Source organism: Devosia sp. FKR38 (genome assembly GCF_005222805.1).
GTDB lineage: Bacteria > Pseudomonadota > Alphaproteobacteria > Rhizobiales > Devosiaceae > Devosia.
This window is the reverse complement of sequence record NZ_STGC01000005.1, coordinates 1,889,681-1,946,032: the sequence shown is the minus strand read 5'-3', so window position 1 is coordinate 1,946,032 and position 56,352 is coordinate 1,889,681. Positions and strand designations below refer to the sequence as shown.

The 56,352-nt window shown below is 64.9% G+C and carries 52 protein-coding genes, 1 other RNA gene and 1 riboswitch (2 of these 54 only partly in view); of the genes, 32 read left to right on the top strand and 21 right to left on the bottom strand.

The genetic code is table 11. The features are described 5' to 3' along the window. The 4 genes from E8M79_RS14380 to E8M79_RS14365 all read right to left on the bottom strand — a co-directional run. A protein-coding gene (locus E8M79_RS14380; protein WP_137152554.1) for a sugar ABC transporter ATP-binding protein crosses the window boundary here: on the bottom strand, window positions 1-1,302 show its 5' portion. 216 nt of this gene lie to the left of the window's left edge; 1,302 of the gene's 1,518 nt are visible here — the first part of the coding sequence; it begins with the start codon at window positions 1,300-1,302; its stop codon lies off the left edge, out of view. Between the two features lie 170 nt (window positions 1,303-1,472). Continuing rightward, entirely contained in the window at window positions 1,473-2,447 is a 975-nt protein-coding gene (gene ytfQ, locus E8M79_RS14375; RefSeq protein ID WP_282568110.1) for a galactofuranose ABC transporter, galactofuranose-binding protein YtfQ, read from the bottom strand. A 210-nt stretch (window positions 2,448-2,657) separates the two neighbouring features. Beyond that, window positions 2,658-3,086 carry a CBS domain-containing protein gene (locus E8M79_RS14370; protein ID WP_137152553.1) on the bottom strand — a complete coding sequence of 143 codons (429 nt, stop codon included), beginning with the start codon at window positions 3,084-3,086 and terminating at the stop codon, window positions 2,658-2,660. A 138-nt stretch (window positions 3,087-3,224) separates the two neighbouring features. Continuing rightward, complete coding sequence (locus E8M79_RS14365) at window positions 3,225-3,524, bottom strand: hypothetical protein (RefSeq protein WP_137152552.1); 300 nt, start codon at window positions 3,522-3,524, stop codon at window positions 3,225-3,227. Between the two features lie 148 nt (window positions 3,525-3,672). Between E8M79_RS14365 and E8M79_RS14360 the strand changes: the two genes are divergently transcribed. Next, window positions 3,673-4,098: a DUF4864 domain-containing protein gene (locus E8M79_RS14360; RefSeq protein WP_171015867.1), complete on the top strand. Its 426-nt coding sequence runs from the start codon at window positions 3,673-3,675 to the stop codon at window positions 4,096-4,098. Window positions 4,099-4,187: 89 nt separating this feature from the next. Next, window positions 4,188-5,390: a pyridoxal phosphate-dependent aminotransferase gene (locus E8M79_RS14355; RefSeq protein WP_137152550.1), complete on the top strand. Its 1,203-nt coding sequence runs from the start codon at window positions 4,188-4,190 to the stop codon at window positions 5,388-5,390. Between the two features lie 189 nt (window positions 5,391-5,579). On the opposite strand, the gene E8M79_RS14350 is transcribed toward E8M79_RS14355, so the two are convergent. From E8M79_RS14350 to greA, 6 genes are all read right to left on the bottom strand, one after another. Next, a complete protein-coding gene (locus E8M79_RS14350) occupies window positions 5,580-6,692 on the bottom strand; it encodes a hypothetical protein (protein WP_137152549.1) in 1,113 nt (370 codons plus the stop codon). A gap of 1,174 nt (window positions 6,693-7,866) precedes the next feature. Next, window positions 7,867-8,859: a magnesium transporter CorA family protein gene (locus E8M79_RS14345; protein ID WP_137152548.1), complete on the bottom strand. Its 993-nt coding sequence runs from the start codon at window positions 8,857-8,859 to the stop codon at window positions 7,867-7,869. Between the two features lie 210 nt (window positions 8,860-9,069). Then, window positions 9,070-9,777: an HAD family hydrolase gene (locus E8M79_RS14340; RefSeq protein WP_137152547.1), complete on the bottom strand. Its 708-nt coding sequence runs from the start codon at window positions 9,775-9,777 to the stop codon at window positions 9,070-9,072. Between the two features lie 10 nt (window positions 9,778-9,787). Then, the gene (locus E8M79_RS14335) at window positions 9,788-10,681 is read right to left on the bottom strand and encodes a LysR family transcriptional regulator (protein ID WP_137152546.1); all 894 of its coding nucleotides are present in this window, start codon (window positions 10,679-10,681) and stop codon (window positions 9,788-9,790) included. Between the two features lie 32 nt (window positions 10,682-10,713). Next, complete coding sequence (gene trxB / locus E8M79_RS14330) at window positions 10,714-11,664, bottom strand: thioredoxin-disulfide reductase (RefSeq protein WP_137152545.1); 951 nt, start codon at window positions 11,662-11,664, stop codon at window positions 10,714-10,716. A gap of 155 nt (window positions 11,665-11,819) precedes the next feature. Then, window positions 11,820-12,293 carry a transcription elongation factor GreA gene (greA, locus tag E8M79_RS14325; RefSeq protein WP_137152544.1) on the bottom strand — a complete coding sequence of 158 codons (474 nt, stop codon included), beginning with the start codon at window positions 12,291-12,293 and terminating at the stop codon, window positions 11,820-11,822. 203 nt (window positions 12,294-12,496) lie between these two features. Here greA and E8M79_RS14320 point away from each other — a divergent pair, with 203 nt between their 5' ends. After that, complete coding sequence (locus tag E8M79_RS14320) at window positions 12,497-13,624, top strand: PQQ-dependent sugar dehydrogenase (protein WP_137152543.1); 1,128 nt, start codon at window positions 12,497-12,499, stop codon at window positions 13,622-13,624. A 242-nt stretch (window positions 13,625-13,866) separates the two neighbouring features. Beyond that, entirely contained in the window at window positions 13,867-14,784 is a 918-nt protein-coding gene (gene ppk2, locus E8M79_RS14315) for a polyphosphate kinase 2 (protein WP_137152542.1), read from the top strand. A 166-nt stretch (window positions 14,785-14,950) separates the two neighbouring features. Here the strand turns inward: ppk2 and E8M79_RS14310 are convergent, their stop codons facing one another. Continuing rightward, the gene (locus tag E8M79_RS14310; protein ID WP_137152541.1) at window positions 14,951-15,946 is read right to left on the bottom strand and encodes a helix-turn-helix domain-containing protein; all 996 of its coding nucleotides are present in this window, start codon (window positions 15,944-15,946) and stop codon (window positions 14,951-14,953) included. Next, window positions 15,943-16,500: an isochorismatase family protein gene (locus tag E8M79_RS14305; protein ID WP_137152540.1), complete on the bottom strand. Its 558-nt coding sequence runs from the start codon at window positions 16,498-16,500 to the stop codon at window positions 15,943-15,945. Before E8M79_RS14305 ends, E8M79_RS14310 begins: the two co-directional genes overlap by 4 nt. A 176-nt stretch (window positions 16,501-16,676) precedes the next feature. Between E8M79_RS14305 and E8M79_RS14300 the strand changes: the two genes are divergently transcribed. After that, window positions 16,677-18,848 carry an FdhF/YdeP family oxidoreductase gene (locus E8M79_RS14300; RefSeq protein WP_248305004.1) on the top strand — a complete coding sequence of 724 codons (2,172 nt, stop codon included), beginning with the start codon at window positions 16,677-16,679 and terminating at the stop codon, window positions 18,846-18,848. Continuing rightward, window positions 18,845-19,534, top strand: a complete 690-nt coding sequence (locus E8M79_RS14295) for a DUF2461 domain-containing protein (protein WP_137152538.1) — start codon at window positions 18,845-18,847, stop codon at window positions 19,532-19,534. Before E8M79_RS14300 ends, E8M79_RS14295 begins: the two co-directional genes overlap by 4 nt. A gap of 12 nt (window positions 19,535-19,546) precedes the next feature. On the opposite strand, the gene E8M79_RS14290 is transcribed toward E8M79_RS14295, so the two are convergent. The 3 genes from E8M79_RS14290 to E8M79_RS14280 form a co-directional block, all read right to left on the bottom strand. Further along, window positions 19,547-20,479, bottom strand: a complete 933-nt coding sequence (locus tag E8M79_RS14290) for a catalase (protein ID WP_137152537.1) — start codon at window positions 20,477-20,479, stop codon at window positions 19,547-19,549. Between the two features lie 185 nt (window positions 20,480-20,664). Then, entirely contained in the window at window positions 20,665-21,984 is a 1,320-nt protein-coding gene (locus E8M79_RS14285) for a pitrilysin family protein (protein ID WP_137152536.1), read from the bottom strand. Window positions 21,985-21,987: 3 nt separating this feature from the next. Then, on the bottom strand, window positions 21,988-23,373 hold the full coding sequence (locus tag E8M79_RS14280) for a pitrilysin family protein (protein WP_248305003.1): 1,386 nt from the start codon (window positions 23,371-23,373) through the stop codon (window positions 21,988-21,990). A 184-nt stretch (window positions 23,374-23,557) separates the two neighbouring features. Here E8M79_RS14280 and ettA point away from each other — a divergent pair, with 184 nt between their 5' ends. From ettA to E8M79_RS14260, 4 genes are all read left to right on the top strand, one after another. After that, on the top strand, window positions 23,558-25,213 hold the full coding sequence (gene ettA, locus E8M79_RS14275; RefSeq protein WP_137152535.1) for an energy-dependent translational throttle protein EttA: 1,656 nt from the start codon (window positions 23,558-23,560) through the stop codon (window positions 25,211-25,213). A gap of 53 nt (window positions 25,214-25,266) precedes the next feature. Then, window positions 25,267-25,596, top strand: coding sequence for a hypothetical protein (locus E8M79_RS14270; protein ID WP_137152534.1), 330 nt, complete (start codon window positions 25,267-25,269; stop codon window positions 25,594-25,596). Window positions 25,597-25,757: 161 nt separating this feature from the next. Beyond that, window positions 25,758-26,078, top strand: a complete 321-nt coding sequence (locus tag E8M79_RS14265) for a hypothetical protein (protein ID WP_137152533.1) — start codon at window positions 25,758-25,760, stop codon at window positions 26,076-26,078. Beyond that, window positions 26,072-26,923, top strand: a complete 852-nt coding sequence (locus E8M79_RS14260; protein WP_137152532.1) for an alpha/beta hydrolase — start codon at window positions 26,072-26,074, stop codon at window positions 26,921-26,923. The genes E8M79_RS14265 and E8M79_RS14260 overlap by 7 nt, the downstream gene beginning before the upstream one ends. 144 nt (window positions 26,924-27,067) lie before the next feature. Here the strand turns inward: E8M79_RS14260 and E8M79_RS14255 are convergent, their stop codons facing one another. Continuing rightward, window positions 27,068-27,517 (bottom strand): host attachment protein, encoded by a 450-nt coding sequence (locus E8M79_RS14255; protein WP_137152531.1) that lies wholly within the window; start codon window positions 27,515-27,517, stop codon window positions 27,068-27,070. A 194-nt stretch (window positions 27,518-27,711) separates the two neighbouring features. Between E8M79_RS14255 and rarD the strand changes: the two genes are divergently transcribed. Next, window positions 27,712-28,668 (top strand): EamA family transporter RarD, encoded by a 957-nt coding sequence (gene rarD / locus E8M79_RS14250; protein WP_205747913.1) that lies wholly within the window; start codon window positions 27,712-27,714, stop codon window positions 28,666-28,668. Window positions 28,669-28,710: 42 nt separating this feature from the next. Here the strand turns inward: rarD and E8M79_RS14245 are convergent, their stop codons facing one another. Together E8M79_RS14245 and E8M79_RS14240 are read right to left on the bottom strand one after the other, a co-directional pair. Beyond that, the gene (locus E8M79_RS14245; protein WP_171015866.1) at window positions 28,711-29,217 is read right to left on the bottom strand and encodes a nuclear transport factor 2 family protein; all 507 of its coding nucleotides are present in this window, start codon (window positions 29,215-29,217) and stop codon (window positions 28,711-28,713) included. Between the two features lie 131 nt (window positions 29,218-29,348). Next, window positions 29,349-30,248, bottom strand: a complete 900-nt coding sequence (locus tag E8M79_RS14240) for a hydrogen peroxide-inducible genes activator (protein WP_137152530.1) — start codon at window positions 30,246-30,248, stop codon at window positions 29,349-29,351. 107 nt (window positions 30,249-30,355) lie between these two features. On the opposite strand from E8M79_RS14240, the gene katG reads away from it, so the two are divergent. From katG to ftsA, 20 genes are all read left to right on the top strand, one after another. Then, complete coding sequence (gene katG, locus E8M79_RS14235) at window positions 30,356-32,554, top strand: catalase/peroxidase HPI (RefSeq protein WP_137152529.1); 2,199 nt, start codon at window positions 30,356-30,358, stop codon at window positions 32,552-32,554. 184 nt (window positions 32,555-32,738) lie between these two features. Then, window positions 32,739-33,869, top strand: a complete 1,131-nt coding sequence (locus E8M79_RS14230; RefSeq protein WP_171015865.1) for a DUF2336 domain-containing protein — start codon at window positions 32,739-32,741, stop codon at window positions 33,867-33,869. A gap of 141 nt (window positions 33,870-34,010) precedes the next feature. Continuing rightward, the gene (locus E8M79_RS14225; protein WP_137152527.1) at window positions 34,011-34,961 is read left to right on the top strand and encodes a metalloregulator ArsR/SmtB family transcription factor; all 951 of its coding nucleotides are present in this window, start codon (window positions 34,011-34,013) and stop codon (window positions 34,959-34,961) included. Window positions 34,962-34,973: 12 nt separating this feature from the next. Further along, window positions 34,974-35,873 carry a methylenetetrahydrofolate reductase [NAD(P)H] gene (metF, locus tag E8M79_RS14220; RefSeq protein WP_137152526.1) on the top strand — a complete coding sequence of 300 codons (900 nt, stop codon included), beginning with the start codon at window positions 34,974-34,976 and terminating at the stop codon, window positions 35,871-35,873. A gap of 275 nt (window positions 35,874-36,148) precedes the next feature. Further along, window positions 36,149-36,991: a hypothetical protein gene (locus E8M79_RS18420; protein WP_171015864.1), complete on the top strand. Its 843-nt coding sequence runs from the start codon at window positions 36,149-36,151 to the stop codon at window positions 36,989-36,991. Between the two features lie 124 nt (window positions 36,992-37,115). Beyond that, a complete protein-coding gene (locus tag E8M79_RS14205) occupies window positions 37,116-37,856 on the top strand; it encodes a molecular chaperone DjiA (RefSeq protein ID WP_248305002.1) in 741 nt (246 codons plus the stop codon). A 33-nt stretch (window positions 37,857-37,889) separates the two neighbouring features. Then, an RNA gene (gene rnpB, locus E8M79_RS14200) (RNase P RNA component class A) lies at window positions 37,890-38,281 on the top strand. A gap of 181 nt (window positions 38,282-38,462) precedes the next feature. Beyond that, complete coding sequence (gene rsmH / locus E8M79_RS14195) at window positions 38,463-39,464, top strand: 16S rRNA (cytosine(1402)-N(4))-methyltransferase RsmH (protein WP_171015863.1); 1,002 nt, start codon at window positions 38,463-38,465, stop codon at window positions 39,462-39,464. Beyond that, window positions 39,461-39,844 carry a hypothetical protein gene (locus tag E8M79_RS14190; protein WP_137152523.1) on the top strand — a complete coding sequence of 128 codons (384 nt, stop codon included), beginning with the start codon at window positions 39,461-39,463 and terminating at the stop codon, window positions 39,842-39,844. Before rsmH ends, E8M79_RS14190 begins: the two co-directional genes overlap by 4 nt. Continuing rightward, window positions 39,844-41,586 (top strand): penicillin-binding protein 2, encoded by a 1,743-nt coding sequence (locus tag E8M79_RS14185; protein ID WP_137152522.1) that lies wholly within the window; start codon window positions 39,844-39,846, stop codon window positions 41,584-41,586. Before E8M79_RS14190 ends, E8M79_RS14185 begins: the two co-directional genes overlap by 1 nt. A gap of 19 nt (window positions 41,587-41,605) precedes the next feature. Then, window positions 41,606-43,048 (top strand): UDP-N-acetylmuramoyl-L-alanyl-D-glutamate--2,6-diaminopimelate ligase, encoded by a 1,443-nt coding sequence (locus tag E8M79_RS14180; protein ID WP_248305001.1) that lies wholly within the window; start codon window positions 41,606-41,608, stop codon window positions 43,046-43,048. 159 nt (window positions 43,049-43,207) lie between these two features. Next, window positions 43,208-44,599 carry a UDP-N-acetylmuramoyl-tripeptide--D-alanyl-D-alanine ligase gene (gene murF / locus E8M79_RS14175; RefSeq protein WP_137152521.1) on the top strand — a complete coding sequence of 464 codons (1,392 nt, stop codon included), beginning with the start codon at window positions 43,208-43,210 and terminating at the stop codon, window positions 44,597-44,599. A gap of 27 nt (window positions 44,600-44,626) precedes the next feature. Further along, a complete protein-coding gene (mraY, locus tag E8M79_RS14170; RefSeq protein ID WP_137152520.1) occupies window positions 44,627-45,712 on the top strand; it encodes a phospho-N-acetylmuramoyl-pentapeptide-transferase in 1,086 nt (361 codons plus the stop codon). Between the two features lie 124 nt (window positions 45,713-45,836). After that, the gene (locus tag E8M79_RS14165) at window positions 45,837-47,006 is read left to right on the top strand and encodes a putative peptidoglycan glycosyltransferase FtsW (protein ID WP_137153382.1); all 1,170 of its coding nucleotides are present in this window, start codon (window positions 45,837-45,839) and stop codon (window positions 47,004-47,006) included. Next, window positions 47,003-48,085: an undecaprenyldiphospho-muramoylpentapeptide beta-N-acetylglucosaminyltransferase gene (gene murG / locus E8M79_RS14160; RefSeq protein WP_137152519.1), complete on the top strand. Its 1,083-nt coding sequence runs from the start codon at window positions 47,003-47,005 to the stop codon at window positions 48,083-48,085. The genes E8M79_RS14165 and murG overlap by 4 nt, the downstream gene beginning before the upstream one ends. 24 nt (window positions 48,086-48,109) lie before the next feature. Then, complete coding sequence (gene murC / locus E8M79_RS14155; protein ID WP_137152518.1) at window positions 48,110-49,528, top strand: UDP-N-acetylmuramate--L-alanine ligase; 1,419 nt, start codon at window positions 48,110-48,112, stop codon at window positions 49,526-49,528. After that, entirely contained in the window at window positions 49,525-50,502 is a 978-nt protein-coding gene (gene murB / locus E8M79_RS14150; protein ID WP_137152517.1) for a UDP-N-acetylmuramate dehydrogenase, read from the top strand. The genes murC and murB overlap by 4 nt, the downstream gene beginning before the upstream one ends. Before the next feature lie 37 nt (window positions 50,503-50,539). Continuing rightward, window positions 50,540-51,460, top strand: coding sequence for a D-alanine--D-alanine ligase (locus tag E8M79_RS14145; protein ID WP_137152516.1), 921 nt, complete (start codon window positions 50,540-50,542; stop codon window positions 51,458-51,460). Continuing rightward, window positions 51,448-52,344: an FtsQ-type POTRA domain-containing protein gene (locus E8M79_RS14140; RefSeq protein WP_137152515.1), complete on the top strand. Its 897-nt coding sequence runs from the start codon at window positions 51,448-51,450 to the stop codon at window positions 52,342-52,344. Before E8M79_RS14145 ends, E8M79_RS14140 begins: the two co-directional genes overlap by 13 nt. After that, window positions 52,341-53,654, top strand: a complete 1,314-nt coding sequence (gene ftsA / locus E8M79_RS14135; protein ID WP_137152514.1) for a cell division protein FtsA — start codon at window positions 52,341-52,343, stop codon at window positions 53,652-53,654. The genes E8M79_RS14140 and ftsA overlap by 4 nt, the downstream gene beginning before the upstream one ends. A 12-nt stretch (window positions 53,655-53,666) precedes the next feature. On the opposite strand, the gene E8M79_RS14130 is transcribed toward ftsA, so the two are convergent. From E8M79_RS14130 to E8M79_RS14120, 3 genes are all read right to left on the bottom strand, one after another. Beyond that, on the bottom strand, window positions 53,667-54,170 hold the full coding sequence (locus tag E8M79_RS14130) for a protein tyrosine phosphatase family protein (protein ID WP_137152513.1): 504 nt from the start codon (window positions 54,168-54,170) through the stop codon (window positions 53,667-53,669). A 15-nt stretch (window positions 54,171-54,185) separates the two neighbouring features. After that, window positions 54,186-54,266, bottom strand: a riboswitch (ZMP/ZTP riboswitch). A 153-nt stretch (window positions 54,267-54,419) separates the two neighbouring features. Beyond that, on the bottom strand, window positions 54,420-55,046 hold the full coding sequence (locus E8M79_RS14125) for a LysE family translocator (RefSeq protein ID WP_137152512.1): 627 nt from the start codon (window positions 55,044-55,046) through the stop codon (window positions 54,420-54,422). Between the two features lie 36 nt (window positions 55,047-55,082). Further along, window positions 55,083-55,883 carry a nucleotidyltransferase domain-containing protein gene (locus tag E8M79_RS14120; RefSeq protein ID WP_137152511.1) on the bottom strand — a complete coding sequence of 267 codons (801 nt, stop codon included), beginning with the start codon at window positions 55,881-55,883 and terminating at the stop codon, window positions 55,083-55,085. Window positions 55,884-56,159: 276 nt separating this feature from the next. On the opposite strand from E8M79_RS14120, the gene ftsZ reads away from it, so the two are divergent. Continuing rightward, on the top strand, window positions 56,160-56,352 hold the start of the coding sequence (ftsZ, locus tag E8M79_RS14115) for a cell division protein FtsZ (RefSeq protein WP_137152510.1). It continues 1,487 nt past the right edge of the window; only the first 193 of its 1,680 coding nucleotides appear in the window; the start codon lies at window positions 56,160-56,162; its stop codon lies beyond the right edge, outside the window.

Genomic DNA, 56,352 nt, shown 5'->3' with positions numbered 1-56,352 from the left:
GCCGACGTCGATGCCGCGGGTGGGTTCGTCCAGGATGAGGAAGGCCGGATCGGTGGCCAGCCAGCGCGAGAGGATGACCTTCTGCTGGTTGCCGCCGGAGAGGAGCTTGACCGGCATGTCCAGCGAGGCGGCGCGGATGTCCATGGATTCCCCGAAGCGGCCGGCGATCTCGAGCTGTTCGTCGCGGTTGAGCGCCTTGAACCAGCCCAGCTTGCCTTGCAGGGCAATGATGATGTTTTCGCGCACCGAGAGATCGCCCAGAATGCCCTCGGCCTTGCGGTCTTCGGGGCAGAAGCCGAAGCCCAGGGTGATGGCGTCGGTGGTGTTGCGCACATTGGCCGGCTTGTCGTTGACGCGCAGGCTCCCCTGGTCGGCGGGATCGGCGCCGAACATGATGCGGGCCATTTCGGTGCGGCCCGAGCCGAGCAGGCCGGCGACGCCGATGACCTCGCCCTTGTGGATGGTCAGATCGAAGGGCGCGACGCCATTCTTGCGGCCATAGCCGGAGAATTGCAGCAGCACATCGGTGGTGGGATTTTCCGGCTCGAGATCGGTGGCGCCGGAGAAGGCAATGTCCTTGCCCAGCATGAGGCGGACCACATCGGTGCGGCTGAGGGCGTCGAGCACCTGGGTTTCGACCAGCCTGCCATTGCGCAGCACGGTGACGCGGTCGGATATGGCAAAGACCTGATCGAGGAAATGGGTGATGAAGATGATGGCGAGGCCGGCGCGCTTGAGATCGCCAATGACCTCGAACAGGCGCTCGACCTCGTTGCGATCAAGGCTGGCCGTGGGTTCGTCGAGGATCAGCACCTTGCCGGAGAGTTCGACGGCGCGGGCGATGGCGACGATCTGCTGGACGGCGACCGAATGGCTGCCCAGTTCGCTGCCGGGATCAAGATCAAGGCCATAGCGGGTGAGGAGGACGCGGGCGTCGCGCTCCATCTTGCGGTGGTCGACCAGGCCAAAGCGGGTCGGCTGGTGGCCGAGATAGAGATTTTCGGCAACCGAGCGATTGGGCAGGAGGTTGACCTCCTGATAGACGGTGCCGATGCCATGGGTCTGGGCATGGAGGGGATTGTCGAGGGTGACGGGGGCGCCATCGACCAGCACCTGGCCGCCATCGGGCTGATAGGCGCCGGTGAGGATCTTGATCAGGGTGGATTTGCCGGCGCCGTTTTCGCCGAGCAGGGCGTGGACCTCGCCGCGGCGCAGGCCGAAATCGACCGAATCCAGCGCCGTCTGGCTGCCGAAAATCTTGATGACGCCGCGCGCTTCGAGCACGTATTGGCTGTCGGCCATGCGCCGTTCCCCCTTGTCGATCACCGGTTTGCCACCTCGATCTGCGCCCGCTCTGCTGGCGGGATCACGAAAGGGGGCCGGTCAGCGCCGATGCCGGCGCCAACCACACCCCCTCCCAGCCTCCCCCGTCAAGGGGGAGGTGCCGTTCGGTGGTTGCTTGTGGGCTGAGATTAGTAGCCCAGACCCTTGCGGGTGTCATATTCGCCCTGCGGATTGTCAGCAGGGGTATAGAGCTTGGACTCGGTGATGATGAACTTGGCGGGTTCGGTGCCATCGGCAAGATAGGCCGAGAGGGCGTCGAAGGCCGGGCCAGCCATGTTGGGGGTCAGTTCGACCGTGGCATTGGCTTCACCATTGACCATGGCGGCGAAGATGTCCGGCACGGCGTCGATGGAGACCACCTTGATGTCGGTGCCGGGCTTGAGGCCAGCGTCCTTGATGGCCTGGATGGCGCCAACGGCCATGTCATCGTTGTGGGCATAGACGGCGCAGATGTCCTTGCCACCGTTTTCGGCCTTGATGAAGCCTTCCATGACTTCCTTGCCCTTGGAGCGGGTGAAGTCGCCGGTCTGGCTGCGGGCGATGGTGATGTTGGCATGGCCGGCAATGGCTTCTTCAAAGCCCTGCTTGCGGTTGATGGCCGGGGTGGAGCCCACGGTGCCCTGGAGCTCGACGACCTTGCAATCGGCATCGCCGACGGCGTCGACCAGCCACTGACCGGCAACGCGGCCTTCCTTGACCTGATCGGAGGCAACCGAGGTCAGGTAGAGGTCTTCGGGCGCATCCACGCCACGGTCGAGCAGGATCACGGGGATCTCGGCTTCCTTGGCTTCGGTCAGCACATCTTCCCAGCCGGTGGCGACGACGGGGGCAACCATGATGGCATCAACGCCCTGGGCGATGAAGCCGCGGATGGCCTTGATCTGATTTTCCTGCTTCTGCTGCGCATCGGCAAACTTGAGGTCGATGCCGCGCTCTTCGGCCTGGGCCTTGGTGACCGAGGTCTCGGCAGCACGCCAGCCGGATTCCGAACCGATCTGGCTGAAGCCGACAACAAGACCCTTGAGGTTGTCCTGGGCAATGCTGACAGACGTCAAGGCAGTAGCGAGGCTTGCCGCGATGGCAAGCTTGGTGATGATGGTCACGATGTCCTCCCAAAAAGTGGTCGCTGCGGTGTGTTCACCTGCGGCGATGAACGGACGCTATATAAAGTACTATTATATGTAAAGTGGGAATCTCCGCAGGTGATCTGGGGCCCGCCCGTGGGCGGGTCTGCGCAGCAGTGTGCCGATTAACCCATTGTTCTGCAATGGGTTTGCTTGTGGTCCTGTGCGGGCGGGACGGCGTGAGCCGGGTCAACCGGCGATGTAGCCCCGCAGCGCTGCGGCCTCGTCCTCCGCCTCGGCAATCTTGAGCTTGACCACGTCGCCGATGGAAATAATGCCGACCAGACCATCGTCCGCCAGCACGGGCATGTGGCGGATGCGATGGTGCGTCATGGTCTCCATGACCTCGCTGATCGGGGTATCGCGCCGACAGGTGATGACGCCGCGGGTCATGCAGTCGGCGATGGCAAGGCTGAGTGCGGTGCCCTCGCCCCGGCCGAGGCGGCGGACGATGTCGCGCTCGGACAGGATGCCGATGATGGTGCCGCCGCCGTCGGTGATGACGATGGCGCCGATGTTGTGGGTATTGAGCAGGGCGACCGCATCGGCGAGGGTGGCGGTCTCGGGCAGGGTATGCACCAGCACGCCCTTGGTTTGCAGGATGGTATCGACACGCATGTTGAAGTCCTCCTGGACCGCAGTCTGGACCCTGGGCAAGGGGGCCGCAAGGGCGCAGGCGGCGGGGGGCTGCTGGACACGAAAAAGCCGGCCCTTGGGGGCCGGCTGCAGTCGGTCAGGAGGTCTGTCTGGAAAGGGTCAGCCCTCGCCGCGGCCGGGGGACCAATGGCGGGGCTTGCGGACGCGGGTGGGTGCGTTGGCTGGGAGGGGGCCACGCAGAGCCATCCGCGCCACTTCAATCATGGTGGCCAGGACCAGAAGGGTCAGTGGCACCATGAAAATGGCAATATGGGTATCGGGCTGAGCCATCAGGCTGGAAGCAGAGGCAGGGGCGACCCCGGCCACAAGCGCTGCACCGCTGGCAATGGCCACCACAACCGTTGAACCAATGGCGAGACGCTTGAAACTTTTCGGCCGGGGCGACGTAGTATTGTGCATGGGATCGATGTCGTTCTGCTGAAGGTCAGTGACAGCATCAAGCCATGCGAATGCGGTTCGAGTTTGTGTCCAATCCGGCGCCCTGCGTACCATTTGGTGGCGGAACTGTGGCGAGGCGATGCGCTGGGCGCATCAGGAGGAGACGGCAATGCGCGCTATTCTGGCACTGATGATGATGATGATGATGATGGCCCTGACGCTGCCGGCGGCGGGGCAGGACGATGCGGCGCCCTGGCAGGCGGTGGTGAGCGGCCAGATTGGCGCCCTGCATGAGCAGGATGGGCCGAGGGCGCTGAGTTTTGCCAGCGAGGGGTTTCGCACCCAGTTTGCCGAACAGCCTGAGGCGTTCCTGATCGCAGTGGAGGCCAGTGGCTATGGGCCGATCGTCTATTCGCGCTCGCACAGCTTTGGCAGTTTCGAGCGGGTGAGCGCGAGCGTGGTGGCGCAGGTGGTCAAATTCGTCGGACCCGACCAGAGCCTATATGAGGCGCTGTATCAGCTGGGCGATGAGCCGGGGCAGGGCTGGCGCGTGCTGGGCGTGGCGCTGCGCAAGGCGCCGGGCATCGGCATCTAGCCCAAAGCGCGCCGCGTCTGTCGCTTGCGGCTTGATTGGCTGCAGCGCAATCCCTATCACTGCCGGCCGACACAGCTGGGAGAGTGATGATGGGGTTCTTGTCGGAAGCACTGGGGCGGGTGGCGCCGTCGGCGACCGTGGCCATCAGCCAGAAGGCGCGCGAACTGGCGCAGCAGGGCCGCGACATCATCGCGCTCTCGGCGGGCGAGCCGGATTTCGACACGCCGCTCAATGTGCGCGACGCCGCCAAGGCGGCCATGGATGCGGGCAAGACGCGCTACACCAATGTCGATGGCATTCCCGAGCTCAAGGCGGCGGTGGCGGCCAAGTTCAAGCGCGATAATGGCCTCGACGTAACAGCAGCCGATTGCTTTGTGTCCTCGGGCGGCAAGCAGATCATCTTCAATGCGCTGATGGCCACGCTCAACCCCGGCGACGAGGTGGTGGTGCCGGTGCCCTATTGGGTGAGCTATCCGGAAATCGTGCGGCTGTGCGGCGCCGAGCCGGTGTTTGCGGTGGCCGATGCCTCGACCGGCTTCAAGCTGTCGCCGGCCGTGCTGGAAGCGGCGATCACGCCCAAGACCAAGTGGCTGCTGCTCAATACGCCGTCCAACCCGACGGGCGCGGCCTATACGGCAGCCGAGCTGCGCGGGCTGGCCGATGTGCTGCTGGCGCATCCGCATGTGCACATCCTGACCGACGATATCTATGAAGTGCTGGTCTATGATGGCGGCAGCTTTGCCACCATCGCCCAGGTGGAGCCCAAGCTGCAGGCGCGTACGTTGACCATGAACGGGGTGTCGAAGTCGCATGCCATGACCGGCTGGCGCATCGGCTTCTGCACCGGGCCGCGGCCGCTGCTGGCGGCGATGACCAAGCTGCAGGGCCAGTCGACCAGCTGCCCGACCTCGATTGCGCAGTGGGCGGCGGTGGAAGCGCTCAACGGGCCGCAGGATTTTCTCGCCGAATGGCGGCAGGTGTTCCAGGCGCGGCGCGACATGGTGGTGGCCGGGCTCAATGCCAATACCGGACTCGATTGCCTGACGCCGGAAGGCGCGTTCTATGTGTTCCCATCCTGCCTGCGCCTGCTGGGCAAGACCAGCGCGGGCGGCACGCTGCTCAATACGGACGAGGATTTCGTGCTGGCGCTGCTGGACGAGACCGGCGTGGCGCTGGTGCATGGCACGGCCTTCGGCCTGCCAGGGCATTTCCGCCTGAGCTATGCGGCCAGCAATGCCGAGCTGGAAGAAGCGGTAAAGCGCATCCAGGGGTTCTGCGCGGGGATCAAGTAGGGTTTGCGGGCTGCCGATGCAAAAAGGCGGCCCCCACCCAGCCTCCCACTAAGGGGGAGGGATCGGCCGGTGGGTGGGGAAGCCTTTAGTAAGCCAGGACCGTGCGTGTGACGCGTCCGGGCCATTCGAGCGTAGCTCTCATGGCCTCCAAATCTAAAATCACGCCACTGGCGTGATTTTGCCTGCGGCCTATTTGGAGCCCATCCAGCTGAAGAAGCTGGTGTTGCCGCCGGCCTGGGCAAACATTTCGGTGAGCTTGTTGGTGGTCTGGTAGCTGGCGAGAGCCGCGGCATAGAAGTCGGGGCTCCAGCCGGCGGCCTGGCGTTCCTCGTCGCTCATCGAGGAATAGACCGAGATGATGTTCTGGCTGAAGGCGGTGGGGTCGCTGGACTTTGAAGCGCTCTTGAAGCCGGCCAGGAGGGCGGCGCCGCTCTTGGTGCGCAGCGCGGCCTGGGCGGCATTGGTTTCCTCGGGCGCGAACTTGTTGTCGGTGTTGAGCGCAATGGCCGACAGGGTCCGGCTGGGGAAGCTCGACATGTCGATATAGGTGCCGATGGTGGTCTGCTTGTTGAAGGTGGGCACCTTGCCGTCCTTGATCGCCTTGGCATAGAGCGCGTCGAGCGAGGCGCGGGCGCCGGTGGCGACATCCTTGATGTCCTGCTGCTGCGTCTGGCCGGCATTGGCCAGCGCCAGATAGAGCGCGACGGGATCCTGATCGCCGGCATCTGGCATTTTCTTGGGATCGGACTGCAGCTGCTTGAGGCCCTCGGTGATGGCGTCGCGGCCGGCGATCCAGTCGGTGCCGTTCTTCTCCTCGTCGCCCAGGCTATCGAGATAGACAGCGGCGGCCTTGTAGAGGCCGGTGTAGTCGCCGGTGACCTTGGCCACGGCGGCGGGGCCGGACATGGCGCTCTCAAAGCGACGCTGCATCTCAAGGCCCGCGGCTTCGCGCTCATCGGGGGAGAAGCTCTTGTCGCTGGACATGGCATAGAGCTCGCGCGGGTCGAGGCTGCTCAGATCCAGCGCCAGCTTGCCATCCTTGAGCGGGCTGGTGCGGTTGGCGTCCTTGAGCAGGGCGAGCAGCTTGGCATGCGCATCGGCCAGGACCGTGGCGAAATCCTTTTTGGCCAGAGCCGCCTGGGCTTCGCTCGAGAGGGTTATCGAGGTGGCCGGCTGTTCGGCGCTGGTGGTGGATTTGCTGGCGGCGTTTGCCGACGCGGTGTTGGCGGCCACGCTGGCGGCCATGGTGGTGGCAAGATTGGCATAGCTGGTGCTGGGATAGCTGGCGCTGACGGCGACCATGATAGGCTCCTGCAATCGGTTAACAAATCCTATGCAAGGGGCATGCCTGAAAATTGCTGAGGCAAAACAAGGTCGTGGCTGCGGGTGAGCTGTGCCGGCCGGCAAAAACTGCCGCCCGCTGGGCAGAATTGGCGATGTGCGGAGGAAAAGGAAAGGCCCTGCCCGAGGGGATGGGCAGGGCCAGGAGCCAAGGGCCGAGGCCTTTGACTTTGGAGGCGCGGCACCACGATCGCCGCTGAACTTATGGTCGTGTTATCGACTGAAGGCGGGGGTGCGACAATTGGTCAATTGCGAAACGCTGCCATGCAGAATCCGGGGCGCGGGCCGATGGCTCAGGGCAAAAAAAGAGGCTCCAACCGAAGTTGGAGCCTTATGATAGGGCCGAAGCCAAATCTGAAGTTTTGGCCCGATGCAAGGGAGGAGGATATGCATCAGACCGGTGAACCCAAGCCGAGGGAGGAGGATACGGCTCAAGTTCGTGTCGCCTAAACGCGGGTCCGAGGGAGGAGGATACGGAGCGGCGTCACCAGCGACAGGTACACATATAGATTTTGACCGTTTGGTCAGCAAGACATAGGTCAACATGCCTGCCATGCATTTTACACAGCGACAAGTTGTCAGGCCTGCGGTGCGCGGGGATTGAAGACCGAAAAAAAAGGCCCTGTCCGAAGACAGGGCCAATGATAGGGCCGAAGCCAAATCGAAAGTGAGGCAGAGAGCAAGGGAGGAGGAGATGCGCTCTGCCGGTGAACCGTGATCGAGGGAGGAGGATACGATCAGAGTTCGGTGTTGCGATACTTGTTCCAAGGGAGGAGGAAATGGAACGCGCCTCAGCAACACCCTCCTTATGAACTCGACTCACTCAGTAGGCAATAAGCCATGTCGTATGCCAGCCATGCGCTGGATGCAGGGGCCCAAAACACATGTGGCCCCGCTCGAGGGGAGAGCGGAGCCACATATTTGCGGGAACAAGTCCCCACAAGGAGGGAACGCAGCGGGTGCAAGGGAGGAGGGAGGCGCCCGCTGTGCTGGGAGGCATATATGGGGTGTCGCCCTGCCCAACAATAAGGCATCGCGTATAATAGCTATGCAGTCCCTGCATAGATTTTAGAACATTTCTGTCACAAAAGGCGAATTTGGCATGGTTTTTCCGTGCGTTGCGCCGCTTGTGGGCTCAGAGCCAACCGCGTCGCTTGAACAGCAGATAGGGCAGAATTGCCGAGGCAATCATGGCCAGGATCGCCAGGGGATAGCCGAACTGCCAGGTGAGCTCGGGCATGACCTGGAAGTTCATGCCATAGATCGAGGCCACCAGGGTGGGCGGCAGGAAGACCACGGCGGCCACCGAGAAGATCTTGATGATCTGGTTCTGCTCCAGATTGATCAGGCCCAGGGTGGCATCGAGCAGGAAGTTGACCTTGTTGGACAGAAAGCCGGCGTGATCGGCCAGGGCCTGGGCGTCGCGCTGCAGCACCTTGAAATCCTGCCTGATATCGCGGGTGGCGCGGGGCGTGCCGGGCTGACGGGTCTGGTGAAAGGTGGTCAGGCGCAGGATGGTGATCAGGCTTTCGCGCACCAGGGTGAGCATATCGCCCTTGTTGCCGATCTTTTCGATGAGACCTTCCAGATTGCGCGACTTGCGGGTGGCGCCCTTGGCGCGCGAGCGGAAGACCTCGCGCGAGATGGCGTCGAGATCATCGCCGGTGGTTTCCAGCACCTGGGCAATGCGGTCAATGAAGGCGTCGAGCAGGCCGGCCATGACATGTTCGCCGCTGGTGAGCGGGCGACCACCGGGGCGCAGGGCCAGGGCCTCGAAGGTGACAAAGGGCATGGGCTCGGCATAGCGGATGGTGACCAGGGACGCGCCGCGCAGCACGAAGGTGACCGGCACCTTGATGGGGTCCATCTCGTGCATCTTGCTCAGCACCGTGGCGGTCATGAATTCGGCGTCGGCCTCGGCATAGAGGCGGGCCGAGGGCTCGATATCCTTCATCTCGTCGCGGGTGGGCACCATGATGCCCAGGCATTGCTCGACGAAATGCTCCTCATCCCGGGTGGGATTGATCAGATCATACCAGATGGCGTTGGACAGATCGGCCGGGGCGGCGGCCGGGTCGACGGGGAGGCGGGCGAGGTGATCGCCGGAAACGGTATAGATGTTCAGCATGGCAGGTATCCTTGTGCGCGGGCGGCTACGCCGGCGCGACCTGCTGCGTCACCCCGGTTTTCGTGCCGTCCTGTTCGTCAATCGACTTCGAGAGTCGGGGTTCACTGTCGGGGTCCGTGTTTCGTCAACTACAGAGCACCGATGCCTCCGATGTGTGGCAAGGTCAAGGCTGTGTTTGCGATGCGGGCACAATGGCGCCGGGCGCCCGGGTCAGCCCTGCGCCTCGAAGGCGGCGATGGCGGCGGCCAGCTCGCCCAGATGGGCAATGCGGGCATAGCGCGGCTCGTCAGCGGGCTCTTCGGCCAGCTCATAGGACCAGGTGAGATCATGCGGCACAAAGACGCCATAGCTGCCGGCGGCGAGGGCCGGCAGCACATCGGAGCGCATGGAATTGCCCACCATCACGGTGTGGGCGGCGCCGTCGGTGTGGCGCTCGAAAATGCGGGCATAGGCGGCCGGGGTCTTGTCGGAGATAATCTCGACGGCAGAGAAATAGTCCGCCAGGCCGGAAGCGGCGAGCTTGCGCTCCTGATCAATCAGATCGCCCTTGGTGACCAGGATCAGCCGGTGGGTGGCCTCAAGCTGTTCAAGGGCCTGATCGACATAGGGCAGGGTTTCGACCGGAAAACTCAGCAGTTCGCGGCCGGCGGCGAGGATTTCGGCGATCACCGTGCCGGGGACGGCATGGTTGGTGATCTCAAGCGCCGTCTCGACCATGGACAGGGTAAAGCCCTTGGCGCCAAAGCCATAGAAGCGCAAATTGCGGCTGACAGCCGAGATCAGGCGCTCATCGAGATTGGTGGCATCGGCATGATCGGCCAGCAGCGTCTTGAAGCGCTCCTGGGTCAGGCGGAAAAACTGCTCGTTCTGCCAGAGCGTATCGTCGGCATCGAGGGCAATGGTGGTGATGCCAGCCATTGCGACGACCCTAGAAACTCCACTCGCGGGCCTTGCCGACAAGGAAGTCGCGGAAGACGCCGACGCGCTTGGAATTCTTGAGGGCGGGGGGATAGACGAAGAAGGCCTCATAGGCCGGCAGCTCGGTCTCGGGCAGAACCTGGACCAGGCGATCTTCCTTTTCGGTGACGTAGTCGGGCAGCATGGCAATGCCGATGCCGGCGCGGCAGGCCTGCATCATGCCATAGATGGCATTGACCTTGAGCGTGGTGCGGCGCGGGCTGGAATCGCTGCGGCCCATGCGCTCGAGATAGTTGATGTCGCCCAGGTAGGACGGCACCGGCTCACCGAAGGTGACGATGCGGTGGTCATCGAGCTCATCGGCCGTCTTGGGCATGCCGAACTCCTCGATGTAGTCCACCGAGGCATAGAAGTGGTTGTGCACGGTGAACAGCTTGCGCTGGATCATCTCGGACTGGTTGGGCCGGTGCAGGCGGATGGCGACGTCGGCCTCGCGCATGGCCAGATCGAGCTCGGCGTCATTGAGGCGGATTTCGAGTTGGATGAGCGGATAGAGCTTGAGGAATTCGTCGAGCCGCGAGCTGAGCCAGGTGGAGCCGATACCCACGGTGGTGGTGACGATCAGCGGACCGGTGGGGACGTCCTGACTTTCGGACATCTGGGTTTCCACCTGCTGGAGTTCCCAGTGCATGCGGTGGGCGGTGCGGAAGAGCTGCTCGCCCACCTCGGTGAGCACCAGGCCGCGGGCGTGGCGGATAAAGAGCTTGAGCCCGAGGTCATCCTCGAGCGCGGAGATCTGGCGGCTGACGGCCGACTGGCTCATGCCCAGCTTTTCAGCGGCGTGGGTGAAACTGCCCGACTCGGCGGCGGTGTGGAAAATCCGGAGCTTGTCCCAGTCGAGCATATTGGTCGCCTTCTTGTTGGGTCTTGTTTCGGCTACTCCGCCGCCTCGGCGAGTTCGTGTTCGGCCAGGTATCGCTCGGCCTCCAGCGCTGCCATGCAGCCCATGCCCGCAGCGGTGATGGCCTGGCGATAGACATCGTCGGTGACGTCACCGGCGGCAAAGACGCCGGGGATATTGGTCTCGGTGGTGCCGGCCTTCACCTGCAGATAGCCGCCCGGCTTCATGTCGAGCTTGCCAGCAAAGATCGCCGTTGCCGGTGCATGGCCGATGGCGATGAAGACGCCGTCGATGGGCTGCTCATAGGTGCGGTTGGCCGCCAGATCGCGCAGGGTGACGGTGTTGACCGAGGGCGGCATGGCCGAACCGCCGACTTCGGCGATCTCGGTGTTCCAGCGCACTTCGATCTTGGGGTTCTTGAACAGGCGATCCTGGAGGATGCGCTCGGCGCGGAACTCGTCGCGACGGTGCACAACGATGACCTTGGAGGCAAAATTGGTGAGGAACAGCGCTTCCTCGACAGCGGTATTGCCGCCGCCGACGACGATGACTTCCTTGTTGCGGTAGAAAAAGCCATCGCAGGTGGCGCAGGCGGAGACGCCAAAGCCCTGGAACTTCTGCTCGCTGGGCAGGCCGAGCCACTTGGCCTGGGCGCCGGTGGCGATGATGACGCTGTCAGCGGTATAGATCTCGCCGTCGTGCCCGGTCAGCACAAAGGGGCGCTGATCGAAATCAACCTGGGTGATGATGTCGTTGACGATGCGCGTGCCGACATGCTCGGCCTGGGCCTTCATCTGGTCCATGAGCCAGGGGCCCTGGATGACGTCGGCAAAACCGGGGTAGTTCTCGACATCGGTGGTGATGGTCAACTGGCCGCCGGGCTGCAGACCCTGGATCATCAGGGGCTCCAGCATCGCCCGCGCGGCATAGATCGCCGCGGTATATCCGGCCGGGCCGGAACCGATGATGACGACTTTGGCGTGCATCGCAACGCTCTCCAGAAAATGGGAGTCTCCCTCACCCCTTAGTTAAGGGGCGAAGGTGCACTCTTTCAAGGCAAACCATTGCACATTGCCAACGTGGTGTGCGGAACCGACAGAAAAGTCACACCAATGGGCAAATATTCAATGCGCAATATGGCTTAGACGTAGCGGATCTTGAGGATCTCATAGCTACGGGCGCCACCGGGGGCAGCCACTTCGAACGAATCGCCCTCGGACTTGCCAATCATGGCGCGGGCGATGGGCGAGGAGATGGAAATGCGGCCGCCCGAGGCGTCAGCTTCTGGATCGCCGACGATCTGGTAGGTCTTTTCCTCTTCGGTGTCCTCGTCGATATAGGTGACGGTGGCGCCGAACTTGACGACATCGCCGGACAGCTTGCTGACGTCGATGACATCGGCCAGGGCGAGAATGGTCTCGAGCTCCTTGATGCGGCCCTCATTGAGGCTCTGCTGTTCCTTGGCGGCTGAATACTCAGCGTTTTCAGACAGATCGCCATGGGCGCGCGCTTCCGAGATGGCCTCGACAATGCGTCGACGCTCACTGGCGGTGCGGTGCTCATATTCGGCGGCAAGGGCCTTTTGCCCACTCACCGTCATCGGGATCTTATCCATGGTCGTCGCCTCCAATCGGCACGGCAGTCAACAATACACATCCCAGCCAAATCCGTTCGGCGTGCGCTTCACGATAAATTTGTAAGGGAGAGCGGCCGCACGTTGCCCGCCTGCCGCGTTCTGGTCAAGCCGGTGTGCGAAAACAACATGGTCATGTCCACACGCCACTTCAAGTTCGGACCCCATTTCGGAAAGGCCCAACCATGAAAACCTCTAGCCTGCCTGTACTTGCCAGCCTCGCCGGCCTGCTGCTGAGCAGCCTGCCGACCCAGGCACAGACCATCGACAGCAGCGCCGGGGCGCTGACCGCCACGGTGGTGGCCGAAGGGCTGGACCATCCCTGGGGCCTGGCGCTCTTGGGTGATGGCCGCATGCTGGTGACCGAGCGCAGCGGCGCGCTGCGGCTGGTGACGGACGGAAAAGTGGGGGCGCCGATCGCCGGTACGCCCGAGGTGTTTCACCAGGGGCAGGGTGGTCTGCTCGATATTGCGCTGGCGCCGGACTTTGCCGAGAGCGGGCGGGTGTATCTGAGCTTTGCCGAGCCGGGCGAGGGCGGCGCGGGCACGGCGGTGATGGCGGCCAAGCTGGTGCTGGAGGGCGACAGCGGCCGGCTGGAGGATCAGGCAGTGATCTTCCGCATGAACAAGTTCACTGGCACCGGCCACCATTTCGGCTCGCGCATCGTGGTGGGGCAGGATGGCAATCTGTTCGTGACGCTGGGTGAGCGCGGGGACGGGGACCGGGCGCAGGACATGGCCGATCTCGCCGGCGCCGTGGTGCGCATCACGCCCGAGGGCGGCGTGCCGGCGGACAATCCCAAGACCGAGGGCTGGGCGCCCGAGCTGTGGAGCAAGGGGCATCGCAATCCGCAGGGCGCGGCGCTGCGCGGCGACGGGCAATTGTTCACCGTCGAGCATGGGCCCAAGGGCGGGGACGAGCTCAACATGCCCAAGGCCGGCGCCAATTATGGCTGGCCCATCATTACCTATGGCGTCGACTATTCGGGCGCACCGGTGGGCGTGGGGCAGGAAAGGCCGGGGCTGGAGCAGCCGCTGCATTACTGGGTGCCGTCGATCTCGCCCTCGGGGCTGGCATTCTATGCCGGTGAAATGATGCCGGGCTGGGAGGGAGACCTGCTGACCGGCGGGCTGAGCGGGCAGCTGCTGGTGCGGCTCGACATGGAGGGCGACACAGTCGTCGGCGAGGAACGGCTGTTCGAGGGGCAGTTGGGCCGCATCCGCGATGTGCGGGTGGGCGATGACGGGGCGATCTATCTGCTGACCGATGAGGACAATGGGCGGTTGATCCGGGTGGCATCGGAGGGGAAGTAGGGGCATGGGAGCGGCCAGCCCTGCCACTCAGGCGTAGCCTTCGTGGCCTTCTCGCCTAAGATCGCTCCACAGGAGCGATCTTACCGCTGCGCGGTCGCACTTGCCATTCGAGCGTAGGTCTCGTGGCCTCCGTCCCTAAAATCGCTCCACCGGAGCGATTTTGCCGCGGAGCGGCCAGGACGGAGTGTCACAAAACCGTAATGCTGGTGTGAACAGTAGCGGCGCTGCCGGAGGATGGTGCCATGAATGAGCGTTTGAGCCAGAGCGATCTTGATCGGATCCGCGACGAAATTGCTGACAGCTTTGATGAAGAGCTGGAACTGCAGTTCGAAGACGACCAGCTCGATGCGCTGGCGGGCGATCTGGTGCCGCATCATCGCCGCTCGTCGCTGGACCGGCGCATCTATTTCCGCGAACTGTTCCGCCTGCAGCACGAATTGGTGCGGCTGCAGGACTGGATCGCCCATCATGGCCTCAAGGTCGCCGTGATCTTTGAGGGGCGCGACTCGGCCGGCAAGGGCGGGGCGATCAAGCGCATCACCCAGCGGCTCAATCCGCGCGTCTGTCGCGTGGTGGCGCTGCCCGCGCCCAATGATCGCGAAAAGACGCAGTGGTATTTCCAGCGCTATGTGCCGCACCTGCCGGCGGCCGGCGAAATGGTGCTGTTTGACCGCTCCTGGTACAATCGCGCCGGCGTTGAGCGCGTGATGGGCTTCTGCACCCCGACCGAGCTGGAAGAGTTCTTCCGCACCGTGCCCGATTTCGAGCGCATGCTGGTCGGCTCGGGCATTATCCTGATCAAATTCTGGTTCTCGATCAGCAATGAAGAGCAGGAATTCCGCTTCCGTATGCGCATCGATGATCCGCTCAAGCAGTGGAAGCTGTCGCCCATGGACATGGAATCCCGCCGGCATTGGGAAGATTATACCAAGGCCAAGGAAGACATGCTGCAGCGCACGCATCGCCCGGAATCGCCGTGGTGGATCGTGGATGCCGATGACAAGAAGCGGGCGCGGCTCAACACCATCGCGCATCTGCTCAGTGCCATTCCCTATGAGGAAGTGCCCAAGCGCGAAGTGGTGCTGCCCGAGCGCATCCGTCACCCCGACTATGCGCGCGGCCCGGTGCCGCCGGAAATGTATGTGAAGGCGGTTTACTGACGCGTTTCACCACTGAGTGGATGTCCGGCGCCGTTGCTTCCCTCTCCTTTTTGGGCAGGGAACGAGCGAGCGGGTCCATCAGTGGTCATCAGAACGACCCCCACCCCGGCCCTCCCCTCAAGGGGGAGGGGGCGACAGAACCGGGTCAACCTAGACCTCAAACGACCTAAAGCACTCCAGCGCGCATAGCGCTGGGCGGATCGGGATAAAGGCGGCTCCAGGCGCGGCGCAATTGCCGGCTGGAGCCGAAGCCGCTGCGCTCGGCAACGTGCTCCATATCGAGCCGGGTCTGGGCGAGCAGTTCACGCGCCAGGGCGATGCGCAGGCGATTGACGAAATCGATCGGCGTCATGCCGGCGGCCTGATGGAACAGGCGGGACAGATGGCGCGGGCTGGCGGCGGCAATGCCGGCCATTTTCTCGAGCGTCCAGTCTGCGGCGGGTTCGGCGGCGATGGCGTCCTGCACGCGGTGAATGGCGGGATGGAGATGGTTGCGGCCCTCGAACCAGGGCGAGACCTGGGCCGCATGGCCGTCGCGGCGCATATAGACCACCAGATGGCGGGCGATCTGTGCTGCTGTCTGCGGGCTGGTGAGCCGGCTGACCAGATGCAGCATCAGATCGATGCCGGCGGTGATGCCGGCGCTGGTGAGGCAATTGCCATCTTCCACAAAGAGCCGGTCGTCGATGACCTGGGCCTTGGGCGCGAGCTGGGCGAGGCGGGCGCAATCGGCGAAATGGGTGGTGCAGGCGCGGCCATCGAGCAGGCCGGCGCGGGCGGCCAGGATGGCACCGCTGCAGATGCAGACCAGTTGCACATCGGCGCCGGCGAGGCGGCTGAGCCAGGCGATGATGGCGTCGCTGCCGGCTTTGGCCGGTTCGATGGCGCCGATATTGCTGGTCGGCATGACCGCATCGGTATCGCCGCTGACGATGACCAGGGCCCCTGGTGGCACCTGGTCGGGCAGCGGGGCGAGGCCGCTCAGGGTGAGGCCGATGGAACTGGTGACCTCAGGCAGCGGGCTGACGAAGGTGACGTCGAACGCCACCGCCGACTGGAACTGATTGGCCTTGCGCAGCACCTCCATGGGGCCGGCCACATCGAGCAGCAGCGTGTGGGCCGGCACCACGACGATGGTGGGGATGCGCCGGGGCATGGTCATGCGGCGGCGCGCTCAGGGCCGGCGAGGGCGCCCTCGACGGTGGTGACGCGGGCAAAGCGCCCGTCCAGCACCGCGGCGGTGCGGGCCTTGAGCTCGTCAACCGTCCAGGTGTGGCCGGTGGCATCGGTCAGCAACGTGGTGTGGGTGGCCTCGGCGACGAAGTCGACGCTCCAGCCCATGTCGGAGGCATGGCGGGTGGTGGTTTCGCAGCATTGCTCGGTGCGAATGCCCGAGATGATGAGGCGGCCAATGGCGTTCTGGGTCAGCCAGACGGGCAGATCGGCGCCCACGAGAGCGGAATGGCGGCTCTTGTAGATGGTGACATCGGGCTCATAGACCAGCTCGGCCAGCGGGCGGACGAAGCCGGAGGCCAGCGCGAAAATGCCCTCGGGCGCCGTGTGCAGCACGCGGACGATGCGGTGGCCCTTGGCCCGGGCGCCATCGATCAGCGCCTGCTGGCGGGCGAAGTAGGTGGTGGGGTCGACCTCGAACCAGTTCGGCCGCTGGCGGAAGGATTCCTGGGCATCGATGACGAGAAGGGCAGTGTCGGACATTTTGTGTTCCAGCCTATGCAATTGATAGCATGAGTATCGGCCTGCATTCAAAGGCCAACAAGGCCAGGAGCGGACCAATGGCGGACAGATCAGGACATTGATGCGCCGGGCGGCGATTTGGCTTGCTTGTCGGCAGGGCGGTCGCAAGAATGGGCCGCGTTGCGAGGAGTGCAGTCTTGGCCGATACCAGCCAGATCGTGGGCGGCGGGCCCAAGAAGGTTCTTTATACCCTGGCCACCATTGGCCGCATGGGCGTGGGCAAGGCCGCCAAGGCCTTGACGTCCAAGAATGCCTGCAAGGCCTGTGCCTATGGCATGGGCGGGCAGCGTGGCGGCATGACCAATGAGCTCGATGAATTCCCCTCGGTCTGCAACAAGAGCGTGCAGGCGCAATCGAGCGATACGCAGCGGGGCATTCCCGAAGCGCTGTTCGAGCATGAGCTGGAGGATTTCCAGGCGCTGACCGGGCGCGAGATGGAGCAGCTCGGGCGGCTCAATACGCCGCTGTTCAAGGCCAGGGGCAGCGACCGCTATCGGCCTGTGGACTGGGACTTTGCCCTGAGCCATGCCAGCCAGCGGCTGGGCGCGACCGATCCGCAGCGGAGTTTCTTTTATTCGTCGGGGCGCTCGTCCAATGAGGCGGGGTTCCTGTTCCAGCTGCTGGCGCGGGCCTATGGCACCAACAATGTCAACAACTGCTCCTACTACTGCCACCAGGCGACCAGCGAAGGGCTGGCCACGACCATTGGCAAGGGTACGTCGAGCGTGGAGCTGGAGGATCTGACCGGGGCCGATCTGATCTTTGTGATCGGGGCCAATCCGTCGTCGAACCATCCGCGCTTCATCCACATGCTCAAGAACTGCCGCGAGCGGGGCGGGCAGGTGATTGTGATCAATCCGGCCAAGGAGCCGGGCCTGGTCAAGTTCGCAGTGCCCAAGTCGCCGAGCTCGATGCTCAAGGGCGGTAGCGAGATCGCCTCGGACTATTGCCAGCCGCGCATCGGCAGCGACATTGCCCTGCTCAAGGGCATCGCCAAGGCTGTGCTGGAACTGGGGCTGGAGGACAAGGCGTTCATCGCCAGCCATGTCACGGGCTTTGACGCGTTCCGGGCGGACCTCGATGGGTTGGGCTGGGAGGTGATTGTTGCCGCCTGTGGCGTGAGCCGGGAGGCGATCACCCATCTGGCGCGGCAATATGGGCGGGCCAAGCATGCCGTGTTTGCCTGGGGCATGGGCATGACGCATCATTTGCACGGCGTGGCCAATGTGGAGGCCATTGCCAATCTGGCGGTGCTGCGCGGCATGGTGGGCAAGCGCTTTGCCGGGCTGTTGCCATTGCGCGGGCATTCCAATGTGCAGGGGATCGGCACCATCGGGGTCAAGCCGGTGCTGGCCAAGGATGTGCTGGCCAAGATGGAAGCGGCGTTCGGGGTGCGGTTTCCCGAGCCCAAGGGCATGGACACCATGGCCTGCCTCAAGGCGGCGGACGTCGGCGAGATCGATAGCGCCGTGATCATGGGCGGCAATCTGTGGGGCGCGACGCCGGACACCGGCTTTGCCAATCGGGCGATGGGTGCCATCGGCTTCAAGCTGTTTTTGACGACCACGCTCAACATGGGCCATGTGCATGGGCTGGGCGATGGCGAGGTGCTGATCCTGCCGGTGACGGCGCGCGACGAGGAGTGGGAGCCCACCACGCAGGAATCGATGTTCAACTATGTGCGGCTGAGCGACGGCGGCATTGTACGGCTGGACAATGTGCGGCCGGAAAGCTGGATCCTGGGCGAGCTGGGACAGCGGCTGATGCCCAATTCGCCGATCGCGTTCAAGGCGTTCAGCGCCCATGCCAAGGTGCGTGACGCTATTGCGGCGATTGTGCCGGGGCTCGAAGAGCTGGCCGATATCGACGTGGCCAAGAAGGAATTCCACATCAAGCATCGCGTGATGCACACGCCCGAATTCGGCACGGTAGACGGCAAGGCGCATCTGGTGATCACGCCATTGCCCGAAATGGCGCCGACCACGCTGACGCTGGCAACGGTGCGCAGCGAGGGCCAGTTCAACACCATCATCTATGAGGACAGCGACAGCTATCGCGGCGGGGCCGGGCGGCACGCGGTGTTCCTCAATGCCCAGGACATGGCAGGCATGGGCATCAGCGAGGGTCAGGCGGTGACGCTGGCATCGGAGGTAGGGCGGATGAAAGCGGTGGCCACGGCGTTCGACCTGCCGCGCGGCAGCGCCATGGCCTATTATCCGGAGGCCAATGTGCTGGTGGGCACGGCGGTGGACCCGCGCAGCAAGACGCCGGCGTTCAAATCGGTGGCGGTGCGGGTGGAGCTGGCATGAGCACGCCGATCTTTACCCAGGCGACGCTGGATTTTCTGAGCGGCATAACGGCGCACAATGACAAGGCCTGGTTCGAGGCCAATCGCGACCTTTATGAGCGCGGCTATGTGGCGGCAGGGCGGGCTTTTGTCGAGGCCGTGGGGCCGCGGCTCAAGGCGATTTCGCCCAGCCTGCAGTTTGCGCCGAAAATCAATGGCTCGCTGTCGCGCATCAATCGCGACGTTCGCTTCTCCAAGGACAAGCGGCCCTATAAGGACCATCTGGACCTGTGGTTCTGGCACGGGGAGAAGCGCAGCTGGGACGCGCCGGGCTTCTGGTTCCGGCTGCGGCCGGACAGTGTGCAACTGGGCACGGGCATGCATGGTTTGATGCCCGAGACGCTGGAATCGTTCCGCCATGCCGTGGTGCTGCCCCGCTCGGGCAAGGCGCTGGTGGCGGCGGTGGCGCAAGTGCGGGCCAATGGCGACTACCAAATTGGCGAAAAGACGCGGCAGCGCATGCCGCGGGGCTTCGAGGCGCCGGAGGATCGCGCCGAGTTCCTGCTCTACGAGGGGCTGACGGCGGGGATCACGCTGCCGGCGAGCGCGGCGCTGGAGCCCGACTTTGCCGATGTCTGCGTGCGGCATTTCACGGCCACCTGGCCGGTGGGTAAGTGGCTGCTGGACGAGATTGCCACGGGCGCCTAGCGGCGCCTGCGGCTACGACCGGGCGAGCTGGCTGGCGCGATAGGCGGCTTTGCGGGCCCGCATGATCTCGCCCAGCGGGCGATGGTCAGCCAGGCCGCCCCAGGGGTCGAACTGCAGGGTCTCGACATCGGCCGGCGCCAGCAGGGTCAGCCGCGCCACGGTGAGCAACGGGCCGGACCAGACCACGCGATGATCCTCAATCGGGGTGGCTTTGGGATCGGTGTAGAACTGCAGCTGGACGGCATAGTGGATCGGGCCGGCGGCGAGCTTTTGCGCGATGTCAGCGCCGGGGTCCTTGCCCTGCATGGCGGCGGTGGTTTCCGGCGTAATCAGCACGCGGGCGGCATAGGGGCCGATGGCATGGGGGGAGACGGTGTTGAAGGTCTCGGCGCCATAGCCGGCAAAGGGCTTGCCCATGGTCTGCTGCAAATCCTTGAGGCGCGCGAGCAGGCCGCCCAGGCCGTGGCGACGGAGCAGGGTCCACAGGGCCTTGGCCTGGTTGTCTGCGGCAAGCGTGGCAAATTCGACGAAGCTGTCGCTATCGATGGCGTTGAAGCGGTCGTGGTTGATCAGCAGGAAATCCTGATGATCCGTGGCCGGCCCCAAGGCGCCTGGCCCGGCGACACCCAGAATGCGCAGGGCAAAGCCATGGATATCGGGCTTGGTATTGGCCTGGATGTCAAAGCTGCCATTGGAGAGGCGCACCAGCGCCTCGTGCGATCCCGGCGTGGCAAAGACGCCGTGGCTGGCTTCCGGCGGCAGGTTGGGCAGCACGTCGAGGCGCGCGGCGGCGCCGAGAATGGGCTTGCGGTGGAGAAAGCGGCCCTTGCCATGGCGCTGGTTGGTCAATTGGTGGGCCGTGCGGATCAGCTCGGCTTGCCGGGCGAATTTGGCGGGCTCATCGGCCCCGCTCATTTCAACCCAATCGCGTGCCGGTCCGCCCATGCTCACCCCCCAGTGTGCCACTGGCAAAGTGCTAGCACCCGGCCGGCAGCGCAGCAAGCTGGCCGGGTGTTTGGGGCGGGTTGGCGCTGGGCTGGGGTGGGGAGCGACAGCGCCCAGAGGGCGCTGCGCTGCGACGTCGCGATAGCGCCCGCTGGGCGCTACGCTGCGATAGCGCCCTGTGGGCGCTACGCTGGGCCCACCTGCATGATGGTTGGCTTGATGCTCAGCAGGCGCTCGGCGGCGGCTTTGACGTCGGCTGACGTGACCGCGTTGATGAGATCGACGCGGCGGCTGACGTAGTCGATGCCCAGGTCGCGCATCTGCAGGCCCACCAGCGTATTGGCGATGGCAGAGGAGGAGCTCAGCTCGCTGATCGGATAGGAGCCGATAATGTAACGTTTGGCGTCGGCCAGCTCGTCCTCGGTGGGGCCATTGGCGACAAGATCGGCAATGACATCCTGGATGACCTGGAGCGTTTCGGGGGCGCGGTCGGCGCTGGTGGCGGTGGAGATCAGCAGCGACTGGCTGTGCTCGAAGCCGACCATGGAGGCGCTGATGCCATAGGTGAGGCCACGCTTTTCGCGCACTTCGCTGGTGAGGCGCGACTGGAAGGTATCGCCGCCCAGGATCTGCGCCATCAGCACGGTAGCGAAGTAATTGGGATCGCTGCGGGCGACGCTGGGGAAGGCCATGAAGATCGAGGTCTGCGGCAGCTTGTAGTCGACGCGCAGATCCTGGCCCAGATTGGGAGCGATATCGGCGACAGGCTTGAGGCTGGGCTCGGCGGGCAGATTGGCGAAGAGCGTATCGAGCATGGCCTTGGCGTCATCGGCGCTGATGGCGCCGACAATGCCGACCGACAGCTTGCCGCGGGCAAAGATGGCCTTGTGCTGGGCGCGCAGATCCTCGGCGGTGGCGGTCATCAGGCTGTCCACCGTGCCCTGGCTGCGGCGGGCATAGGGATGGTCGCCATAGAGCGCCTTGCCCCATTGCAGTTGCGCAGCGGTATTGGGATCCTGCGCGGCGGCATTGATGCCGGTGATGAGCTGGGCCCGCATGCGGTCGATGGGGTTCTGGTCAAAGCGCGGGCTTTCGATGGCCAGCTTGAGCAGGGCCACGGCGGCGTCGCGCTGGTCGGCCAGCATGCGCATCGAACCAAAAGTGGTGTCGGCATCGGCGGCAAAGCCCATTTCGGCGCCGGCATCGTCGAGCGCGATCTGGAAGGTGTCGCTGTCCATGTCGCCGGCGCCCTCGTCGAACAGGGCGGTCATCAGCGTGGTCAGACCCTCCTTGCCCATGGGGTCCTGGGTGGTGCCGCCCTCGAAGGCGAAGCGGATGGTGACGATGGGCACGGCATAATCTTCCACCAGCCAGGCTTTGACGCCGGCGGGGGAGGTGATGTCCTGAAACACCACTTCGGCCTGGGCCGGCAGCAGCATGAGCAGGCTGATGCCCAGGGTGGCGATGGCGGCCAGCGGGCGGCGGAGCAGGGGGCTGATGGTCATGGCTTATTGCGCTCCGGTGGCGGGCGGCAGCAGATAGCTGGTCACGGCGATGGATGGGTCGAGATATTTGGCGGCGACGGCCTGCACCTGTTCGGGGGTGACGGCGCGGATGCGGTCGGGCCATTCGGCAATGTCTTCCACCGTGCCGCCAACGGCCAGTTCGCCGCCATAGATATTGGCCATGCTGGCCTGGGCGTCCTGGGCGAAAACCATGTTGCGCAGGAAGCGGGCCTTGGCGGCGTCGAGCTCCTTGGGCGTGACGCCATCGGCGATCAGCCGGGCGACCTGTGCATCAACGGCGGTTTCCACCTTGGCGAGGGTATGGTCACCCTGCGGCGCGCCATAGAGCGAGAAGGAATTGGGGTCGATGCTGCCGCCATTGTAGTAGGCGCCGGCCTGGGCGGCGGTGCCGGTCTTGACCACGATCTCCTGGTAGAAGCGGCTGCGCGTGCCGCCGCCGAGGATTTCCGACAGCAGATCGAGCGCTTCGGCCTCGCCGGGTGCGGCGGTGAGATAGGAGGGGACGACCCAGGCGCGGGTGAAGCTGGGGACGCTGACGCGCGGATCGCGCAGGGTCACGGTGCGCTGGGTGTCGTGGGTCGGCTCGGACGGGCGGATGCGCGGCGGCAGATCGGGGCCGCGCGCGACCTTCCCGTAGGTGGTTTCGGCGAGACTGCGCACGGTGTCGGCATCGACATCGCCGGCGACGACCAGCACGGCGTTATTGGGGGCATAATACTGCTGATAGAAGGCCAGCGCGTCGGTGCGGTTGAGCTGTTCCATCTCATGCCGCCAGCCGATGGTGGGGATGCGATAGGGGTGGTTCTGGTAGAGCGTGGCGGCGGTTTCCTCGCCCAGCAGCGCCTGGGGACTGCCATCGATGCGCAGGCTGCGCTCTTCGAGCACCACCTTGCGCTCGGAATCGACCACGGCATCGGTGAGCAGCAGGCCACGCATGCGGTCGGCCTCGAAATCCATCATGGACGCCAGCGCATCGGCGGGCACGGTCTGGAAATAGGCGGTGACGTCGCTGGTGGTGAAGGCGTTGGTCTCGCCGCCGAGGCCGGCGACCACGCGGTCGAGCTCGCCAGCGGGATGGCGCTCGGTGCCCTTGAACATCAGATGCTCGAGGAAATGGGCGATGCCGGACTTGCCGGGCGGCTCGTCGGCGCTGCCGACCTTGTACCAGACCATATGGGTGACCACCGGCGCGCGGTGATCGGGGATGACCACGACTTCGAGCCCGTTATCGAGATAGAAATGGCTGATGGCGGCATCGGCGACGGCGGCCTGGGTGGCCGGGGTCTCGACCGTCGATTCAGCATGGACGATGGTGGGCAGGCAAAGCATGAGGCCGAGGCTGAGCGCCCGGGCAAGTGGTCTGGTCATCGGCTGGGCCTCGCGGGAAAGTCGCAGATTGAATAGACGCTTTGGCGGCGCCTGGGAAAGCACCTGTGCGTCAGTGCGCGCACAAAGGACGGCGGATGCGGCAAGAGTGCGGCAGCATGTTGCTCTGCGTGCCCGCATCCCCTACATACGGGCCCAAATCTCCCACTGCCGAGGACAGCGCCCCATGGCTCGCCAATTCATCTATCACATGTCCGGAATGTCCAAGGCTTACGCCGGCGGCAAGAAGGTGCTGGATAACATCCACCTCAGCTTCTACCCCGATGCCAAGATCGGCGTGCTAGGCCCCAATGGCTCGGGTAAATCGACCCTGCTCAAGATCATGGCTGGCGTCGACACCGAATTCCAGGGCGAAGCCTGGGCCGCCCAGGGCGCCAAGGTGGGCTATCTGAGCCAGGAACCCGAGCTTGATCCGGCGCTGAACGTGCTGGGCAATGTCATGACCGGCGTCAAGGAAAAGAAGGCCGTCGTCGATCGCTACAACGAGCTGATGATGGAGTATTCGGACGAGACCGCCGAAGAGGCATCCAAGCTGCAGGACCAGATCGACGCGGAAAACCTGTGGGACCTGGAAAGCCAGGTGGAAGTGGCCATGGAAGCGCTGGGCTGCCCGCCCGGCGATGCCGATGTGACCAAGCTCTCGGGTGGTGAACGCCGCCGCGTGGCGCTGTGCGCGCTGCTGCTGAGCAAGCCCGACCTGCTGCTGCTCGACGAACCGACCAACCATCTGGACGCCGAGACGACGTCGTGGCTGGAACGCCATCTGCGCGAATTCCCCGGCGCCGTGCTGATCATCACCCACGACCGCTATTTCCTCGACAATGTGACGGGCTGGATTCTCGAGCTCGATCGCGGTCGCGGCGTGCCCTATGAGGGCAATTACTCGGCGTATCTGGCGGCCAAGGCCAAGCGCTTTGCCCAGGAAAAGAGCGAAGACGCCGCGCGCGCCAAAGTGCTGGAACGCGAACGCGAATGGATGGGCCAGAGCCCGCAGGCCCGCCAGTCCAAGTCCAAGGCGCGCCTTAAGGCCTATGACGAACTGGTCAAGATCAACGAGGCGCGCACGCAGTCCTCGACTGCCCAGATCATCATCCCGGCCGGCGAGCGCCTGGGCAACAATGTCATCGACGTCGAGGGCCTGAGCAAGAGCTATGGCGATCGCCTGCTGATCGACAATCTCACCTTCAAGCTGCCCCCGGGCGGCATCGTGGGCATCATCGGCCCCAATGGCGCGGGCAAGACCACGCTGTTCCGCATGCTGACCGGGCAGGAAAAGCCTGACAGCGGCACGGTGACCGTCGCCGACAGCGTGCAGCTGGGCTATGTCGACCAGAGCCGCGATAGCCTCAACCCCAACAAGACCGTGTGGGAAGAAATCTCGGAAGGCGACGAAATCCTGCTGCTGGGCAAGCGCGAAGTGAACTCGCGCGCCTATACGTCCTCGTTCAACTTCAAGGGCGGCGACCAGCAGCAGAAGGTGGGCAATCTCTCGGGCGGGCAGCGCAACCGCGTGCACCTGGCCAAGATGCTCAAGAGCGGCAGCAATGTGCTGCTCCTCGACGAACCGACCAATGACCTCGACACCGAAACCCTCGCCGCGCTGGAAGAGGCGCTGGAGGAATTCGCCGGCTGCGCCGTGATCATCAGCCACGATCGCATGTTCCTCGATCGCCTGGCGACCCATATGCTGGCCTTTGAGGGCAACAGCCATGTGGAATGGTTCGAAGGCAATTTCGCCGACTACGAAGCCGACAAGATCCGCCGCCTGGGCGCCGATGCGGTCAACCCAAAACGCGCGACATACAAGCCGCTGACGCGCTAAGGTTCACGGGCGGGTCCGCTGGGCCCGCCCTTTTGATATGCTGTGGGGACGGTATGAGACTTGTAGTTGGCGCGCTGGTTTGGGGCGCGATGGCGGTGGCGGCTTTTGCTGCGCCGGGGCAGTGCGTGGTGCGCGATGGGGCGGCGTTTGATTGCGATGTGGCGCTGGATGGCAGTGGGCTGACCTTTGCGCTGCCGGACGGCAAAGTGTTTTCCTTTGCCCTGATCGAAGACGGCGTGGGCGCGGGCTATCTGGTGGCGCCCGATGCGGCGCCCGGGTCGCGGCCGGAAGAGCTGGGGCAATTGGTGCCTGTGCCGGACAAGCCGGGTTGCTGGATGGGCGGGCGCGATGATTTCAGCTTCTGCGCCCAGGTGGCCCAATAGGCCCGAGCGGCGTTTGAGCGGCGAGATCTGGCGCTGACCGCGCCCGGATGGTGCCGGTGATCATGGCGTTGCCGCATTGGTGTGGAGGCTGCGCCCGTTCTGGATGCGGCCGTTGTGACGGATGAATCGCGCGTGGGAATCGCGCCTGGGGAGTGTGAGTGATGCGGATTGTGATGGGGCTGCTGGTCGTGGGCTTGTTGGCGACGCCGGCGATGGCCAAGGATGCGCTGTGCCGCACCACCGATGATGGCGAATACCCCTGTGTGTTCACCGCGCTGGACGAAGCCGGGAGCTTTGCAATTTCGGCCGCTGGCAAGCCGACTTTTGAGGTCTGGGTGGACAGCCCCGGCGTGGCGTCGGTGAGCGCTATTTTTGAGGCGGGTGGGCGTTCGGTGGCGCTGCCGGGCAGCTATCTGCGCTCGGAGGCCGATGCCGCCTGCTGGCAGAGCGATGCAACCGAAACGGAAATCTGTGCGTGGTGATCGAGTCCTTTGCCTTCGAGACCGGCGGCGCTGCGCTGACGGGGCTGGAAGCCGGCGAGGGTCTGCCGGTGATTTTCCTGCATGCCGGGGTCTGCGACAAGCGGATGTGGCTCGACCAGATGGCGGCGGTGGCCGAGGCTGGTTGGCACGCCATTGCCTATGACCGGCGCGGCTATGGCGAGACCACGAGCCCGGACGAGGTGTTCAACCATCTCGATGATCTGGACGCGCTGCTCGAGGCCTTCGACATCCATGCGGCTGTGCTGGTGGGCTGTTCGATGGGCGGCGGGCTGGCGATCGATTTTGCGCTGCGCCATCCCGGCCGGGTGATTGGCCTGGTGCTGATCGGCACCTCGGTGACCGGGGCGCCCTGGAGCGCCACCGAGGCCGAGGCGATGATCGAGGCGGCCGAGGAACATGCCTTCGAGCGCGGCGACATGGACATGCTCAACCGAGTGCAGGCGCATGAATGGCTCGATGGGCCACGGGCGCAATCGGGGCGGGTGTCGGGCGCGGCGCGCGAGCTGTTCATGGACATGAACGCGCTGGCGCTGGCCAAGCCGGCCCTGACGCATGAGCAGCGGCGACCCGAGGCCTGGAGCCGCGTGGGCGAGATCAATGCGCCCAGCCTGCTGCTGGTGGGCGACCAGGATTTCACGGCGCTGATCGACCGGCATGAGCATCTGTCCGAAGAAATGCCCAATGCCTTTGCGGCGGTTCTGGAAGATGTGGCGCATATTCCCAGCATCGAGCGGCCCGAGCTGGTCAACTCCATGCTGCTGGAATTTCTCGACGCGATCTCGGGCGGCGACGCTGAGGAAAGCGACGCGGATTCAGAGGATTAGGCTGGCCTGATGCTGCGCGGCCGGGCAGGGCTGGCGCGCTGATTCAAGCGGCTGAGACACTGATTCAACAGGCTGAAAAACCGATTCAACGCTTTGTGGCGCTGAATCGGTTTTTCGTTTCAAGCTATTGAAAGAGTAGTGCAATCAGGCGGGCAGCACGCTTTCAAGGTGCTGCGGCAGCTGGCTGGTGGGTAGATTGGTCAGATCCTTGTTGATCTCGGCGATCACTGCCTTCTGTACGGCCGGGGTCAGGGCCTTGCGCAGATCACCCAGGGCGATGGGGGCAGCGACCACGACGAGACGGTGGAAGGCGCCGGCCTGCAATTGGCTGTCCAGCGCGGCGGCGACGGATTTGACGAATTCGGTTTCGCGATGCTCAACCGGATCGGTCTTGGGCTCCATGGCGCTGCGGCCCGTGCCGTTGGAGGAGAAGCTGCGGCCGGGCTTGTCGGACACGATGTCCTGCGCCTGCAGGGGGACGATGGACCAATCGAGGCCCTTCACCTGTTGCAGCCCTTTGCCGGGGCCGGTGTTCTCGAGGATGCGCGCCTGCGCGCCATCGGCAATCAAGATCCAGGTGATGGTTTTCTTCATCGGTCAGCTCCTGCTCGGTTATCGGTCAGTGGCAGCGCCAGATCGGCGCAGTCCCAGTGAACGCCGCGATCATGGAGAGGTTGTGGCCGGTCATTCGCGTTTGCGTGTGGCGGGATCACAAACTCTGATTGGCCGGGGTCCGAACCGTCTGGTATCAGGGCTTGAGCGGCCCGATATGGGCGCGGAGAATGACTATGTCCCTGCCCGAATCGGCCCCTGAAGCCATCGCCCCCAGCGATGTGGCGCCGCCCTCTGCCGCTTCCTCCAATGATGGTCGCAACGGCGTGCTGTCGGCGCTGGCGGCCTATGTGCTGTGGGGCTTTCTGCCGCTGCTGTTCCGCGAGGTGGAGGCGGTCGGCTCGGTGATGATCGTGGCCGAGCGCACGCTGTGGTCGCTGGTTCTGCTGGGCGGCATCCTGGCACTGAGCGGTGGGTTCGGCGATGTGCGGGCCTTGTTTGCCGACCGGCGCCGCGCGCTGATGACGCTGCTGTCGGCGGTGCTGCTGGCGGGCAATTGGCTGCTCTATGTCTGGGCGGTCGAGACCGGGCAGGTGCTGGAAGCCAGCTTTGGCTATTTCATCAATCCGCTGGTCAATGTGGCCATGGGCATGGTGCTGCTGGGCGAGCGGCAGAACCGGCTGCAGACGGTGTCGATCCTGATCGCAGTGGTGGCCATTGGCATCCAGGCGGTGGGGCTGGGGCGCATCCCCATCATCGCGCTGGGGCTGGCGCTGTCATTCGGCTTTTATGGCTATTTCCGCAAGACGGCGCAGCTGGGGCCGGCCAGCGGGCTGTTTGCCGAGACGGTGATGCTGGCGCCCATGGCGGCGGGCTATGTGATCTATAATCTGCTGACCTTCGGGCCAGGCATCCATGCCGATCCCTATTACATGGCGCTCTTGGTGTTCACCGGACCGGCCACGGCGATCCCGCTGCTGCTGTTCGCCTTTGCGGTGCGGCGGCTGCGGCTGACCACCATCGGCATGTTCCAGTATATCGCGCCATCGATCCAGTTCCTGGTCGCCATCTTCCTGTTTGGCGAGCATCTCAACGGGCTGCGGCTGGTGAGCTTTGCGCTGATCTGGCTGTCGCTGGCGGTGTTCAGCTATGACAGTTTCCGCCGGCGCGGGCAGGCGCGGGCGGCGGCCTGAGACCGGGGGAGGGCGACCGGAGCCGCCCCGCCGAAGGGGTGATCACTGCTTGACGGCAGCGTCCCAATGCTCGTCGGCCTTGCCGTCGAGGATGCGCCAGGTGTCATACCAGGTGGTGGTATAGGTCTTGGACGGATCCTTGGGATCGGGCTCGGTGCGCACGGTGGCGACGGTCACCAGATCGCCCTCGGCGGTGACGAAGGTCACCGGGCTCTGCATTTTCTCGGGAATGGGCGTGGGGCTGACCTTGAGCACCTCGGTGAAGAACTTCACCACGGTGTCGCGGCCCGAGGGCACGTTGGGATTGTGCTGCAGATAGCGCTCGGTGAGGAACAGGTCAGCGGTGTCCCAGTGGTTGGCCTCCAGCAGGTCCTTCATGATGTGATAGACCACCTGCTTGTTGGCATTGAGCTGCGGATCGGGGCTGGTGAACAGCGCCTCCTTGTCGGCAGCGGCGACCACGGTCTCCTGCGCCTGGGCCAGGCCGAGCAGCGGGCCCGTGGTCAGCAGGGTCAGCGCCAGCATGGCGCCACCAAACATTGTCTTCATCGTCAACTCCTGTGTCGGCAAATCTGTGCGACCGGTCGGGCCGGTGGCGCCGCCTAGATGGGCCGGTGCGATGAGCGCCGCAAGAAGGTACCCGTGCGGGCGATAGGCACCCCAGGGTGCCCGGGTGGCGATCAGTTCGGCAGGGGCTGGCAGGCGCGGATGGTCTCGGCCATGCGTTCGAACAGCGGGGCAAAAGCCGCGCCCTCGCGCCAGACCAGCGACAGGCGGCGCTCGGCGCCGCTGCTGGCAATGGCATGGATGGCGATGCGCGGATCGCTGGCCTCCTTGGGCACGGCGATCTGGGGCAGGAGGGTGACGCCCTGACCATTGGCGACGAATTCGACGATGGTGGAGAGCGAGGTGGCCGCAAAGGTGCGCGGCGCCGTGCTGCCCTCGATGCGGCAGGCGGCGATGGCCTGATCGCGGAAGCAATGGCCCTCGTCGAGCAGCAGGATGCGGTCTGGCGCGACCGTGCTGAGCTGGACGGGGGCGCCATCGGCCTCGCTGCGACTGGTGGCGAGCACGAAGCGATCGAGAAACAGCGGTGCGCTGACCAAGCGGGGGCCGCGCTCGGGCACGGGGGTGGCGATCAGCGCGACATCGAGGCTGCCATCACCCAGGCCCGCGAGCAGGGCATCGGTGCGATTTTCGCTGACGGCGAAATCGACATCGGCCAGGGCGCGGCGCAGGGCCGGGAAGATGGCGGGTAGCAGATAGGGCGCGACGGTTGGGATCAGGCCAAAGCGCAGATGGCGATCGGGGCGACCGGAGCGACCCAGCGCGAAGGCATCGAGCGCCTCGGCACTGCGCAGTGTCGCCTGGGCCAGGGCGATGAAATCCCGGCCAAAAGGGGTGAGCTGCACCCCGGTCTTGAGACGGTCGAACAGCGGCGTGCCGCACAGCGCCTCGAGCGCCATGATCTGCTGGGATAGCGCCGGCTGGGAGACGGCGCAGGCCTCGGCGGCGCGGCCGAAATGGCCGGTGCGGGCGACGGCGTCGGCATAGCGCATCTGTCTGAGGGTGATTGTCACGATAACTTCTTCCTATCGACATAGGAAGAATTATCGATTGGCCTAATGAATGTCACCCCCCTATAACGCTAGCCAATGCGCAGACGCACGGACGACAGGAGCCCCCGATGAGCGACGAAACCGCAAGCAATGAACCCGCAGCCGCCGGCAAGTGCCCGGTGGCCCATGGCGCGACGCCGCGTGGCAATCGGGAGTGGTGGCCCAACCAGCTGAACCTGAATGTCCTGCACCAGCAGTCGTCGCTGTCGGACCCGATGGGCCCCGATTTCGACTATGCCGAAGCCTTCAAGTCGCTCGACCTGACCGCGCTCAAGGCTGATCTGGCCGCGCTGATGACCGACAGCCAGGATTGGTGGCCGGCTGACTTCGGGCACTATGGTCCGCTGTTCATCCGCATGGCCTGGCATAGCGCCGGCACCTATCGCACCGGTGATGGCCGAGGCGGCGCCGGGGCCGGGCAGCAGCGCTTTGCGCCGCTCAATTCCTGGCCGGACAATGTGAACCTGGACAAGGCACGGCGCCTGCTGTGGCCGATCAAGCAGAAATACGGCAATGCCATTTCCTGGGCGGATCTGATGATCCTGACCGGCAATGTGGCGCTGGAAACCATGGGCTTCAAGCCGTTCGGCTTTGCCGGCGGCCGCGCCGATGTGTGGGAACCCGAGCAGGACATCTACTGGGGCCCCGAGGGCAAGTGGCTGGCCGACGAGCGCTATAGCGGCGAGCGTGACCTGGAAGACCCGCTGGCGGCCGTGCAGATGGGCCTGATCTACGTCAATCCCGAAGGCCCCAATGGCAATCCCGATCCGCTGGCCTCGGCCCGCGACATCCGCGACACCTTTGCGCGCATGGCCATGAATGACGAGGAAACCGTGGCGCTGATCGCTGGCGGCCACACCTTCGGCAAGACCCATGGTGCGGGCGATGCGGCGCTGGTCGGGGCTGAGCCGGAAGCGGCCGGCATCGAGCAGCAGGGCCTGGGCTGGGCCAGCAGCTTTGGCAGCGGCAAGGGTGGCGACACCATCGGCAGCGGGCTGGAAGTGACCTGGACCTCGACCCCGACGCAGTGGAGCAATAATTTCTTCTGGAACCTGTTCGGCTATGAGTGGGAGCTGACCAAGAGCCCGGCCGGTGCGCATCAGTGGACGCCCAAGCATGGCATGGGCGCCAATACGGTGCCCGATGCGCATGATGCGACCAAGCGCCATGCCCCCTCGATGCTGACCTCTGACCTGGCCCTGCGTTTTGACCCGGCCTATGAGAAGATCTCGCGCCGGTTCTTCGAGCATCCGGACCAGTTTGCCGATGCCTTTGCCCGCGCCTGGTTCAAGCTGACCCATCGCGACATGGGCCCCAAGGTGCGCTACCTGGGCCCCGAAGTGCCGGCCGAAGACCTGATCTGGCAGGATCCGATTCCGGCGGTGGATCATCCGCTGGTCGACGCGGGCGATGTGGACGCGCTCAAGGCGAAGCTCCTCGCCAGCGGGCTTTCGGTGTCCGAACTGGTGAGCACGGCCTGGGCCTCGGCCTCGACCTATCGCGGCTCGGATATGCGTGGCGGCGCCAATGGCGCCCGCATTCGCCTGGCGCCGCAGAAGGACTGGGCCGCCAATCAGCCCGAACAGCTGGCGCGCGTCTTGTCGGTGCTGGAAACCATCCAGGCCGAGTTCAATGCGGCCCAGGCCGGTGGCAAGCGGATTTCGCTGGCTGACCTGATCGTGCTGGCCGGTAGCGTCGGCGTTGAAAAGGCCGCGGCGGATGCCGGTACGGCAGTCTCGGTGCCGTTCACGCCCGGCCGCATGGATGCGCTGGCCGAGCAGACCGATGTGGCGTCCTTCGCGCCGCTCGAGCCCAAGGCCGATGGCTTCCGCAACTACAGCAATGGCCGCCAGCGCATGTCGGCCGAGGAAGCCCTGGTCGACAAGGCACAGCTGCTGGGCCTGACGGCGCCGGAAATGACGGTGCTGGTGGGCGGGCTGCGCGTGCTCAAGGCCGGGCAGCCGGCGCATGGCGTGTTCACCAACCGGGCGGAAACGCTGAGCAATGACTTCTTCGTCAATCTGCTCGACATGGGCACGCAGTGGGTTCCGGCGGATGGTTCGCACGAGATCTACCAGGGTCGTGACCGCAAGACCGGCGAGGTGAAGTGGACGGCCACCCGCGCTGACCTGATCTTCGGCTCGCATTCGCAGCTGCGGGCGCTGGCCGAAGTCTATGGCCAGTCCGATGCGGGCGAAAAGTTCGTGCGCGACTTCGTGGCGGCCTGGGTCAAGGTGATGAACGCGGATCGCTTCGACCTGCGCTGATCGGCTTCTCGCTCACATATTCAACGGCCCCGGTGGAGCAATCCGCCGGGGCCGTGGCGTTTTGGGCCTGTCTTCCGGGGACCGGCACAATTTGAAGCAAATGCCGGCCGCATCCTTCAGAACCCGCAAGACTCTGGCGCTCCATGGTTGCGGCCCAGTGTATCCACGCGCCAGGAGTATGACGATGAGCGAGCTTGACCAAGGACAGCGGGCCTTTTCCAGCTTCCGCGTGCTCAATGGCGACGACAATCTGAGTGAGCGCGAGCATCTGTTCCGCAATATGGCGGAGCTGTTCAGCTATGTTTCGGACCGCTGCGACGACGAGCAGGTGGCCCAATATGACGAGGTGCTGTGCCAGCTCGCCGAATTCGTCGAAGTGGAAGCGCGGGCGCATGTGGCGCGGCTCTTGGCGCCGCTCGATCGTGCGCCGGGCACGGTGGTGCTCAAGCTGGCCAATGACGACATCGAGGTGGCGCGGCCGCTGCTGGAATTCTCCAATGTGCTGTCGGACGACGATTTGATCGACATCATCACCAAGCAGACCGAGGCGCATCGCGAGGCGATTGCCGGGCGTGCGCAGGTGGGCGACCGCGTCGGCGACGCCATTGTCGAGCACGGCCAAAGCGCCTCGGTGGTGCGGCTGGTACGCAATGCCGGGGCGACCATCGACACGGCAATCCTGGAAAAGCTGGTGGCCCGCGCCGCCAATGACCGCGAGATCGCCGCCGATCTGCGCAGCCGGCCCGGTATCGACTGGGCCTCGCTGCGCAAGGAAATCGACGGCGTGGCCAGCAAGGTGCTCGAAACGCTGGGCGAGATGGATCGCGGCTTTGACCCGGTGGCCGCCGGCAAGGTCAATGCGGTGGTGTATAACCGTATGCGCAACCGCGCCGGCTTCTCGGCCGATGAATGGAAAGTGGCCTATAATCAGGTCAAGGGGCTGAGCGACCGCAAGCAGCTCGATACGCGGGCGCTGGCCCGGTTCGCCCGCTTCGGCTATGGCCACCATTGTGCGGCCGCCATGACGGTGCTGCTGCGGGTCAAGCCCGAGGTGGTGGTCAAGTGGCTGGCCAGCCAGGACTATGTTGCCGTCACCGTGGCGCTGCGCGCCGCCGGCCTGACGCCGGACCTATTTGAGGCCATGTTTGCTACGCTGCCCTGGCGCGACCTGCCCGGCGAAGCCGACAGGCGCATGGTGACCACACGATTCGACGCTCTCGAGCGCGACGAGGCGCAGGGAATTTTCGATCTCTGGCGCGCCCATGAATTCCGCAAGCGCGCCGTCAGCGAAGCCCGCGAGGCCGCCTCGGCCTGAGTTCTGCTTCTGCAATGCGCACGACCCGCCCCGCTGCCGCAGGGGCGGGTTGTGTGCTTTGTGGGCCGGACTGCAACTTCCCCCTAGACCCGCGCCGCAATCCGGATATAAAGACATCTTTATATCTAGTTCGAGGTTGCAGTGGCTGAGCTGGCGGAATTGGTGAGTGTGCTCAAGGCGGCGGGTGAAGGCACCCGGGTGCGCCTGTTGGCCTTGCTCGCCGATGGCGCGCATTCCGTCAAGGACCTCACCGAAATCCTCAAGCAGAGCCAGCCGCGCGTGTCGCGCCACCTCAAGCTGTTGGCCGACGCCGGGCTGGTGCAGCGCAATGCCGAGGGCGCCTGGGCCTATTACAGCCTGACGCTGGATGGCGACGGCGCCGAACTGGCGCAATGGCTGATCGGCCATCTCGACCCTGAGGACGTGGAACGTCGCCGCGATATCGAGCGGCAGGCGGCTGTTCGGGCCAGCCATACCGCCCAGGCCACCGAATATTTCGCCAAGGTCGCCAGCAGCTGGGATCTGCTCAAGACGCTGCAGGTGCCCGAAGAGGCCGTGGAGGCTGCCGTGGTGGCGGCGCTGGGCGGGCGGCGCGTCGAGACACTGGTGGATCTGGGCACCGGCACCGGGCGCATGCTCGAAGTGCTGGCCGATTCCTACAAGCGCGGCATCGGGCTCGATTCCAGCCGCGAGATGCTGACCGTGGCGCGGTCGCGCCTGTCGGGCGCGGGCATCACCCATGGCCAGGTGCGCATGGGCGATATCGGCGACCTCGATGTGGCGGTTGGCCCAGCCGATGTGGTGGTGATCCACCAGGTGCTGCATTATTTCGATGATCCGGGCCGCATGCTGGCGCAGGCGCGCCGCCTGCTCAAGCCGGGCGGCGAGATGATCATCGTCGATTTTGCGCCGCATGACCTCGAATTCCTGCGCAGCGAACATGCCCACCGCCGGCTGGGCCTGTCGCCCGAGCAGATGAGCCGGTGGGCGGCGGCGGCGGGGCTGGTGGTGGATGCGATGCAATCCTTCCCCAGCCAGTCCGGCCAGCGCGGCCTGACGGTGTGCCTGTGGCGCCTGAGCGACAAGACTTGAACGGAAACCGACATGATTGATGACAATGCACGCGCCAGCCGGCAGACCGCAGACCAGCGGCCAGCCCTGGAGATTTCCTTCGAGTTCTTCCCGCCCAAGACCGATGCGATGGAAGAAAAATTCTGGGACACGGTGCACAAGCTGGCGCCGCTCAAGCCCCGCTTTGTCTCGGTGACCTATGGCGCGGGCGGCACGACCCGCGAGCGCACGCTGCGCATGGTCAGCTCGATCAAGGCCGATACGGGCGTGGATGCGGCAGCGCATCTGACCTGCGTTGGCGCCAGCCGCGCCGAGGTCGATGCGGTGGTGCGCGGCTATCAGGCGGCGGGGATCAACCGCATCGTGGCGCTGCGCGGCGATCCGCCGGAGGGCGTGGGCCAGCCGTTCACGCCCCATCCCGAGGGCTATCAGAATGCCGCGGACCTGGTGGGTGGCCTGCGCCGCATCGGCGACTTCGACATTTCCGTGGCGGCCTATCCGGAAAAGCATCCGCAGAGCCCGGACTGGTCCACCGAGATGGACAATCTCAAGCGCAAGATCGATGCCGGCGCCAACCGGGCCATCACCCAGATGTTCTTCTCCAATGGCGACTATCTGCGCTATCTGGAGCGGGCGCGGGCGGCCGGGATCACGGCGCCGATCGTGCCGGGCATCCAGCCGGTCCATAGTTTCAAGCAGATTTCGAGCTTTGCCGCGCGCTGCGGCACCTCGATCCCGGCCTGGCTGGCCGAGCGTTTCGAGGGCCTCGACGAGGAGCCGGAAACCCATGCGCTGGTGGCGTCGGCCGTTGCCGCCGAGCAGGTGACAGAACTGCTCGACGAGGGCGTGACCGAGTTCCACATCTATACGCATAACCGCTCGCCGCTGGCCCTGGCGCTGGCGCGCATCCTGGGCCGTCGCCCGGCTGTTTGAGGCGGTCGGTCGCGGCGGGGTGTGGCTTGGCCAGGGCCGGGACGGGATCACTTTGTGATCGCGCCGGCGGGCAATTAACCTTGCGTTCACCATGATCTGGTGCCATCAGGCCGCGGCCCATGACGGGCGGCGGCCTCTTGGGCGTCGTTCAGCCTGGGTTCAGCCCGGTGCGTCCAGGCTGCCATAGCGCCCCGATTTCACATTGTGGCCACGAAAAGCGGGCTGATTGCCACCCTTGCGGGCCGGCAGCGGCCAAACGAGACGGGACCAATGCCATGAAAATCGATCGCCGCGTCACCAATGGCCTGGCCTGGGCCGGAGCCCTGATCGTGGTTGCCATTCCCACTGCCGACCTGGTGTCGAGCCAGCTGATGGGCGGCACTGCGCGTCCGGCGCAGGTGGCCATGGTCGATGCGCCCGCCACTGTTCCCGCTAGCAAGACTGCACCGATGCCGGCGCCGCTGAGCCAGCGTCCGGCTGCCACCGAGGTGGCTGCGGTGGCCCCGGCTGCCGTTGCCAAGCCGGCTGTGGCTGCCCCGGCGGCGACGCCTGTCGCGCCCGCTGCCCAGGCGGCCGCAAAGCCAAGCCAGCCAGCTGCTGCCAATGGCGATGTGGTCAGCACCTATCTCAATTCGGGTCGCAAGCTGCCCAGCTATATTACCGATGGCAGCACGGCGCCCCAGCCGGCCGTGACCAGCGCGCCAGCGCCTGCCGCCGTGCCTGTGCAGCCGGTCGCGGTCGCACCGGCGCCCGTCACGACTCCGCCGGCCGCAGCGAGCGATCCGGTGGTGGTCGGCTCGATCGGGCCGCAGCAGGCGGCGCCCATGCCCATGCCGCTGTCGATGCGGCCGCGCCCGGTGGCCGCTGCCACGCCGACGCAGACGGTAGTGGAGCCGGTGGTGCTGCCGCCCGCCGAGCTGACCGCCGAGGATTTGAATGACTGGGAAACCGGTCCGCTCGCGGAGTTCCTGGCCAAGCGGCAGGGCAAGGCCCAGCAGGCCAAGCCGCTGCCGGCCGAGTATGATGCTGATGGCTTTTTCCTCGACCAGGGGCCCAATCGCAATGGCGACCGGCTGATCGGCCCCGCCGAGCCGCAGGGCTTCTGGGGTTTCCAGTAACGCAGGGCAGGTGTGAGGCGCGGCGCTGGACCGGGGCGACAACAGCGTCTATCGTGCGGCCGCTGATTGCGCGGGTGGTTTGAGTCCGGGCGATGACCTGAGAGGCGCTGCGGAGGCCCCACGCATGCGCAAGCCTGAAGAGAACATGGATATGTGGCAGAAACTGTCCGACTTCGTCGGCTCGTTCAGCCATCGTACAGGCCTTGCCGGTTCGCTGGTCAACGCCCTGGACCCCGACAATTGGCTGCCCGGCGGCCGCGACGCTGCGTTCACGCTGGCGCTGATTGCGCTTGCCGCCAAGATGGCGGTGGCCGATGGCGTGGTGACGGCATCCGAAGAGCGCGCCTTCCGCGCCACGGTGGAGATCGCCGCCGGCCATGAGGACCAGGTTGTGCGGGTGTTCAACCTGGCCAAGCAGGATGTGGCCGGCTACGACGCCTATGCCCGCAAGGTGGCGCGGTTTTTCGTCTCGAGCCCGGAGACGCTCGAGCATGTGCTGGACAGCCTGTTCTTCATCGCCACAGCCGACGGCATGGTGCATGAGGCCGAGCTCGACTACCTCAAATCGGTGAGCGACATCTTTGGCTTTGACGATGTGCGCTTCGAGCAGATGGCCAGCCACCATGTGCGGCTGGAAGCCGGCGTTGATCCCTATGCCGTGCTGGGCCTGTCGCCCGATGCCTCCGAGCATGAGGTCAAGCGGGTCTATCGCCTCTTGGTGGCCGAGCACCATCCGGACCGGCTGATTGCCCGCGGCGTGCCGGAAGAATTGATCGATGTGGCCACGGCGCGCATGAAGTCGATCAACCTGGCCTATCAGGCCCTGACCAAGCCGGTGGCGCAGCCGCTGCTGACCGGCGCTTGACGGCGCACCACATACCTCTCTACACCACGCCAGCCAGTTGACCGGGTGGCCGCTGGCAGTGGGGTAACCTGCTGCTGGAGGAAAGTCCGGGCTCCATCGAAACACGGTGCCGGATAACGCCCGGCGGGGGCGACCCCAGGGAAAGTGCCACAGAAAGTAAACCGCCCCGGCATGCCGGGGTAAGGGTGAAAGGGTGCGGTAAGAGCGCACCGGGTGTCCAGCAATGGAGATCGCACGGTAAACCCCACCGGGAGCAAGACCAAATAGGGATGACGCGGAACTTCGGTTCCAGCCGGTTTTGAGGCCAGATCATCCGGGTTGGTTGCACGAGGCGTCTGGTAACAGGCGTCGCAGATGAATGGCCGCCACGTCCACGCCGCAAGGCGCGGGCCCTACAGAACCCGGCTTACAGGTCAACTGGCGTTTACCTTTCCAGCCCGCATCACGCCCCCGCACAGGGCGCTCAGGCGCACTCGCAAAGCTGCGGCGCCAGTGGAAATCGGGCTGTGCAAACCACCATGGGAAACAGAATCTTAAGCGTCATGAGGCAGATTGCCACGATGCGTTTAACCGGCAGCATGCGCCGGCAGTGGAGTAGTCAATGTAATGGGCAAGCGTTCCATGCCCGAAACCAGCCCCGACGCCGGCCCGCATGTCCCCGTCCTGATCGATGAGGTGATCGCGGCGCTGTCGCCCCTGGTCGGCAAGCGGATCGTCGACGGCACATTCGGCGCTGGCGGCTATTCGCGGGCCCTGCTGGAGGCCGGGGCCATGGTGGTGGCCATTGACCGCGACCCGAGCGTGAAACCCTTTGCCGATGCGCTGAGCGCCGAATTCGACGGCCGCTTCACCTTTGTGCCCAGCACGTTCTCCGAACTCGACACGCTGGCGGCCCCGCTTGGGCCGATCGATGGCGTGGTGCTCGATATCGGCGTGTCGTCCATGCAGCTCGACCAGGCCGAGCGCGGCTTTTCCTTCATGCGCGAGGGACCGCTCGATATGCGCATGAGCGGGAAGGGCGAAAGCGCCGCCGATCTGGTCAATGGGCTGGAGGCCGAGCAGCTGGCCAATCTGCTCTATGCCTTTGGCGAAGAACGTAAATCGCGCCGCATTGCCCAGTTCATCGTGGCGGCGCGCGAGACCGCGCCGATTGCCACGACGATCGAGCTGGCCCGCATCATCGAAAAGGCCATCGGCCGCAAGCCGGGCGATGCGCATCCGGCGACGCGCTCGTTCCAGGCGCTGCGCATTGCCGTCAATGCCGAGTTCGACCAGCTGGTGGAAGCGCTGTTCGCAGCCGAGCGCCTGCTGGGCGAAGGCGGCACGCTGGCGGTGGTGGCATTCCATTCGCTGGAAGACCGCATCGTCAAACGCTTCTTTGACCCCGACAAGGGCGGCCCGGCGCAGTCGCGTCACCTGCCGCAGGTGGTGGGCGAAGCCCGCCGCTGGGTGGATGTGGCCAAGGCCCGCAAGGCCGGCGACAGCGAAGTGGCGCGCAATCCGCGGGCGCGTTCGGCCATTCTGCGGGCGGCGCATCGCTCTGACGCGCCCGCCCGCCCGGTCAGCGCCGAGGGGCTCAGCGTTCCCAGAATCCGGGACGCATCATGATCCGCAATCTCAACATCATCCTGATCTTCAGTGCCATCGTGATGCTGGCGGGCGTCTATACGCTCAAGTTCTCCATCGAGAACACGGCCAGCCAGCGCACGGCGCTGATTGCCCAGATCGATGAGCAGGAGGGGCAGATCTCGCTGCTCAAGGCCGATGAGGCGGTGCTCAACCAGCCCGGCCATATCGAGCCCATCGTCAAGCGGCATCAGCTGGCGCTGGCCATCGAGCCGGTGCGCCAGGAGCAGTTCGGCAGCCTGGCTGACCTGCCGATGCGGCCGGCCAAGCCCAATTCGGCGGCCATGGATTCGCTGTTCCAGTCGCTGGAAGCGGGCGTTGATCCGATTGACGCAATATTGAGCCTGGAGGGGATCGAGTAATGGCGATGACCGCAGAACAGCTCAGTGCCACCATTGCGCTCGACGGCGCGCGCAAGGTGCGCGGCAATCTTACCCAGGCCCGTATCCGCTGGATGGTGCTGGCGATCCTGCTCGGCTTTAGCCTGGTGGGCGCGCGGCTGGTGCAGCTGGGCCTGACCGAGACCGATTCCGCCATCGAAGGCCAGGCGCGCGACGTGATCACCGCGACGCGGCCGCCGATCCTGGACCGCAACGGGCTGGAAATGGCGGTCGATATCCGCGTGCCCTCGCTCTATGCCGAGCCGCGCCGCATCATCGATGTCGAAGAGGCCGTGCGCAAGCTGCGCACCGTGCTGCCCAATCTCAGCGAAAGCTGGCTGCGCGAGCGGCTCAGCGGCGACCAGGGCTTTGTGTGGGTGCAGCGCGAGCTGTCGCCGAGCATTGAAGAGAAGGTGATGCGGCTGGGCATTCCCGGCATCGACTTCATCACCGAATCCAAGCGCTTCTATCCGGGCATGACCGAGGCCAGCCATATTCTGGGCTCGACCAATATCGACAACCGCGGCATTGCCGGCATTGAAAAGCATATGGACAGCGAGGACATCGCCCTGCTGCAGGACCTGGGCCTGGCGCGTGGCAATGCGCTGGCGCCGGTGGAGCTGAGCGTGGACATGCGCGTGCAGCATGTGATGCACGAACAGCTGGTGGATGCGATGACCCGCTATCAGGCCATCGCGGCGGCCGGCGTGATGATGGACATCCATACCGGCGAGATCATCGCGCTGGCCTCCGTCCCAGACTTCAACCCCAATGAGCCGGCGACGGCGCTGGTCAAGGACAGTTTCAACCGCATCACGGCGGGCATTTTCGAACCCGGCTCGATCTTCAAGACGGTGACGATGGCGGGCGCGATCGACAGTGGTGCGGTCAAGCTGACCGATGAGTTTGATGCCCGGTTCGGCGTTCGGTTCGGGCGCTTCACCATCGAAGACTTCCATGGCAAGCATCGTATCCTCAAGCTGCCAGAGGTCTATAAATACTCGTCAAACGTCGGAACGATCCATGTGATGCAGGCCATGGGCAAGGATAATTTCCGCGCCTTCCTGAGCCGCGTGGGCTTTGATGCCCGGGTGCCTTTCGAGCTGCCGGAAATGCGGCTGCCGACCGTGCCAAAGTCGTTCTCCGATGTTGGTGCCGCCACCGCGTCGTTCGGGCACGGCCTGTCGGTCTCGCCGCTGCACATGCTGACGGCCTATGCGGCGTTCGTGAACGGCGGCAATTATGTTCCGCCCACGCTCTACAAGCGCAGTGTCGCGGAGGCCGAGCCGCTATACCGTCGCGTTATCCAGCCAGAGACCAGTGAAGCCATCCGCTACCTGATGCGCCTCAATGCCATTGGCGCGGGCGGTTCGGGTTCGCAGATGAACAAGTTGGCGCTCGGCTTTCGGGTTGGCGGCAAGACCGGCACGGCCGAAAAGGTCGTGGACGGCCGCTATTCGTCCAACAAGGTCACGAACTTTTTCGGGTCGGCTTTTCCGCTCGAAAATCCCCGCTATGCTATGGTCATCATGGTTGATGAACCCAAGGCGGAAAATCCTCAGTCCGGAACCACTGCAGGCTGGAATGCCGGCACGGTGACGGGCCGCATCGTGCAGCGCGTCGCGCCGATGCTCGGCATTGCGCCAGACTTTTCGCCGCTTCTTGACGAAAGCCTAGTCCCGCCTGCCCTGCAGGGCGGCCCCGTCGGCTCGCACTTCAACTGATCCAGAAGGATTTGACCCTTTGTCCCTCAGCGTAACCCAACTGCTTGAAGGTTCCGGCGCCCGCCCCAAGAAGGGCCTGGGCGCGGTCTTCGGTCTGAATTCGGACAGCCGCCGCATCGAGCCGGGCGATATCTTTTTCGCGCTGCCGGGCGCCAACGCCCATGGCAACCAGTTTGTCGCCGATGCGGTGCGCCGCGGCGCTCTGGCCATTATCAGCGACACCGCTCCGGTGGGTGATCCGGGCGTGCCGGTGGTGATCGTCAAGGATGTGCGGGCCGCCTATGCCCGGGCCGCCTCGCGCGTCTATGAACCGCAACCGGAAATCACCGTGGCGGTGACCGGCACCAGCGGCAAGACCTCGGTGGCATCGTTTGTGCGCCAGATCTGGACCTATGCCGGCATTCCGGGCGCCAGCATCGGCACGCTGGGCGTGGAGACGGCGAACCGGCTGATCGAAGGGAGCCTGACCACCCCGGATTCGCGCACGTTGCACCAGTCGATGCGGGCGCTCAAGGCGCAGGGCATCGACCATGTGGCGCTGGAAGCCTCCAGCCATGGCCTCGACCAGCGGCGCCTCGACGGCATCCATTTTGAAGCGGTGGCCTTCACCAATCTCAGCCACGACCATCTCGACTATCACGCCGACATGGACGAATACCGCAATGCCAAGCTGAGGCTGTTCACGGACCTGCTGGTCGACAGCGGTCCGGCGGTGGTCAATGTCGATGACCCCGAATACGAGCCCTTCATGTTCGCCGCGCTCAGCGCCGGCGCGACGCTGCTGACGGTGGGCCGCGAGGGTGCCTATATCGAAGTGCTCTCGATCGAGCCGGAGGGCTATGGGCAGCGCGTGGTGGTGCGCCATGTGGGCGAGAAGATGAGCTTCCATCTGCCGCTGACCGGCGAATTCCAGGTGTCCAATGCCATCATCGCGGCGGCGCTGGCCATGTCGACGGGTGTCGACAAGTCGGTGGCCATCCCGGCCCTCAGCGAGCTCAAGGGCGCCAAGGGGCGGCTGGAGCTGGTGGGCGAGCATAATGGCGCGGCCATTTTCGTGGACTATTCGCACAAGCCGGGCGCGCTGGAATCGGCGCTGGCCTCGCTGCGTCCCTATGCCAAGAACAAGCTGCGGGTGGTGTTCGGCGCCGGTGGCGACCGCGACAAGGCCAAGCGCCCGATGATGGGCGCGGTGGCCAAGCGCATGGCCGACGATGTCATCGTGACCGACGACAACCCCCGCACCGAGGATCCGGCGAGCATTCGCGCGGCGATCCTGGCGGAAGCCAAGGGCGCCAAGGAGATCGGCGACCGCGGCGAGGCCATTCGCACGGCCATAAAATCGCTGCAGAAGGGTGATGTTCTGCTGGTGGCCGGCAAGGGCCACGAGAACTACCAGATCATCGGGACCACCAAGCAGCACTTCAGCGACCATGAGGTCGTGCTGGAGGCCATCAAGGGATAGTCGCTTGAGCGTTTGGCGCACCTGGTCTGACGCCCTCCCGCGTGCGGGACGGGATGAAGAGGGTGGCCGGCGCGTGCAGGATATTGTACCCGAACGTCACCCTATCCCGGCTGCCCCCATCGCGGGGGCGGTGCTGCATCGCGCAGGCAGAGACGTCTGATGACCAAGCCCCTCTATACCCTTGCCGAAATCCTGGCCGCGACCGGCGGCACGAGCGATCTTGATCCGGCGCTGCCGATCAATTCGGTGTCCATCGATTCGCGCGAGCTCGGTCCCGATGCGCTGTTTGTCGCCATCAAGGGCGACCGCTTCGACGGGCATGATTTTGTTGACACGGCGCTGGCCAATGGCGCGGCGGCGGCTTTGGTGAGCCGGGGCGAAGGGCCGGGGCGCATCGTGGTCGAGGACGCGTTGGGTGGCCTGCGCGACCTGGCCAGGGCAGCGCGGGCGCGCAGCGGCGCCATTGTAGTTGGCGTCACCGGCAGCGTGGGCAAGACCACCACCAAGGAAGCCATCCGCGTGGTGCTGGAAGCGGCCGGGCCGACCCATGCCTCGATCAAGAGCTTCAACAATCACTGGGGCGTGCCGCTGATGCTGGCGCGGCTGCCGCAGGCGGCCGAGTTCGGCGTGTTCGAAATGGGCATGAGTGCGCCCGACGAAATCCGGCCGCTCAGCCAATTGGTGCGGCCGCAGATCGCCGTCATCACCACCGTTGCGCCAGCGCATTTCGAGGCCTTTGGCAGTCTTGAGGGCATTGCCCGGGCCAAGGCGGAAATCTTCGAGGGCCTGCTGCCAGGCGGCACGGCGGTGCTCAATGCCGATCACGGCCAGATCGAGCTGCTGCGCGACGCAGCCCGGGCGGCGGGCGTGGCTCATATTGTCACCTATGGCGAAAGCGCCGGGGCGGACTGGCACATCAGTGCGATCACCGGCGATGCCGAAACGGCGCGCGCCACCATCAGCCATGGCACGGCGCGGTTCGACCTGGCGCTCAATGTGCCGGGCCGGCACATGCTGGCCAATGCCACGGCGGCGCTGGCGGTTGCCCATATTGCCGGGGTCGAGCGCGCGGTGGCGCTGCAGGCGCTGGCGGGCTTTGGCGCGCAGGCCGGGCGGGGGCAGCGATTGCTGCTGGGGCCTAAGGACAAGCCCCTTTTGCTGATCGATGAAAGCTATAATGCCAATACCGCCTCGATGACGGCGGCGCTGGCGGTGTTTGCTGCGCAGGTGGCGCCGGGCGGACGCAAGATGGTGGTGCTGGGCGATATGCTCGAGCTGGGGCCACAGTCGGCCGAACTGCATGCCAGCCTTGCCGACGCGGTGCGCGCTTCGGGGGCAGATCGGGTTTATCTCGTTGGTCCGGCCATGGCGGCGCTGGCCGCGGCGCTGGGCGCGGGGCAGGTGGCGGCCCATGCCGGCACGGCGCGCGAGATGGCGGAGATCGTGCGCAATGACCTTGCCTATGGCGACGCAGTTATGGTCAAAGGGTCCAACGGCGTGGGGCTGGCAGGACTGATCGAGACGATCCGCGGGCAGTTCGGCAGCAACTGACCCCAGCCAACGAGGACACGCCTATCCATGTTGTATTTTCTCAGCCAGTTGGGCGACGCGCTGACGGCGCTCAACGTTTTCCGCTATATCACCTTCCGCACGGCGGGTGCGGTGATCACGGCGCTGTTCTTCGTGTTCCTGTTCGGCCCCGGCATGATTGCGCTGCTGCGCCTCAAGCAGGGCAAGGGCCAGCCGATCCGTGAGGACGGTCCGGCGGGGCACCTGCTGACCAAGAAGGGCACGCCCACCATGGGCGGGCTGATGATCCTGTCGGGCGCGGTGTTTTCGACGCTGATCTGGGCCAATCTGAGCAATGGCTATGTCTGGGTGGTGCTGTTCGTGACGGTGGGCTTTGGCGCCATCGGCTTTTACGACGACTATCTCAAGGTCAAGCGCATGAGCCACAAGGGCTTTGGCAGCAAGCAGCGGCTGCTGCTCGAAGCGCTGATCGGGGCCGTCGCCGCCTATGCGATTTCCCAGCTCAATGCCGGGCCGCACAGCAATGCGATGCTGTTCCCGTTCGTCAAGGACCTGGCCTTCAACCTGGGCTATTTCTACATCCTGTTCGGCGGCTTCGTGGTGATGGCCGCGGGCAATTCGGTCAATCTCACCGATGGCCTCGATGGCCTGGCCATTGTGCCGGTGATGGTTGCGGCGGCGTGCTTTGCGCTGATCGCGTACCTCGTCGGTAGTGTCAATTTCTCGGACTATCTGCTGCTCAACTATGTGCCCGGCACGGGCGAATTGGCGGTGGTTTGCGGCGCGCTGATCGGAGCGGGACTGGGCTTTTTGTGGTTCAACGCGCCGCCGGCGCAGATCTTTATGGGCGACACCGGCTCGCTCGCCCTGGGCGGCGCGCTGGGCACCATCGCTGTGGCCACCAAGCACGAAATCGTGCTGGCCATCATCGGCGGCCTCTTCGTGCTGGAAACCGTCTCGGTGATCGTCCAGGTGGCGTCCTTCAAGCTCACCGGCAAGCGCGTGTTCCGCATGGCGCCGATCCACCACCATTTCGAGCATCTCGGCTGGACCGAGAGCCAGGTAGTGATCCGCTTCTGGATCATCAGCTTCGTGCTGGCGCTGATCGGCCTGTCGAGCCTCAAGCTGCGCTGATGCGATGGGCAACTGGGTTGCCCATCCTCACTTTTCGCAAAACGCAAAAGCAATTGGCAAATCGGTAACCAACGGCCTGTTACAATTTACAGCAGTTTGTATCCAGTAGCCCGGCTTTGCCATGATGTTCTCCCGTGCCGATAAAACGCCCCTGGCGGAGTGGTGGTGGTCGATTGACCGGGAGCTGCTGGGCGCGCTGATCCTGCTGATGACCTGCGGCATGGTGCTGAGCTTTGCCGCCAGCCCGCCGGTGGCCGAGCGCATCGGGCTGAACGAATGGTATTTCGTGATCCGCCACGCCATGTTCTGCGCCCTGGCGCTGCCGGTGATGCTGGTGACCTCGCTGCTCAACCATCGCCAGGCGCGCATTGCCACGCTGGTGACGCTCGTGGTCAGCGTTGCGCTGCTGTGGGCCACGCTGAAGTTTGGCACCGAGGTCAAGGGCGCCCGCCGTTGGGTATCGTTCGCCGGCCAGTCGGTGCAGCCCTCCGAATTCGTCAAGCCGGCCTTTGCCGTGCTCAGCGCCTGGCTGTTCTCGGAATCGATGATCCACCGCAATGTGCCGGGCAAGATCCTGGCCACGGGCATCATGCTGGTGATCGTAGCCGGCCTGCTGCTGCAGCCCGATATCGGGCAGACGGCGCTGGTGACCGGCACCTGGGCGACGCTGCTGTTCCTGTCGGGGATTTCCTGGTTCATCATCTTCGGCATGGCCGGGGCCGCCGGGGCGCTGCTGTTTGGCGCCTATATGTTCTTTCCGCATGTGTCGCGGCGCATCGATACTTTCCTCAACCCCGACGGGGGCGGCAATACCTATCAGATCGACCGCGCGCTGCAGTCGCTGCTCGAAGGCGGCTGGTTCGGCCGCGGCCCAGGTGAATCGATCGCCAAAAAGCTCATTCCCGACGCCCATGCCGACTATGTGTTCTCGGCCGCTGCCGGCGAATTCGGCATTCTGTTCTGCATGGTGCTGGTGGCGCTGATTGCCTTTATCGTCATCCGCGCCATGATCGGGGCGCAGCGGCAGTCGAGCCTGTTTGCCCGCCTGGCCGCCTCGACGCTGGCGATCCAGTTCGCCATGCAGTCGGGCATTAATCTGGCGGTGAACCTCAACCTCATTCCGCCCAAGGGCATGACGCTGCCGTTCGTGTCCTATGGCGGCACCTCGATGATCGCGGTGGCCTTCGGCATGGGGCTGATGCTGGCCTTCACCCGCATCAAGCCGGAAGAGCGGCTGGCCACGGGCCTGCCGAGCTACAAGAGCGCCATTGCGCCGCTGGCGCCGGCAGAATGAGCAAGTTCACCCTTCTGGCCGGCGGCACGGGCGGTCATCTGTTTCCGGCGATGGCCCTTGCGCAGGAACTGGTGCGGCGCGGCCACCATGTCGAGCTGATGACCGACCATCGCGTGGAAAGCTATGGCGGGGATTTCCCGGCCAAGGCGGTGCATATCGTGCCGTCGGCGACGCCCAATCTGCGCAATCCGATCAAGTTCGTCGCCGGCGGGCTGACCATTCTGCGCGGCGTGGCCGTGGCCTTCTACAAGCTGGCGCGCAACCGGCCCGACTGCGTGATCGCCTTTGGTGGCTATCCGACCTTTCCGCCGTTCCTGGCCGCAAACCTCCTGGGTATTCCAGGGATATTGCACGAGCAGAATGCGGTGATGGGTCGGGCCAACCGGGCGCTGTGCGCCTTTGCGGACCTCTTGGCGCTGAGCTTTGCCAACACCAAATTTGCCGACAGCAAGCGCGTCGAGCAGGTGCTGACCGGCAATCCGGTGCGCGACCGGGTGCGGCTCGCCTCGGGTGTGGCCTATCCCAAGCTCGATGGCGACGGCCCGATCCGGCTGGTGGTGTTTGGCGGCAGCCAGGGCGCCAAGGCACTGTCGGAAATCGTGCCGCCGGCCGTTACGCTGCTGCCCGAGGCCATCCGCAGCCGGCTGCAGGTGTTGCAGCAGTGCCGTGCCGATGATCTGCAGAGCGTTGCCGAAATCTATCGCCAGGCCAAGATCAATGTCGAACTGGCGACCTTTGTGGCCGATCTGCCCGAGCGCATTGCCCAGGCCCATCTGGTGATCAGCCGGTCGGGCGCCTCGACCATTGCCGAGCTGACCGTGCTGGGACGGCCCGCTATTCTGGTGCCGCTGCCGGGCGCCATCGATGCCGACCAGAAGAACAATGCGCTGGTGATGGAGACGGCCGGGGGCGGCTGGGTGGCCGAGCAGGCCACGCTTTCACCGCAATCGCTTGGCACTCGGCTCACGAACCTGTTAACCGATCCGGCAATTCTGCCCAAGGCAGCCGCTGCGGCGCGCGCATTGGGCCAGCCTCGCGCCGTCGAGAAGCTGGCCGACGCCGCCGAACGCCTCGCCTGAGCCAAACAGCATGGAAACTGCGCTATGAAGATGCCCCGCAATATCGGCCCCGTCCATTTCATCGGCATCGGTGGCATTGGCATGAGCGGCATCGCTGAAATCCTGCATAACCAGGGCTATACGGTGCAGGGCTCGGACGCTTCGCTGAACCCCAATGTGCAGCGCCTGCGCGACATGGGCATCAAGGTGGCCATCGGCCAGAGCGGGGACAATCTCGGCCAGGCCGAGGTGGTGGTGGTGTCCTCGGCCATCAAGAAGGACAATCCCGAGTTGGTGGCGGCCCGCGCCAAGGCGCTGCCCATCGTGCGGCGCGCCGAAATGCTGGCCGAGATCATGCGCTTCAAGACCGCCATTGCCATTGGTGGCACGCATGGCAAGACCACCACGACGACGCTGGTGGCGACGCTGCTGGACGCGGGCAATCTCGACCCGACCGTGATCAACGGCGGCATCATCAATGCCTATGGCACCAATGCCCGGCTGGGCGGCGGCGAGTGGATGGTGGTTGAGGCCGACGAGAGCGACGGCACCTTCGTCAAGCTGCCCGCTGACGTGGCCGTGGTGACCAATATCGACCCCGAGCATCTCGACCATTATGGCGATTTCGAAGGGGTGAAGAAGGCCTTCCACCAGTTCGTGGAGAATGTGCCCTTCTATGGCTTTGCCGTGATGTGCCTGGACCATCCCGAAGTGCAGGCGCTGGTGGGCGAGATCAAGGACCGCCGCGTCATCACCTATGGGCGCAATCCGCAGGCCGATGTGCGTCTGGTCGATCTCGAGACCATCGATGGTGTCAGCCATTTCTCGGTGGAAATCCGCGACCGTATCCGCATGACGCAGCTGCGCATCGACGGGCTGGAGCTGCCCATGCCGGGCGTGCACAATGCGCTCAATGCCACCGCCGCCATTGCCGTGGCCGACCAGTTGCATGTGCCGGCCGAGGCGATCCGCAAGGGGCTCAAGGGTTTTACTGGCGTCAAGCGCCGCTTCACCCGCACGGGCGTCGTCGGTGGCATCACCGTCATCGACGACTATGGCCATCACCCGGTGGAAATCGCCGCTGTGCTGCGGGCGGCGCGGCAGTCCACACGGCGCGATGTGATTGCGGTGGTGCAGCCGCACCGCTTCAGCCGCCTCCATGATCTGTTCGACGATTTCTCGGCCTGTTTCAACGATGCCGACACGGTCATCGTGGCGCCGGTCTATGCCGCCGGTGAGCAGCCGATTGCCGGCGTGACGCATGAAGAGCTGGTCAACCGCATCCGCGCCCGCGGCCATCGTGACGCCCGCGTGCTGGCCGGGCCGGAGGATCTCGCCGCGATGATCGCCGAGCGTGCCGCCGATGGCGATTATGTAGTGTGCCTGGGCGCGGGCAATATCACCCAATGGGCGGCGGCGCTGCCGGCCGAGCTGGGCGCGCTGATCGGGGAGGAGCCCAAATGAGCTATCCCGACCTGCTGCCGCAGTTTGCCAGTTGGATCGGTGAGGTGCGTGGTCGCCTGATCCCCAACCAGCTGCTGAGCGAAGTGACCTGGTTCCGCGTCGGCGGGCCGGCGCAATTGTTCTTCACGCCGGCCGACGAGGCCGACCTGGCCTATTTCCTCAAGCATTTGCCGGCCGAGATCCGCGTGACGGTGATCGGGCTGGGCTCGAACCTGTTGATCCGCGACGGCGGCATCGATGGCGTTGTCATCCGCCTCTCGGGCAAGGCCTTTGGCCAGATCGAGGTGCTGGACGATCACAAGATCCGGGTGGGCACCTCGCTGCCCGACGTCAAGGTGGCCACTGCTGCGGCGGAAGCCGGCATTGACGGGCTGACCTTTTATCGCGGCATTCCGGGCGGCATCGGCGGCGCGCTCTATATGAACGCGGGCTGCTATGGCACCGAGACGCGCGACCGCATGGTCGAGCTGCGCGCGGTGACCCGGCAGGGCGAGATCATTACCCTGAGCAATGCCGACATGGGCTATCTCTATCGCAAGTCCAACGGGCCGCGCGGCGCGGTGTTCACCTCGGCGGTGTACCAGGGCTTTGCCGGCGACCGCGACGAAATCCTCAACCGGATGCGCGAAATCACCGAAAAGCGCGAGGCCAGCCAGCCCACCAAGGCCAAGACGGGCGGCTCGACCTTCAAGAATCCCGATGGTCATTCGAGCTGGAAGCTGATCGACGCGGCGGGCTGCCGTGGCCTGCGGGTCGGCGGCGCCCAGATGAGCGAGCTGCATGCCAATTTCCTGCTCAATGTCGAGGACGCAACGGCCCATGACATCGAGACGCTGGGCGAGACCGTGCGCAACCGCGTGCGGGCCCATTCGGGCATTTCCCTGAGCTGGGAAATCCGCCGCATGGGCCATTTCCTGCCGGGCCAGGAGGTGCGCGAGTTCCTTGATGGCGCTGTGTTCACGGGGGCGGTGTGATGGCCGCCTCTCTCGTTACCAATGATAGGACCCAGCCATGAGCAAGCATGTCGCCGTTTTGATGGGTGGCTGGTCCAATGAGCGGCCAGTGTCGCTCAATTCGGGCCGGGAGTGTTCGCAGGCACTGCGCAATGCTGGCTACAAGGTGACCGAAGTCGATGTGGGCCGCGATATCGCCAATGTGCTGACCGCGCTCAAGCCCGATGTGGCCTTCAATGCGCTGCATGGCCCGTTTGGCGAGAGCGGCATGATGCAGGGCGTGCTGGAGCTGCTGGCCATTCCCTATACGCATTCGGGCGTGCTGGCCTCGGCGCTGGCCATGGACAAGCACCAGGCCAAGATCGTGATGAAGGCCGCCGGCGTGCCGGTGACCGACCATGTGATCGTGCCGCGCAGCGAGGCCGGGGCCGGGCATGTGATGGCGCCACCCTATGTGATCAAGCCGATTGCCGATGGCTCGAGCTTTGGCGTGCATATCGTGCGCCAGGGCGCCAATCGGCCGCCGCAGGAAGTGCTCAGTGCCGAGTGGAATTCGGGCGAGGACGTGATGGTCGAGCGCTATATTCCGGGGCGCGAGCTGACCTGCGCGGTGATGGGCGATGTGGCGCTGGGCGTCACCGAAATCGTCACCGACCTGGCCTTCTACAGCTACGACGCCAAATATGCCAAAGGCGGCTCAACGCACATTATTCCGGCGCAGCTGCAACCGAAAATTTACGACAAAGTGCAAAAGCTAAGCCTAGCCGCCCATGCGGCGATCGGCTGCCGAGGCGTGACGCGGTGTGACTTCCGCTACAACGACGCAGCCGGCCCCGATGGCGAACTGGTCTGCCTGGAAATCAACACCCAGCCAGGCATGACCGCCACATCGCTGGTGCCCGAGCAGGCTCTGCATGCCGGGCATTCCTTCGAAGAGCTGGTTTCCTGGATGGTGGAGGACGCGAGTTGCAACAGGTAAAGAGCGAGGCCTTTCTCGCTGGTGCGCGGGTCTATGACCCCCGGACCCTGCCTGTTCCTGTCCGCTCCCCCCGTCGTCGCATCGCCAACAATGTCGGCCGTGCCTGGGTGCTGCATCGCAAGGGCCTGACCCGCACCATGCTGGCCGTGGCGCTGCTGGTGGGCGCAACCGCACTCTATGAACTGCGCGAACCCATCCAATTGGGCGCCAGCAGCCTGGGCGAGCTGGCGCAGTCGCGCTTTGCTGCCGCCGGCTTTGCCATTGGCGAGATATCCATCACCGGCCAGACGCTGACCAGCGAACAGGCCATTTTCGACGCGCTCGGCGTCGAGCCGCAGACCTCCAGCGTCGGCTTCGACATCGAAGCGGCGCGCCAGCGCATTGCGGCGCTGCCGGCGATCGAGACGGTCAATATCCGCAAGACCTATCCCGATGGCCTGGTGGTGACGGTCACCGAAAAGCTGCCCGTGGCGCGCTGGCGCATCGATGGCATCACCTTTGTGGTCGATGCCAGCGGCGAGCAGATCGGCGAGGACAAGGGCGCTTATGGCGACCTGCCGCTGGTGGTGGGCGATGGCGCCAATGATGATGCGCTGGTGATGATCCGGGCGCTCGACCAATATCCCACACTCAAGGACGGGCTGGTGGCGCTGTCGCGCATCGCCGACCGCCGCTGGGACCTGATCTATGATACGGGCCTGCGCGTGCAGTTGCCCGAGCTGGGCGTGGCCGGGGCGCTGCGGCACCTGGTGACCTATCAGGACAGCTACCAGCTGCTCGACCGCGACCTCAGCGTCATCGACCTGCGCGTGCCCAGCCTGGTGGCCGTGCGGCCCAACACGTCCGACGAAGACACTTCCGACCAAGAAACCAAAAAGCCATGATGACCGATGCCATGACCTCGCGGCTGCGTCCCGTGCAACCCGGCAAGACCACGCTGGTGGCGGTGCTCGACATCGGCTCGACCAAGGTCTGCTGCGTGATCGCCCGCCTGACGCCGCGCGCCGAAGGCACCGCGCTCAAGGGCCGTTCGCATCGCGCCGAGGTCATCGGCTTTGGCTATGGCCCCTCGTCAGGCGTCAAGAGCGGCGTTGTCACCGATATCGAAAAGGCCGAGCACACCATCCGTGCCGTGGTGGGCATGGCCGAGCGCGCCGCCGGGCTGACACTGGAATCGGTGATCGTCAATGTGACGGCTGGCCGGCTGGGCTCGGAGACCTTCTCGGCCGCGGTGTCGCTGGACGGGCAGGAGGTCGAAAAGGCCGATATCCATCGCGTGCTGCGCGCCGTCAACGAGCGCTCGGTGCGCCCGGAACGCTCGATCATCCATGCGCTGCCGATCGGCTATGCCATTGATGGGCAGAAGGGCATCCGCGACCCCAAGGGCATGGTGGGCGACAAGCTCAGTGTCGATGTGGCTGTGGTCAGCTCGGAGACCCTGGCCATGCGCAATCTCGAACTGGTGCTGCATCGCTGCCATCTGCAGATCGAGGCGCTGATCGCCACCCCCTATGCCTCGGGCCTGGCGACGCTGGTCGACGACGAAGCCAAGCTGGGCGTGGCCTGCATCGATTTTGGCGGCGCCACCACCACGGTTTCGGTCTTCAACGAAGGCCATCTGGTCTATGCGGATGCCATCGCCATTGGCGGCCATCACCTGACGCTGGACATTGCCCGCCAGCTCTCGGTGAGCGTGGCCGATGCCGAGCGCCTCAAGACGCTTTATGGCTCGGTGCTGCCTGGCCAGGCCGACGAACGCGACCTGATCCCGATCCAGCCGGTTGGCGCCAGCCACGACGAGGCGCCGGGGCAGGTGGCCCGTTCGGTGCTGACCCGCATCATGCGTCCGCGCATCGAGGAAATCCTTACTGCCATTCGCGACCGCATGCAGGCGACTGGCATGATGGATGTGTGTGGCCGCCGCTTCGTACTGACGGGTGGCGCCAGCGAAATGACAGGCCTGCCGGAAGTGGCGCGGCGCACGCTGGCGCGCAATGTGCGCAATGGCCGCCCGATGGGCATCGCCGGCCTGCCCGAGATCGCCAAGGGCGCCGCCTTTGCCACGGTGGCCGGCATGCTGATCTATCCGCAGGTCTGCGCCAAGGAATATTCCGAGCCGCGCGGCAGCCGCAAGCTGACCGGCACGGACGGCTATTTCCACCGCGTCGGCAACTGGCTGCGCTCGAGCTTTTAGGCCATTTGCGTCTCAGTAGTCCCGGCCGGCATAGCGGTCTGGAAGCGCCGCGTCCGCATTATTGCCGATGAACCGTGCCCAGACACCGCCCGGGCGCCAGATGCTCTCCATGATCGCTGCTGATCGTGCCTTGTCGGGTCGGTCGCGGAACTGACGATAGACAAAGGCGCTCACACGGGCATTGTAGATACAATGCACATGGATGACCTCGTTGGCTGCCTCGGCCATCACAGCACAGTAACGCTCGAAGTCCACGTCACTCGGGGCCGTGAACTCAACGGGAATATGCGTGTAAACGATGCCCAAGGCGGCAAGCGAGCCTGGTTCATTTGGTAGCGCCTTCTCGTGGGTGTGGAGGCCCAGGTTGATGACCTGGGTTACCCCGAGTGCCTTGAGGCGATGCAATTGTGCTTCAGTGGGCTGACCGGAAGTCGTCAGGCGCGGCGTTACCCGTCGCCAGTTCAGGATCTCCACCGGGTCTCCGCCGGCAGCAAACAACGTGTCGCTATTTGTCATGGCATGTCCTCCTTGAGAAGATGCCCAGACGCGCGGCATTGACCACCGTGCTCCCCGGTGGTGCTCCACCTGAAAGCGTCAGTTGCACGGATAGAACTATCTTTGCCTGATACTAGAAAAGGTCAATGGGGTAGCCTGCTGATGGCGCGGCAAAGGTGTCCCGCGTACTCAGCAAGGGCATCGCCGCTGACCGGCACGGACGGCTATTTCCACCGCGTCGGCAATTGGCTGCGCACGAGCTTTTAGGCGCTAGCGTCCGGTTGCCGACACCAGCAGGGTGACGCCCAGCGCCGCAAAGGCGGCGCCGAAAACGGCCTCGGTGATCCGCCAGAACCGCGCATAGGCACGCGTTGCCGTGCCGGTGGAAAAGACCAGGCCATAGCCGCCATAGATCACCAGCGCCGAGACAGCCACCACTGGCCCGAAGGCGAGCACCTGCAGATTGCCCAGCCCGGCCCCGAACAGGAAGGTGGCAATGGCGGACCACATCAACGCCGCCTTGGGGTTGGTCAGCACCACGAGCGTGCCGCGGCGCCAGGCGCCCAGGGGCGACAGTGGCGCGAGCGAGGGCACGACATTGGTTGTGCTGCTGGTCAGCAGCGTGCGCAGGGCCTTGGCGGCGATGAACAGCAGGTAGAGCCCGCCCACCAGCTTGAGCACAGTCAGCGTCACCGGCACCGTGCTGAACAGGGCGCCCAGACCGAGGGCGACAGCGGCGGCCCAGATCAGCGAGCCGCTCGCGATGCCCAAGGCGACCAATAGTGCGTGGCGCCGGCCCTGGCCCAGCGCGACCGCAATAACGGCCATCATATTGGGCCCGGGTGAGATCTGCGCCAGGGCAACACCAAGCCAGGCCAGGAAGAAGGCATGTAGCATTGGCTCAATCTCCATGAGCTGTGGTCAGGCACAGGTCTACCACGCGGTGGCGTCTGGCCCCAGCGTCGCATTGAGGTGACGGCGCGTCGCGGCCTCGAAATCGTCTGGCCATGGGATGTCCAACTGCTGCGCCAGCGCCCGGGCGCGGGGCATGAATTGGCGGGCGATGGCGAGATTGGCGTCGATCAGCGCGGCCTGTTCGAGCGGCGGATAGGGCAGGGCGCGCAGCACCGCCATGTCCGCAGGCGGCAGCACCTTGGATTGATGCAGAATGCCGCCCGGATCGGGATCGGTCACTGACTGCATCATCAGCCCCGCCATATGGTCGCGCATCATGCCGAGGCCCAGGGCCATGGTCACCAGTTCACTGCGGCCAACGACCACCGGCATCAGCCCCAGCATGCGGATGAACTCGTGGATCACATAGCGGACATAGCCCGGGTTGGGCGCCTTGGGCGGCATGGCGTCGGGCAGGGTGGCATAGAGGCTGTCGCGGTCGAGCAGCGGCTTGAGCCGGTCCTTGGCGCGGGAGAGCAGGGTGTGCGCCGGCTGGATGGCGACATCGCAGCGCAACCAGTCCGCGGTGATGGCGTTGATCACCAGGCGCTCGCCATCCATCTGGTTCCAGAAGACGATTGAGGTGATGGATGGCAGCAGCGCCCGCCAGGCGGTGGCGACGTCCGCCTGGTCCTGCGGAGCGGCGGTGATGACGAAATCGACGTCGCTCCAGGCGTCGGCCGTGCCACGCCCCAGGCTGCCGCCGAGAAACAGGCCGCGTACGCGGGTGTCATCAGCCAGCCCTGCGGTAATAGCCTCAATGAATGCCGAGCTCTCCAACTTCGCCTCCCCAAAGGATTTTTCCGGTGAGAGCAGACCATGATCTGGCGATTGGGCCAAGGCCGTCATTGGTCGTGGTCCACCGTGTCGAGGCCATGGAGGGCCGGTGCAGCGAGTTCAGCACCCGGCTGGCCGGACATGGTTAACGCGGCTTGAACCGGTAACCATTCGGAGTCGCATTTTGCGATCTTGTTAACGTCCACGGGACAATTGTTAGGGGCCGGTTAACGTTTTGAGGGGTAAATCTTTACCAACACCGCCACTATGAGGCCATTCATGACTATCAACCTCACCATCCCGGACATCCAGGAGCTCAAGCCCCGCATCACCGTTTTCGGGTGCGGTGGTGCTGGCGGCAACGCCGTCAACAACATGATCGAGTCTGGTCTTGATGGCGTGGACTTCGTGGTTGCCAATACCGATGCGCAGGCCCTGGCCCTCAGCAAGGCGCAGCGCATCATCCAGCTGG

Bases quoted from the DNA above. Each gene is read 5' to 3' on its own strand.
- E8M79_RS14370 (WP_137152553.1), bottom strand. From the start codon at position 3,086: ATGCGTGTCGATACCATCCTGCAAACCAAGGGCGTGCTGGTGCATACC.
- E8M79_RS14365 (WP_137152552.1), bottom strand. From the start codon at position 3,524: ATGCACAATACTACGTCGCCCCGGCCGAAAAGTTTCAAGCGTCTCGCC.
- E8M79_RS14360 (WP_171015867.1), top strand. From the start codon at position 3,673: ATGCGCGCTATTCTGGCACTGATGATGATGATGATGATGATGGCCCTG.
- E8M79_RS14355 (WP_137152550.1), top strand. From the start codon at position 4,188: ATGGGGTTCTTGTCGGAAGCACTGGGGCGGGTGGCGCCGTCGGCGACC.
- E8M79_RS14350 (WP_137152549.1), bottom strand. From the start codon at position 6,692: ATGGTCGCCGTCAGCGCCAGCTATCCCAGCACCAGCTATGCCAATCTT.
- E8M79_RS14345 (WP_137152548.1), bottom strand. From the start codon at position 8,859: ATGCTGAACATCTATACCGTTTCCGGCGATCACCTCGCCCGCCTCCCC.
- E8M79_RS14340 (WP_137152547.1), bottom strand. From the start codon at position 9,777: ATGGCTGGCATCACCACCATTGCCCTCGATGCCGACGATACGCTCTGG.
- E8M79_RS14335 (WP_137152546.1), bottom strand. From the start codon at position 10,681: ATGCTCGACTGGGACAAGCTCCGGATTTTCCACACCGCCGCCGAGTCG.
- trxB (WP_137152545.1), bottom strand. From the start codon at position 11,664: ATGCACGCCAAAGTCGTCATCATCGGTTCCGGCCCGGCCGGATATACC.
- greA (WP_137152544.1), bottom strand. From the start codon at position 12,293: ATGGATAAGATCCCGATGACGGTGAGTGGGCAAAAGGCCCTTGCCGCC.
- E8M79_RS14320 (WP_137152543.1), top strand. From the start codon at position 12,497: ATGAAAACCTCTAGCCTGCCTGTACTTGCCAGCCTCGCCGGCCTGCTG.
- ppk2 (WP_137152542.1), top strand. From the start codon at position 13,867: ATGAATGAGCGTTTGAGCCAGAGCGATCTTGATCGGATCCGCGACGAA.
- E8M79_RS14310 (WP_137152541.1), bottom strand. From the start codon at position 15,946: ATGACCATGCCCCGGCGCATCCCCACCATCGTCGTGGTGCCGGCCCAC.
- E8M79_RS14305 (WP_137152540.1), bottom strand. From the start codon at position 16,500: ATGTCCGACACTGCCCTTCTCGTCATCGATGCCCAGGAATCCTTCCGC.
- E8M79_RS14295 (WP_137152538.1), top strand. From the start codon at position 18,845: ATGAGCACGCCGATCTTTACCCAGGCGACGCTGGATTTTCTGAGCGGC.
- E8M79_RS14290 (WP_137152537.1), bottom strand. From the start codon at position 20,479: ATGGGCGGACCGGCACGCGATTGGGTTGAAATGAGCGGGGCCGATGAG.
- E8M79_RS14285 (WP_137152536.1), bottom strand. From the start codon at position 21,984: ATGACCATCAGCCCCCTGCTCCGCCGCCCGCTGGCCGCCATCGCCACC.
- E8M79_RS14280 (WP_248305003.1), bottom strand. From the start codon at position 23,373: ATGACCAGACCACTTGCCCGGGCGCTCAGCCTCGGCCTCATGCTTTGC.
- ettA (WP_137152535.1), top strand. From the start codon at position 23,558: ATGGCTCGCCAATTCATCTATCACATGTCCGGAATGTCCAAGGCTTAC.
- E8M79_RS14270 (WP_137152534.1), top strand. From the start codon at position 25,267: ATGAGACTTGTAGTTGGCGCGCTGGTTTGGGGCGCGATGGCGGTGGCG.
- E8M79_RS14265 (WP_137152533.1), top strand. From the start codon at position 25,758: ATGCGGATTGTGATGGGGCTGCTGGTCGTGGGCTTGTTGGCGACGCCG.
- E8M79_RS14255 (WP_137152531.1), bottom strand. From the start codon at position 27,517: ATGAAGAAAACCATCACCTGGATCTTGATTGCCGATGGCGCGCAGGCG.
- rarD (WP_205747913.1), top strand. From the start codon at position 27,712: ATGTCCCTGCCCGAATCGGCCCCTGAAGCCATCGCCCCCAGCGATGTG.
- E8M79_RS14245 (WP_171015866.1), bottom strand. From the start codon at position 29,217: ATGAAGACAATGTTTGGTGGCGCCATGCTGGCGCTGACCCTGCTGACC.
- katG (WP_137152529.1), top strand. From the start codon at position 30,356: ATGAGCGACGAAACCGCAAGCAATGAACCCGCAGCCGCCGGCAAGTGC.
- E8M79_RS14230 (WP_171015865.1), top strand. From the start codon at position 32,739: ATGAGCGAGCTTGACCAAGGACAGCGGGCCTTTTCCAGCTTCCGCGTG.
- metF (WP_137152526.1), top strand. From the start codon at position 34,974: ATGATTGATGACAATGCACGCGCCAGCCGGCAGACCGCAGACCAGCGG.
- E8M79_RS18420 (WP_171015864.1), top strand. From the start codon at position 36,149: ATGAAAATCGATCGCCGCGTCACCAATGGCCTGGCCTGGGCCGGAGCC.
- E8M79_RS14205 (WP_248305002.1), top strand. From the start codon at position 37,116: ATGCGCAAGCCTGAAGAGAACATGGATATGTGGCAGAAACTGTCCGAC.
- rsmH (WP_171015863.1), top strand. From the start codon at position 38,463: ATGGGCAAGCGTTCCATGCCCGAAACCAGCCCCGACGCCGGCCCGCAT.
- E8M79_RS14190 (WP_137152523.1), top strand. From the start codon at position 39,461: ATGATCCGCAATCTCAACATCATCCTGATCTTCAGTGCCATCGTGATG.
- E8M79_RS14185 (WP_137152522.1), top strand. From the start codon at position 39,844: ATGGCGATGACCGCAGAACAGCTCAGTGCCACCATTGCGCTCGACGGC.
- murF (WP_137152521.1), top strand. From the start codon at position 43,208: ATGACCAAGCCCCTCTATACCCTTGCCGAAATCCTGGCCGCGACCGGC.
- mraY (WP_137152520.1), top strand. From the start codon at position 44,627: ATGTTGTATTTTCTCAGCCAGTTGGGCGACGCGCTGACGGCGCTCAAC.
- E8M79_RS14165 (WP_137153382.1), top strand. From the start codon at position 45,837: ATGTTCTCCCGTGCCGATAAAACGCCCCTGGCGGAGTGGTGGTGGTCG.
- murG (WP_137152519.1), top strand. From the start codon at position 47,003: ATGAGCAAGTTCACCCTTCTGGCCGGCGGCACGGGCGGTCATCTGTTT.
- murC (WP_137152518.1), top strand. From the start codon at position 48,110: ATGAAGATGCCCCGCAATATCGGCCCCGTCCATTTCATCGGCATCGGT.
- murB (WP_137152517.1), top strand. From the start codon at position 49,525: ATGAGCTATCCCGACCTGCTGCCGCAGTTTGCCAGTTGGATCGGTGAG.
- E8M79_RS14145 (WP_137152516.1), top strand. From the start codon at position 50,540: ATGAGCAAGCATGTCGCCGTTTTGATGGGTGGCTGGTCCAATGAGCGG.
- ftsA (WP_137152514.1), top strand. From the start codon at position 52,341: ATGATGACCGATGCCATGACCTCGCGGCTGCGTCCCGTGCAACCCGGC.
- E8M79_RS14130 (WP_137152513.1), bottom strand. From the start codon at position 54,170: ATGACAAATAGCGACACGTTGTTTGCTGCCGGCGGAGACCCGGTGGAG.
- E8M79_RS14125 (WP_137152512.1), bottom strand. From the start codon at position 55,046: ATGCTACATGCCTTCTTCCTGGCCTGGCTTGGTGTTGCCCTGGCGCAG.